Origin of the sequence: Micromonospora sp. NPDC049049 (genome assembly GCF_040649115.1) — a bacterium.
In the GTDB taxonomy this organism is placed as follows: Bacteria; Actinomycetota; Actinomycetes; order Mycobacteriales; family Micromonosporaceae; genus Micromonospora.
The window spans coordinates 1-57,671 of sequence record NZ_JBEZEX010000007.1 but is presented as its reverse complement, the minus strand read 5'-3'; the positions used below and the strand labels follow the sequence as shown (position 1 = coordinate 57,671).

General features: G+C 72.7%; 30 protein-coding genes (1 of these 30 running past the window's edge). 8 read left to right on the top strand and 22 right to left on the bottom strand.

Annotated elements, in window-relative coordinates; genetic code table 11:
• Positions 1-225, top strand: partial view of a TIGR03089 family protein gene (locus tag AB0B68_RS09965; protein ID WP_357259060.1) — the 3' portion only. The gene continues 465 nt to the left of window position 1, outside the view; only the last 225 of its 690 coding nucleotides appear in the window; the start codon falls outside the window, past its left edge; it ends in the stop codon at positions 223-225.
• Positions 226-360: 135 nt separating this feature from the next.
• Here the strand turns inward: AB0B68_RS09965 and AB0B68_RS09960 are convergent, their stop codons facing one another.
• Both AB0B68_RS09960 and AB0B68_RS09955 read right to left on the bottom strand, forming a co-directional pair.
• A complete protein-coding gene (locus AB0B68_RS09960; protein WP_357259057.1) occupies positions 361-2,358 on the bottom strand; it encodes an acetoacetate--CoA ligase in 1,998 nt (665 codons plus the stop codon).
• Positions 2,359-2,501: 143 nt separating this feature from the next.
• A complete protein-coding gene (locus AB0B68_RS09955) occupies positions 2,502-3,020 on the bottom strand; it encodes a hotdog domain-containing protein (RefSeq protein ID WP_203125586.1) in 519 nt (172 codons plus the stop codon).
• A 23-nt stretch (positions 3,021-3,043) separates the two neighbouring features.
• Here AB0B68_RS09955 and AB0B68_RS09950 point away from each other — a divergent pair, with 23 nt between their 5' ends.
• Complete coding sequence (locus AB0B68_RS09950) at positions 3,044-3,715, top strand: hypothetical protein (RefSeq protein ID WP_357203608.1); 672 nt, start codon at positions 3,044-3,046, stop codon at positions 3,713-3,715.
• 47 nt (positions 3,716-3,762) lie between these two features.
• On the opposite strand, the gene AB0B68_RS09945 is transcribed toward AB0B68_RS09950, so the two are convergent.
• The 10 genes from AB0B68_RS09945 to AB0B68_RS09900 all read right to left on the bottom strand — a co-directional run bounded on the left by AB0B68_RS09945 (position 3,763) and on the right by AB0B68_RS09900 (position 35,054).
• Complete coding sequence (locus tag AB0B68_RS09945) at positions 3,763-5,055, bottom strand: multidrug effflux MFS transporter (RefSeq protein ID WP_357259054.1); 1,293 nt, start codon at positions 5,053-5,055, stop codon at positions 3,763-3,765.
• A 306-nt stretch (positions 5,056-5,361) separates the two neighbouring features.
• Positions 5,362-6,138, bottom strand: coding sequence for an alpha/beta fold hydrolase (locus AB0B68_RS09940; RefSeq protein ID WP_357203602.1), 777 nt, complete (start codon positions 6,136-6,138; stop codon positions 5,362-5,364).
• 12 nt (positions 6,139-6,150) lie between these two features.
• On the bottom strand, positions 6,151-13,320 hold the full coding sequence (locus tag AB0B68_RS09935; RefSeq protein ID WP_357259051.1) for an amino acid adenylation domain-containing protein: 7,170 nt from the start codon (positions 13,318-13,320) through the stop codon (positions 6,151-6,153).
• Entirely contained in the window at positions 13,320-19,058 is a 5,739-nt protein-coding gene (locus AB0B68_RS09930; RefSeq protein WP_357259047.1) for an amino acid adenylation domain-containing protein, read from the bottom strand. The genes AB0B68_RS09935 and AB0B68_RS09930 overlap by 1 nt, the downstream gene beginning before the upstream one ends.
• Positions 19,055-22,750, bottom strand: coding sequence for an ATP-binding cassette domain-containing protein (locus AB0B68_RS09925; protein WP_357196806.1), 3,696 nt, complete (start codon positions 22,748-22,750; stop codon positions 19,055-19,057). Before AB0B68_RS09925 ends, AB0B68_RS09930 begins: the two co-directional genes overlap by 4 nt.
• Before the next feature lie 7 nt (positions 22,751-22,757).
• On the bottom strand, positions 22,758-23,312 hold the full coding sequence (locus AB0B68_RS09920; protein ID WP_357196803.1) for a DUF6817 domain-containing protein: 555 nt from the start codon (positions 23,310-23,312) through the stop codon (positions 22,758-22,760).
• On the bottom strand, positions 23,309-24,280 hold the full coding sequence (locus tag AB0B68_RS09915; RefSeq protein WP_357259044.1) for a TauD/TfdA family dioxygenase: 972 nt from the start codon (positions 24,278-24,280) through the stop codon (positions 23,309-23,311). The genes AB0B68_RS09920 and AB0B68_RS09915 overlap by 4 nt, the downstream gene beginning before the upstream one ends.
• A 39-nt stretch (positions 24,281-24,319) precedes the next feature.
• Positions 24,320-32,365: an amino acid adenylation domain-containing protein gene (locus AB0B68_RS09910; protein WP_357259041.1), complete on the bottom strand. Its 8,046-nt coding sequence runs from the start codon at positions 32,363-32,365 to the stop codon at positions 24,320-24,322.
• Positions 32,365-32,646: an MbtH family NRPS accessory protein gene (locus tag AB0B68_RS09905; protein ID WP_357196794.1), complete on the bottom strand. Its 282-nt coding sequence runs from the start codon at positions 32,644-32,646 to the stop codon at positions 32,365-32,367. The genes AB0B68_RS09910 and AB0B68_RS09905 overlap by 1 nt, the downstream gene beginning before the upstream one ends.
• Positions 32,647-33,890: 1,244 nt before the next feature.
• The gene (locus tag AB0B68_RS09900) at positions 33,891-35,054 is read right to left on the bottom strand and encodes an acyl-CoA dehydrogenase family protein (RefSeq protein ID WP_357259037.1); all 1,164 of its coding nucleotides are present in this window, start codon (positions 35,052-35,054) and stop codon (positions 33,891-33,893) included.
• A gap of 250 nt (positions 35,055-35,304) precedes the next feature.
• Here AB0B68_RS09900 and AB0B68_RS09895 point away from each other — a divergent pair, with 250 nt between their 5' ends.
• Complete coding sequence (locus AB0B68_RS09895) at positions 35,305-36,732, top strand: UDP-glucose/GDP-mannose dehydrogenase family protein (RefSeq protein WP_355005619.1); 1,428 nt, start codon at positions 35,305-35,307, stop codon at positions 36,730-36,732.
• 151 nt (positions 36,733-36,883) lie between these two features.
• Positions 36,884-41,779, top strand: coding sequence for a permease (locus tag AB0B68_RS09890; protein ID WP_357259034.1), 4,896 nt, complete (start codon positions 36,884-36,886; stop codon positions 41,777-41,779).
• 152 nt (positions 41,780-41,931) lie between these two features.
• On the opposite strand, the gene purE is transcribed toward AB0B68_RS09890, so the two are convergent.
• From purE to mca, 6 genes are all read right to left on the bottom strand, one after another.
• Complete coding sequence (gene purE / locus AB0B68_RS09885; protein WP_357259030.1) at positions 41,932-42,429, bottom strand: 5-(carboxyamino)imidazole ribonucleotide mutase; 498 nt, start codon at positions 42,427-42,429, stop codon at positions 41,932-41,934.
• An 83-nt stretch (positions 42,430-42,512) separates the two neighbouring features.
• Positions 42,513-43,688, bottom strand: a complete 1,176-nt coding sequence (locus tag AB0B68_RS09880) for a 5-(carboxyamino)imidazole ribonucleotide synthase (protein ID WP_357259027.1) — start codon at positions 43,686-43,688, stop codon at positions 42,513-42,515.
• A 121-nt stretch (positions 43,689-43,809) separates the two neighbouring features.
• Complete coding sequence (locus AB0B68_RS09875; protein WP_357259024.1) at positions 43,810-45,846, bottom strand: thioredoxin domain-containing protein; 2,037 nt, start codon at positions 45,844-45,846, stop codon at positions 43,810-43,812.
• 52 nt (positions 45,847-45,898) lie between these two features.
• Positions 45,899-48,430, bottom strand: a complete 2,532-nt coding sequence (locus AB0B68_RS09870) for a bifunctional diguanylate cyclase/phosphodiesterase (RefSeq protein ID WP_357259020.1) — start codon at positions 48,428-48,430, stop codon at positions 45,899-45,901.
• Between the two features lie 179 nt (positions 48,431-48,609).
• On the bottom strand, positions 48,610-48,903 hold the full coding sequence (locus AB0B68_RS09865) for a hypothetical protein (protein WP_357196773.1): 294 nt from the start codon (positions 48,901-48,903) through the stop codon (positions 48,610-48,612).
• 48 nt (positions 48,904-48,951) lie between these two features.
• Positions 48,952-49,833: a mycothiol conjugate amidase Mca gene (mca, locus tag AB0B68_RS09860; RefSeq protein WP_203126352.1), complete on the bottom strand. Its 882-nt coding sequence runs from the start codon at positions 49,831-49,833 to the stop codon at positions 48,952-48,954.
• 203 nt (positions 49,834-50,036) lie between these two features.
• Between mca and AB0B68_RS09855 the strand changes: the two genes are divergently transcribed.
• A complete protein-coding gene (locus AB0B68_RS09855; protein WP_357196770.1) occupies positions 50,037-50,477 on the top strand; it encodes a DUF4307 domain-containing protein in 441 nt (146 codons plus the stop codon).
• Positions 50,478-50,633: 156 nt separating this feature from the next.
• Positions 50,634-51,131 carry a transcription elongation factor GreA gene (gene greA, locus AB0B68_RS09850; protein ID WP_357196766.1) on the top strand — a complete coding sequence of 166 codons (498 nt, stop codon included), beginning with the start codon at positions 50,634-50,636 and terminating at the stop codon, positions 51,129-51,131.
• Between the two features lie 97 nt (positions 51,132-51,228).
• Here greA and ilvA read toward each other — a convergent pair whose 3' ends face one another.
• The 4 genes from ilvA to AB0B68_RS09830 all read right to left on the bottom strand — a co-directional run bounded on the left by ilvA (position 51,229) and on the right by AB0B68_RS09830 (position 56,237).
• Complete coding sequence (gene ilvA / locus AB0B68_RS09845) at positions 51,229-52,449, bottom strand: threonine ammonia-lyase (RefSeq protein ID WP_357196763.1); 1,221 nt, start codon at positions 52,447-52,449, stop codon at positions 51,229-51,231.
• 68 nt (positions 52,450-52,517) lie between these two features.
• Positions 52,518-53,927, bottom strand: a complete 1,410-nt coding sequence (locus tag AB0B68_RS09840; RefSeq protein ID WP_357259017.1) for an amidase family protein — start codon at positions 53,925-53,927, stop codon at positions 52,518-52,520.
• Positions 53,928-53,940: 13 nt separating this feature from the next.
• A complete protein-coding gene (locus AB0B68_RS09835; protein ID WP_357259014.1) occupies positions 53,941-55,083 on the bottom strand; it encodes a cystathionine gamma-synthase in 1,143 nt (380 codons plus the stop codon).
• Between the two features lie 110 nt (positions 55,084-55,193).
• Positions 55,194-56,237, bottom strand: a complete 1,044-nt coding sequence (locus AB0B68_RS09830) for a hypothetical protein (protein ID WP_357196757.1) — start codon at positions 56,235-56,237, stop codon at positions 55,194-55,196.
• A gap of 141 nt (positions 56,238-56,378) precedes the next feature.
• On the opposite strand from AB0B68_RS09830, the gene AB0B68_RS09825 reads away from it, so the two are divergent.
• Together AB0B68_RS09825 and msrA are read left to right on the top strand one after the other, a co-directional pair.
• Entirely contained in the window at positions 56,379-56,801 is a 423-nt protein-coding gene (locus AB0B68_RS09825; RefSeq protein WP_357196754.1) for an HIT family protein, read from the top strand.
• Positions 56,802-56,877: 76 nt separating this feature from the next.
• Entirely contained in the window at positions 56,878-57,540 is a 663-nt protein-coding gene (gene msrA, locus AB0B68_RS09820) for a peptide-methionine (S)-S-oxide reductase MsrA (RefSeq protein ID WP_355005633.1), read from the top strand.
• The last annotated feature ends 131 nt before the right edge of the window (positions 57,541-57,671 follow it).

The window sequence follows — 57,671 nt, the reverse complement described above, 5'->3', positions numbered from 1 at the left end:
CCCACCGACGCGCACCTGCTGAGCCGCGCCGAGGCCCGCGCCACCGAGTTGGGCATCCTCCCCGGCGCCCGGGTCCTCATCGACGCCGCCCGGCACCCCGACCCGGTCGACTGGCTGCTGGCCCCGCTGACCCGGGCCGCCACAGTCGTCCTCTGTGCCAACCCGGACCCAGCCCGCCTGGCCGCCCGCGTAACCACGGAAAAAGTCACCCACCCCCTCCCGTAACCCGCCCGCCCCGCCCAGCCCCGCCGATCTTGCCCCGCCCCGCCTCGCCCCGCCGATCTTGCGGTTTCGGTTGCCGGAATGGGTGGTGTGCCCCTTAAGTCGGGACAGAAAGTGCAAGATCGCGGGGGGAAGGGGTCAGGACGTCGTGCGGGACTGAGCGAGGGCCGCGAAGGCGGTCAGGGACTCGGGGTTGGCGAGGGCACCCTTCGCGGCGGCCTGGTCGACCGGGGTGCCGGTGAGGATCTTCTTGACCGGCACCTCCAGCTTCTTCGCCGAGAGGGTGCGGGGCACCGAACGCACCTGGTGGATCTCGTCGGGCACGTGCCGGGGTGAGAGCGCCGTGCGCAGTTCACGGCAGATCTTCGCGCGCATCGGGTCGTCCAGCTCCAGACCCTCGGCCAGCACCACGAAGAGCAGCAGCTCACCGGCACCGCCCTCGTCGTCCTCCAGGTGCACGACGACCGAGTCGAGGACCTCGTCGAGCCCTTCCACTACCGAGTAGAACTCGGCGGTGCCGAGACGCACCCCACCACGGTTGAGGGTGGCGTCGGAGCGGCCGGTAATCACGCAGCCACCCCGCTCGTTGATGGTGATCCAGTCACCGTGTCGCCAGACGCCCGGGTAGACGTCGAAGTACGCCTCCGCGTAACGGGTGCCGTCCGGATCGTTCCAGAAGCCCACCGGCATGCTCGGCATCGGTTCGGTGATCACCAGCTCGCCGAGTTCGCCGATGACCGGTGTGCCGTCGGCGGAACGGGCCTCCACCTTGGCGCCCAACGCCCGGCAGGCGATCTCACCGGCGTACACCGGCAGCAGTGGCACCCCGCCGACGAACCCGGTGCACACGTCGGTGCCACCGGAGAGCGACTGGAGTTGGACGTCGTCGCTGACGGTCTCGTACACCCAGCGGAAGCCCTCGGCGGGCAGCGGCGCACCGGTGGAACCCACGCCGCGCAGCGCCGACAGGTCGGCGACCTCCCGGGGGACCAACCCGGCCTTACGGCAGGCCAGCAGGTACGGCGCGGAGGTGCCGAAGTACGTCGTCCCGGTCTCCGCCGCCAGCCGCCACAGCGCGCCCAGGTCAGGCTCGGCCGGCCGGCCGGGTTCCGCCCGCACCCCCGGGTTGCCGTCGAAGAGCACGATGGTCGCCCCCACCGCCGGGCCGGAGACCAGGAAGTTCCACATCATCCAGCCGGTGGTGGTGAACCAGAAGAACCGGTCGGCCGGGCCCAGATCGTGGTGCAGGGCGAGCATCTTCAGGTGCTCCAGCAGGATGCCGCCGTGGCCGTGCACGATCGGCTTCGGCAGGCCGGTGGTGCCCGAGGAGTACAGCACGTAGAGCGGGTGGTCGAACGGCACCGGCGTGAACGTCAACGGCTCGTCGGTGGGTGCGGCCAGCTCGGCCCAGCCCAGCGCGCCCTCGGGTGCGGGGCCCGTCGGGTCGAGGTAGCCGATGCTGACGGTGTGGCGCAGCGACGGCAGGGCGGCCCGGATCGCGGCGACCTCGGCACGCCGGTCCACCGGCTTGTCGCCGTACCGGTAGCCGTCCACGGCAACCAGCACCGTCGGTTCGATCTGCTGCCAACGGTCGGTGACGCTGCGGGTGCCGAACTCGGGCGCGCAGGACGAGAAGATCGCGCCCAGGCTGGCGGTGGCCAGCAGCAGGACGTACGTCTCGGCGATGTTCGGCGCGTACGCCGCCACCCGGTCACCGGCGGTGACGCCGAGACGGCGCAGCCCGGCCGACACCCGGCGGACCTGCTCGCGCAACTCCCCAGCGGTGAGCGTGACCGGCGGGCGGGTCTGCCCGTGCGCGATCACCACCGGGTCGTCGTCGGCCCGCCCCGGCATCCGCAGCACGTTCTCCGCGTAGTTGAGCGTGGCGTCGGGGAACCAACGGGCACCGGGCATCCCCCGCTCGGCGAGGGTGGCGCTCGGCGGTGTGTGCGCGATCACCTCGAAGTGGTCCCAGATCGAGCGCCAGAACCCGTCCAGGTCGGTGGTGGACCAGCGCCACAGCGCGTCGTAGTCGGCGAAGTCCAACCCGCGGTGCTCCCGCAGCCAGCGCAGGTAGGCACCGATCCGGGACCGCTCGCGTACGTCCGCCGGCGGCGTCCACAGCATGTCACCCACTGCTCCACCCTCCCCCTGGCCCGACACGACACTGTGACTGGGCCGTGGCGCCATCTTGCCCTACCTCGAAGCGCCATTCTGCGCACCGGGTAGGCCGACCGACGCGTGCCCGTCCCACACTGCAACCCGCCACCTCATGTGGGTCAGCCGGCGCGGTGGGCCTGGATGGCGCGGCGGCGGGCCAGCCGGTGCGCTCGGCGGATCTCCGCCTCCTTGTACCGGCGCTCGTCCTCCGCCGTCTCGGGCAGCACCGGGCGGACCGCCCGCGGCGCCCCACCCACGTCCACGCCGACGAACACCAGGTACGCGGTGGCGACCCGGACCGGCGCGTCCTCGGCCGAGTCCCACCGTTCGGCGACCACCCGCACGCCCACCTCCATCGAGGTCTGGCCGGTCCAGTTCACCTGGGCGTGCGCGTGCACCAGGTCGCCGACCCGGACCGCCTCGGAGAAGACGATCTCGTCGATCGCCGCGGTCACCGCGGTCCCTCCGCTGTGTCGGGCGGCAGCCGCCCCGGCCACGTCGTCGACGAACTTCATCAGGACCCCGCCGTGCACGGTGCCGTACAGGTTGACGTCCACCGCGGTCATGATCTTGCTGAGAGTGACGCGCGAGTACGACGTCGGCTTGCCGGTTGGAGGGGCGGAGAGGTGCTCAGTCATGTCGAAAACGGTACGGTGCGCGGATGCGACATCTCTGGAGCTTCCTCGCCGGGCTGGTGGTGGCGCCCATCACCTGGGTGCTGGTCACACTGGGGCAGGACGGGTCGAGCCGGACGGTCGACCGCTGGGTGGAGATCGGCACGTTCAACACCGCCAACCTGATCGAGCCGGCCGTGTACCTCGGTGTCGGCGGTGTCCTGCTGGGCCTGCTCGGCACGCTGCGCTTCTCGCCGCTGGGCCCGTTGGTGGCCGGTGCGCTGCTGGTCACCCCGTACATCGGGATGTTCGTGGCGCCCTTCTCGGTGCGGGACGCGATCCCGCACGAGTGGAAGGTGTTCGGCGATCCTCTGCCGCTGCGACTGCCCGTGGAGAACGGCACGCTCTTCCTGCTCGGCCTACTGCTGCTGATGGCGACCTTCAGTCAACAGCGGTGGCGGCAGTGGCCGAGCCCGGCGACCGAACCGACCGCGGCACCCACCCCGGGGTCGGACGGAGGCCCCCGCGACGACAACTTCACGTTGACCGACTGGACGCCTCCCGCGCCCACGGAGCGCGACACCGCGCCCCTCACTCTGGGTTACCCGGCCGACTCGACATCGACCGATCCGCTGCCCCGCCGGGTGGGTGGCGAATCACCCTGGTCCGCCCCACCGCGCGGCCAACCGCGACCCGAGGACACCACCGAGATCCGCTGATCGCCGGGGCGGGCCGGGTGACCGGCCCGCCCTCCGTCTCTTGCGGGCTAGTGCAGCGCGATCGCCAGGTCCCTGTCGACTGTGCCGAGGCCGGCGCGGGGCACGACGAGGAGCATGACGATCAGCGCGGCGGCCATACCGCCCGCGATGACTATCGCCATCGGTACGCTCCCGGTGCCGAACAGACCGGCCAGTGGCGCCGACAACGCACCGATGCCGAACTGCACCGCGCCGAGCAGCGCTGCGGCGGTGCCGGCGGCCTCGCTGTGCCGGCTCATGGCCAGTGCCGGCGCGTTGGGCAGGGCGAGACCGGCGGCGGCCAGGACCAGCCACAGTGACGCGAGCAGGGTGCCCAGGCCACCGATGCCGGTCGCCGCGAACATGACCAGCAGCAGTCCGGCTGCCGTTCCGGCGATCAGGGCGCTCACCAGGATCTGCTGCGGGGTGTAGCGGCGCAACAGCCGCACGTTGAACTGGGTGGCCCCGATCAGGCCCACCGCGCCGGCCCCGAAGGCGATGCCGAACTGCTGCTCGTCGAGGCCGTACTCCTGCTGGAGCACGAACGACGAACCCGAGACGTACGCGAACAGGGCGGCCATCGCCAGCCCGGCGACCAGCACCAGGCCGACGAACGCCCGGTCGTTGAGCAGCCCCCGATAGTCGCGGAGGGTGGCGCTCACCCCGCCGTGCCGCCGACGCGCCACCGGAAGGGTCTCCGGGAGCCGGAACGCGGCCACGACGATCAGCAGCGCGCCCAGCACCGCCAGCGCCGCGAAGACGCCCCGCCAGTCGGTCCAGCTCAGCAGGCCGCTGCCGAGCGTCGGCGCGAGGATGGGCGCCAGGCCCATGACGAGCATCAGCCGGGAGAAGATCCGGGCGAACGAGGCACCGCTGAACAGGTCGCGGACCACTGCCGTCGCGACCACGGTGGCGGCGGCGACGCCGAGCCCCTGGAGTACGCGCAGCCCGCCGAGGACCTCGATGTTGGGTGCGAAGACGCACAGCACGGATGCCACGATGTGCACGGCCAGACCGGCCAGCAGCGGCACCCGTCGCCCGACCACATCGGAGAGCGGCCCGATCAGCAACTGGCCCAACGCGAGACCGACAAGCGTGCCGGTCAGCGTCAATTGCACAGCGGTCTCGGTGGTCTGCAGGCCCGCCGTGATGGCGGGTAGCGCGGGCAGGTACATGTCGATGGTCAGCGGCCCGATCGCGATCAGGGCGCCCAGCACCAGGACGAGCTGCGCCCGCTGACGGTTGGTCATCAGGTCGCCGGGCAGCACCTCTTGCGCGACGGCTGATTCGTGTCCGGTCTTGTCCACCAACTGCTTCATCATCTCGATCTCTCTGCGGAAGCTGGTGCGTCGTCACGAGCGGCGGCGCGGGCGTCACCGGAGCCGCGCGGACGCGGCGTCCCAGTGTGGGGTGCCCGGCGGTGGGCAGCGTGGATGTGACGAGGCAGGGGTCGTGGCGGGGGTGGCCGGGTGGCGCGATGATCCGAGGGTGATTCTCTCGGTCGGCAACACCCCGGCGGTGTGTGACGTTCCCGGTGTGTGGGGAGTCACCCCACCCCGTCCGCCGCGCGACTCGCCTGCCGGACCATGCCGGGTCGGGGCGGGCCGGGTGACCGGCCCGCCCTCCGTCTAACTCCCCGCCACGAGGGTGGCCCGGACGGTTCCCAGCAGGGCGTCCCGGGCCGTCATTGGAAAGAAGTGTCCGCCCGGCAGCACGTGCAGGGTGGACCCGGCCGACGTGTGCTCCCGCCACGGCGCGACCCGATCCGGCGGCACCTCCCGGTCCCGGTCACCTGCGAAGGCGACGATCGGGCAGCTCAGCGGCGGCTCCGGCCGGTACTCGTAGGTCTCGCAGACCGCGAAGTCGGCGCGGATGGCGGGTAGGAGCAGGTCGAGCAGTTCGGGTTCGGCCAGGATCTCCTCGTCCAGACCGCCCAGCTCACGCAGCCGTTCGACGACCACCGCGTCCGGTTGGTCGTGAATGTTCGGCGAGGTACGCCGCAGCCCCGGCGCGAGGGCACCGGCGGCGAAGAGGACCCGGGGCGGCGGCACCGCGCGGCGACGCAGTTCGCGGGCCAGCTCGAAGGAGACCAACGCCCCCATACTGTGCCCGAACAGGGCGTAGGGCACCCCCAGCTCGGGGGCCAGCGCCGGGGCGAGGGCCTCCACCAGCTGCCGCACCCCGGTGTACGCCGGCTCACGCCAGCGGGACTGCCGTCCGGGCAGCTCGACCGGGCAGACCTCGACATCGTCGCCGAGCAGCTCCTGCCACCCGTGGTACGCCGAGGACCCACCACCGGCGTACGGCAGGCAGATCAGTCGGACGGCGGGGGTGACGCGGCGGCGCGGCCCGGCGGCCAGCCAGCCCTGGGCGCGGGCGGGCGCGTGGGTGGTGAGGCGGTTCACGGAACGGCTCTCCTAGTACGTCGGCTCGTCGGCAAGCAGGGCACTGGCCTCCTCGTCGGACATCTCCTCCAGCTCAGTGAGCAGGTGGTCCTCGATGGCGAACGCGGCGGCCTCCAGGGTGGGACTGTCGAACAGCACCCGGATCGGCACCTGCACGTCGAACGCCTTGCGCAGGTGCACCACGGCCCGCATCGCCAGCAACGAGTCACCGCCGAGGGCGAAGAAGTTGTCGTGCACGCCGATCCGGTCGACCCGCAGGATTCCGGCCCAGACCTCGGCGATGGTCTCCTCCAGGGTGGAGCGGGGTGCCACGTACGGCACGTCGTCCGCCTCGACCGTGTCGGCCAACTCCACCAGTGGTCGCCTGTCGACCTTTCCGTTGGCGGTGAGCGGCAGCTCGTCGATCTCGTGGAACGCCGCCGGCACCATGTACCCCGGCAGCTTGCCCGCGAGGAACTCGCGCACGTCCGTCGGCACGGCACCGGCGACCCGGGGGACGACGAAGGCGACGAGACGCTTCGCGCCACGCGGCTCGCCCTGCGCCACCACCACCGCGCCGCGCACCTCGGGGTGCTGGGCGAGGGCGGTCTCGATCTCGCCCAGCTCGATGCGGTAACCCTGCACCTTGACCTGGAAGTCCTCCCGGCCCAGGAACTCGATCTCACCGCTCGGCAGGAACCGGCCGAGGTCACCGGTGCGGTACAGACGGCTTCCGGTGGCCGGGTCCACGACGAAGCTCGCCGCCGTCCGCGCCTCGTCGTGCAGGTAGCCGCGGGCCAGGCCGACACCACCGATGTGCAGGTGCCCGGGAACCCCGGTGGGTCGGGGGCGCAACGCGTCGTCGAGGACGTGGAAGGTCTGGTTCACCATGGGCCGCCCGTACGGGATGCTCGTCCACTCCGCCGGGACCGCCCCGATCGGGTGGAGGATGGACCAGATCGACGCCTCCGTCGCGCCACCGAGGCTGACCACCTCGGGCCCGTCGAGCGTCCGCCGGATCCGGTCCGGCAGGGCGACCGGGATCCAGTCACCGCTGAGCATGACCAGGCGCAGGCCGCCGGTGGCCTCTCGGACCGTGAGGTGCTCGACGAACAGCTCCATGAGGGCCGGCACCGAGTTCCAGATCGTCACGTTGGCCTTGGTGAGCAGGTCGAGCCAGGCGGCCGGATCGCGGTGTGCCGCCGCCTCCGGGAGCACCACCGCGCCGCCGACGGCGAGCGGACCGAAGACGTCGTACACGGACAGGTCGAAGCTCAGCGACGACAGCGCCAGGACCCGGTCGTCCTCGCCCACCCGGAAGCGCTCGTTGATGTCGACGACGGTGTTCAACGCACCCTCGTGTTCGATCATCACGCCCTTGGGCAGGCCGGTGGACCCGGAGGTGAAGATGACGTACGCGAGGTTGTGGGGCGTGGTGTCGATCGCCGGCAACACACCCGCCGGGAGGACCCGCAGCTCGTCCACCCGCAACACCTCGACGTCGCCGAACCGGTGCGCCCCGGGGCCGGCCAGGCGCCCCTGGGTCAGCACCACACGCACCCGGCCGTGCGTCAGCAGGAAACGCACCCGCTCGTCCGGCAGGTCCGGGTCGATCGGCAGGTACGCGGCCCCGGCGGCGAGCACACCGAGGACGGCGGCGCACTGCTCCCAGCCCTTGTCCATCACCACCGCGACGAGGTCGTCGGGGCGTACCCGCAGACCGACGAGGTGGGCGGCGATCGTTCGGGCGCGGTCCGCCAGCTCCCCGTAGGTGAGCGTCCGGGTGGGCGTGATCACGGCCGGGCGCTCGGGCACCCGGGCGGCGGTGGCGAAGAACGGCTCGTGCAGCAGGCCCACCGGCAACGGCGCCTCGGTGCGGTTGTACGCCGCCTGGGCGGCCAGCTCCGCGTTAGGCACCAGCGACGGCACCGGGTCGGCCCAGTGCGCCTCGTCGGCGGCGAGCCAGTGCAGCACCGACAGCGTCGCCGCGTGCATGGCAGCGACCATGCCCTCGGGGAAGAGACCCTCGACGGCGTCGATGTCCAGCACCAGGGCACCGTCCATCTCGTACACCTGGGTGTCGATCCAGATCTGCGGTGTCTGCGAGATGGAGTAGACCACCTCGCCGATCTGCGGGTGCCCGCCGATGCCCTGGAACAGGCTGGTGAACACGACGGGCATGACGGCGGCGGCGTCTCCGCGTACCCGCTTCAACTCCCGCGCGACCCGCACACCGCTGAACAGTCCGTGGTCGAGGTCGGCGAGGAGTTGGTCCCGGATCGTCCGGGCGCGGGTCTCGAACGACGCCGCACCGCCCGCGTCGATCTCCAACAGCGTCACCGAGGTGAAGTCACCCAGGATCGCGTCGACCTGCGGGTGCAGCGGCAACCGGTGCGCCATCGGCAGGTTGAGACTGAACCGCTGGTTCTTCGACCAGGTGGCGACCACCTCGCCGTACGCGGCCAGCAGCAGCGCGGTCGGAGTGAGGCCGCGCCGGGACGCGGCGGCCTTGACGGTGTCCCACTCGTCCGCCGGCACCTGCCCGGTGAGCCGGGCGAAGCGGGGCGCGGCGATGGTGTGCGGGTCGGCCGCCAGCGGCAACTCCGGGGCGAGGGCCAGTGTCGGCACCCGCTCCTGCCAGTACGCGGCGGCGCGCTGGTACCGCTCGGTCGACTCCGCGGCCCGCGCGGCGAGCACGTAGTCGCGGAAGCTCAACTCCAGCTCGGGCAGGGTCGCGTCCGGCTCGTGGTAGAGCAGTGTCAACTCCCGCATCACGATGCTCGACGCCCAGGCGTCGGTGATCAGGCCGTCGATGCTGTAGTGCACCCGCCCCCGACCTTTGTCGAGCAGTGTGGCGCGCAGTTCGAACAGCGGCCACCGGTCCGGCACGAACACCTGGTGCGACATGGCGGCGCGGGTCCGCTCGAAGCTCGCGTCCACCTCGGCGGTCGGGCGACCCCGCATGTCCTCGGTGACGACGACGTAGTCCGGTACCTCGTCGAGGACCTGCTGCTCGCCGTGCGGCAGCACGACGGTACGCAGCGACCCGTGCCGCCGGATCAGCCGGCGCAGCGCCCGCTGCAACCGCGACACGTCCAGCTCGGGGACGTCGAACTCCTCGTAGCCGTGCATGCCGACGTTGCCCAGCTCGAACACGCCGGTGCGGCCGATCCAGTACGCCTGCTGCACATCGGTCAGCGGGAACGGCAGGTGCGCCGACGCCGGGTCCGGCACGACGGCCGGCAACGACTCGGGGCCGCTGACACCGACCTCGGCGCGGGCCGCGCGTACCGCGGCGGCGAGGCCACGGACCGTCGGGTCGGCGACGAAGGCGCGCAGCGGGACGTCCGCCCCGCACACCCGGCCCACCTGGGCGACGAGCTGAGCGGCGAGCAGGGAGTGTCCACCCAGCTCGAAGAAGCCGACGGTGGGCGCGACGTCCCGTTCGCCGAGCAGGTCGGCGAAGATCGCCGCCACCTCGCGCTCGGTGGGGTCCTCGACCGCGTGGACCTCGGCGGGGTCCTCCACCGCGCCGCCTTCGGTCTCGTCGAGCACGGTGACCACCACGTACCCGGTGGAGGTCGCCGCGCCCACCACCCGGGCGGCTGTCCGTTCGACGGCCGACAGGTCCGCCACCGGCCACCCGTAGGTCACCCACTCCGCGTCGGACTCCCGGCCGAGCGCCGCCGCCTGCGCGACGAGGTGGCCGGCGAGCGGGTTGTCCGGCGTACCGCCGAGCAGGTGCACCTCGACGGTGGTGACCGGCTCCCGCGCGCCGACGCCCACCGCCGCCAGCGTGGCCAGGGCATCGTCGGCGGACGTGCGGGCGTCCACCGGCACCAGCACTGTCACCGGACCGGGCTGACCGGCACCCAGCTGGTCGTCGACGCTCGCACCGGCGGTGGTGAGGGCCCGCCGGAACGCGGCACCGACCACAGTGTCGCCGGCGAGCTGGTATCGGGCGCCGGTGTGCCGCTCGGGGGCGGCAGCCGGAGCCGCGGTGACGTGCGGCAGGAAGCGGTGCCCCCCACGCAGGGCCACCACCGGCTCGGGGTGCGCGCACCTGGCCTCCCGGACCACCGAGGCGGCGAGGCGGCGGGCGGCCACCGGCGTCGTGGCCGGGAGCACGTCGAGCAGTGTCCGGGTGCCGGACGCGCCGCCGGTCGCCCAACCGGCGAGCACGCCGCGCGGCGGCACCAGCGTCTCGGTGCCGGTCACGTCGAGCGCGCCGTCGGTGACGACGACCACCCGGGCGTACGCGTCGCCGCGCCTGCTGAGCGCGTCACCCAGGGCCGCGAGCGTGGGTGCCGGGTCGCCCTGTAGAGCCGCCAGCAGCACACCGTCGACCCGCTCCTGCGGCGGCAGCGACGTGCGGAGCGCGCCGGTGGCCGGATCGAGGTCAGCGGCGACCACCCGGGCCCCCGCCGCGCGTAGCTCGTCGACGACGCCGTCCGGCAGACCGGCGTCGACTGCCAGCCAGGCACCGCTCCCGGTGGTCGCCGGGCCGGCACCGCCGGCCCGACGGTAGCCGCGCACGACGAGCCCGTCGGCACCCGCCCGGCTCGTCACCGCGTCCCGGGGAGGATCGACCCAGCAGCGTTCCCGCTCGAACGGGTAGGCCGGCAGAACCGTCCGCCGGGGCGGCACGTCACCGTGCAGCGCCTCCCACCCGATCGCGACGCCCATCCGCCACAGCGCACCGGCGGCGGCGAGAAGCTCCGTCTCGGCGTCGGCGTCCCGGCCGGCCGACGGCAGCGACGCCACCGCGCGGGCGGCCGACCCACCGGCGAGGCGGGTCAACACCCGCCCGGGGCCGACCTCCAGCACCACGGCGTCGGCGTCGGCGTCGCGCAGCGCCGCCAGGCCGTCGCCGAAGCGGACGGTCGACCGCAGTTGCCGGGCCCAGTACGCGGGGTTGGTGGCCGACTCGGCGGTGATCCAGGTACCTGTCACGTTCGATACGAAGGGGATCTCCGGCGCCGAGCGCGGCACCTGGGCCACCTCCGCCTCGAACGCCGACCCGGCGGCGGCCATCGCCCGCGAGTGGAACGCGTGCGAGGTGGCCAGACGGGTCGAGGCCACCCCCCGCTCGCGCAGCCGGGCCTCGAGAGCCGCCACGGCCTCGGGCGGCCCGGAGACGGTGCACTGCCGGGGGCCGTTGACGGCGGCGAGGTCCAGCACATCGTCGAGCAGCGGCAGCAGCTCCGCCTCGGCCAGCGGCACCGCGAGCATCACGCCCGGCTCCGCCGCCTGCATGAGCCGACCGCGTGCCGCGACCAGGCGCACCGCGTCGGGCAGTGCGAACACCCCGGCCAGGCAGGCGGCCACCAGCTCACCCACACTGTGCCCGAGCAGCCCCGCCGGTCGTACGCCCCAGTGCGCCCAGAGCTTCGCCAGCGCGTACTCGACGACGAACAGCGCAGGCTGCGCGTACCGGGTCTGCTGGAGCTGTTCCGCGGCGGTCTCCCGCTGGTCGTCGGCGGGGAACAGCAGGTCCCGGATGTCCGTGTCGAGCAACGGCGTCAGCAGGTCCGCGGCCCGGTCCACCTCGGAGCGGAACACCGGCTCAGCGACGTAGAGGGCGTGCGCCATGCCGGTGCGCTGCGCGCCCTGCCCGGGGAAGGTGAACAGCACCGCGCGGTCGGTGGCGGTCTCGGCCGGCCCGGTCGCCGGTCGCCGCAACACCTCGACCACCTCGGCGAGGCTGCCGCCGACGACCGCCCGGCGGTACGGCAGGGTCCGCCGGCCGCGTTGCAGGGTGTACGCCACTTCGGCCAGCGGCGTGTCCGGGTGGGCGCTCAGATGCGCGGCGAGCCGCTCGGCAGCCGTGTCGAGGGCGGTGGGTGTGGCGGCGGACAGGGGCAGCACGTGCCGCCGGCGGCTCTCGTGGCCCGCCACGCGGGTCGGGGCCTCCTCCACGACGACATGCGCGTTGGTGCCACCGATGCCGAACGAGCTGACCCCGGCACGGCGCACCCCGCCGGGCCACGGGGTGCGGGCCGCGACGACGTGGAAGGGACTCGCGTCCAGACCCAGCTCGGGGTTGGCGGTGCGGAAGTGCAGCGACGGTGGGATCTCGCCGGCCCGCAGCGCCAGCACCGTCTTGATCAGACCGACGACCCCGGCGGCGGTGTCGAGGTGCCCGACGTTCGTCTTGACCGAGCCGAGCCCGATGCGGCCCGGCGGCAGGTCACCGAAGGCGCTCGTCAACGCGGCCACCTCGATCGGGTCACCGAGCGGGGTGCCGGTGCCGTGCGCCTCGACGTAACCGATCGTGCCGGGGTCGACCCCGGCGACGGCGAGCGCCTCGGCGATGACGTCGGCCTGCCCGTCCACGCTCGGGGCGGTGAAGCCGACCTTGCGGTCGCCGTCGTTGTTCACTGCCGAGCCTCGGATCACGGCGTGTACCAGGTCGCCGTCCGTCATCGCGTCGGCGAGCCGCTTGAGCACGACGATGCCGGCGCCGCTGCCGGCCACCGCGCCGGTCGCCTCGGCGTCGAACGCCCGGCAGTGGCCGTCGGCGGAGAGGATGCCGCCCTGGGTGTGCCGGTAGCCACGGCGGCGGGCGATGACCGTCGCGCCGCCGGCCAGCGCGACGTCGCACTCGCCGGCCAGCAGCGCCTGCGCGGCCATGTGCACGGCGACCAGGGAGGTGGAGCAGCCGGTCTGCACGCTGATGCTGGGGCCCCGCAGGTTGACCTTGTAGGACACCCGGGTCGGCAGGAAGTCCTTGTCGTTGCCGATGGAGGTCTGAAACGCCCCGACCCGGGCCACCAGGTCCGCGTTGGGCAGCAGATTGTGCAGCAGGTACGAGCTCTCCCCCACCCCGGCGTAGACACCTGTCACCGGTGTCGTGGAGTCGAACGGGTGACCGGCGTGCTCCAACGCCTCCCAGGCGCACTCCAGGAAGATCCGGTGCTGCGGGTCGAGCAGCTGCGCCTCACGGGCCGAGAACCCGAAGAAGCGGGCGTCGAAGCCGGCCGGGTCGTCGAGGACGCCGAGGGCGCGGACGTAGTTGGGGTGGTTGAACTCCTCGGGTGCGACGCCGTCGGCGATCAGGTCGGCGTCGTCGAGGGTGGTGAGCGATTCGACCCCGTCGCGCAGGTTGCTCCAGAAGGCGTCGAGGGTGGCGGCCCCGGGAACCCGGAGCGCCATTCCGACGACGGCGATGGCGGTGTCGGGCAGCGTACGTTCCTCGGTCATCATGCGTCCCCCCTGTCGTGATGCCGGCCCGGCCGACGTCGCTGTGTGCGCGCCCGTTGGATGGCGGCGCGTGTCTCGGCGCGGTGGTGCGCGGCGGACATCGCCGGCGTCCGGTCCCCGGACGCCAGGTGCCGGGCGAGTGCCCGCACTGTGGGGTGGCGGAACAGCTCCACCACCGGCACCGTGCGTCCCAGCCGCTCGGACAGGTGCGTCTGCACCCGCATCACGAGCAGCGAGTGCCCACCGATGTCGAAGAAGTTGTCGTCGACGCCCACCTCGTCGACCACCAGCACGTCGCGCCAGATCGCCGCCACCGCGCGCTCCAACTCGCTGCCGGGCACACCCACCCCGGCAGGGGTCGGGGCGGCGGGCGGCGCGAGGGCGGCGCGGTCGACCTTGCCGCGCTCGCTGCGTGGCAGGCGGTCCAGCGTGACGATCGTGGCCGGCACCATGTACCCGGGCAGCCGGTCGGCCAGGTGCGCGCGCAGCAGCGCCACGTCCACGTCGCCGGGCGTCACGTAACCGACCAGCGTGGGTCGGCCCGGCACGTCCTCGCGCAGCACCGCCGCCGCCTCCCCGACCGCGGGGTGGGCGCCGAGCGCCGCCTCGATCTCGCCCAGCTCGATCCGGAAGCCGCGCACCTTGACCTGGTCGTCCTCCCGGCCGAGGAACTCGAGCACCCCAGCGACACCGAGGCGGACCCGGTCCCGGGTGCCGTACATGCGGTCGCCGGGCGGGCCCCACGGGTCGGGCAGGAAGCTGACGGCGGTGCGGGCCGGGTCCCCGACGTAGCCCTGCGCCACCCCCGGTCCGCCGAGCCACAGGTCCCCCGGGACCCCGCGCGGCACCGGCCGCAGTCCACGATCGAGGACGTACGCCCGCACGCCCGGCAGCGGCAGTCCCACCGGGACGCTGCCGGTGACCGGCTCCCGGTCGCCGCCCGGCTCGTGCACTGTGGCGGTGATGGTGGCCTCGGTCGGGCCGTACGCGTTGAGCCAGCGCACCTCCGGCGCGGCGGCGCGCCACTGGGTGAGCCGTCCCGCGTCGACCCGCTCGCTGCCGACCACGACGAGCCGCAGGTCCGGACAGGAGGCGGGCGGGTGACGGTCCAGCACCGCCACCCACTCGTGCCAGTACGACGCCGGCAGGTTGAGCACTGTGAGTCGCTCCCGGCGGGCCAGCGCGGTCAACTCGTCGAGACCGGGCACCGGCCCGGCCGGCGGCAACACCACGGTCCCGCCCCGGATCAGCGTTCCGAACAGCTCCTCGGCGGCCACGTCGAAGCCGAGCGCGGCGAACTGGAGCACCCGGTCAGTGTGGGTGAGCGCGTAGTGCCCGGCCACCGCCTCCAGGGTGTGCACCAGGTTGCGGTGGCTGACGCGGACGCCCTTGGGTTGCCCGGTGGTGCCCGAGGTGTAGAGCACGTACGCCGTCGCCGACGGGTGCACCGGCGGGCCAGCGGCGGCCGGGGCGGCGAGCACCGCGTCCTCGATCGCGACGAACGGCAGGTCGACGGCGGGCGGGCGGGTCTCGCGGGAGCCGAGCAGCAGCACCGCCGACGAGTCGGCGAGGACGTGCGCCAACCGCCTCGGCGGGATCGCCGGGTCCAGTGGCACGTACGCGGCCCCGGCGCGCAGGACGCCGAGCAGCGCCGCCGGCCAGTCGGGGCTGCGCTCCAGCAGGACGGCGACGGTGTCACCGGGGCGTACACCCCGGGCGGTCAGGTGGGCGTGCACAGCGGCGGCACGGCTGTCCAGCTCCGCGTGGCTGACCTGCCGGTCGCCCTGCACCAGCGCCGGGCGCTGCTGCCAGCGCGCCGCGGCGGCGGCGACCAGGCCGTGCAGAGTCGACGCGGTCGGCGCGTCGGTAGACCCGCCGACCGACGGGACCGGCTCGGGGCCGGGCAGGAGATCCAGAGTGGACACCGGAGCGTCCGGGGCGCTCAGCGCCGACTCCAGCAGGGTGCGGTAACTGTGCGCCAGCCGCTCGGCGGTGTCCCTGTCGAACAGGTCGACGTCGTACTCCACGGTGCCGCGCAGCTCGCCCGTGGCGCTGGGCACCTCGTCCCAGGCCACCGTGAGGTCGAACTTCGCCACCCGGCCGGGTGGCTCGGTCACCCCGACCGACAGACCGGGTACCGCGTCGGTCCGCTCGGGCAGGTTCTGTGCCGACAGCATGACCTGGAACAGCGGGGTACGACTGGGGTCGCGTGGTGGCCGGACCGCCTCGACGACCTGCTCGAACGGGACGTCCTGGTGCTCGTACGCGCCGAGCACCGCGTCCCGCGCCCGGGCCAGCACGTCGACGAAGGTCTCGGTGTCCTGCCAACGGGTCCGCAGCACGACGGTGTTGACGAAGAAACCCACAAGGTCGTCGAACTCGGAGCGGGTGCGCCCGGACACCGGGCTGCCGACACTGACGTCGCGGACGTCCGCGTACCGGCCCAGCACCAGCTGGAACGCGGCGAGCAGCACCATGAACCGGGTGACGCCGTGCCGCCGTCCCACCGCGTCGAGGCGTTCGACGAGGGCGGCGGGCAGCCGTACGTCGAACGTCTCTCCCCGGTGTCGGGCGGTGGCCGGGCGGGGACGGTCGGTCGGGAGGTCCAGTGCCGCGGGCGCACCCGCGAGCTGGTCCACCCAGTACGCGAGCTGGGTCGTCCGCGCGTCGCCGGCCAGCAGCGCGCGCTGCCACAGGGTGTAGTCGACGTACTCGACGGTGAGCGGGGCCGGTGCGGGCGTGCCGATGGTCCGGGCGGCGTAGAACGCGCCGAGGTCACGGATCAGCACGCCGATCGACCAGCCGTCACAGACCGCGTGGTGCAGCGTCATCAGGAGCATCGCGTGCTCGTCGGTCAGCCGGACCAGGTGCCAACGGGCCAGCGGCCCGGTGGCGAGGTCGAAGGGTCGGGCGGCGGCGTGGCGCAGGAGGGCGTCGGCCTGCTCGTCACGGTCGGCCCGGTCGCGCAGGTCGTCCACTGTGAGGGCGGCCGCTGGCTCGTCGTCCACGACCTGCCAGGGCTCGCCCTCGATCGTCACCAGCCGGGTCCGCAGCGCCGCGTGCCGCGTCACCAGCCCCCGCAGGCCGGCGTCGAGGGCGTCGACGTCGAGCGGGCCGTCCACTGTGAGCACGAGCGGCACCGAGTAGACCGCCTGACCGGCGTCGAGCCGGTCGAGGAACCACAGCCGCTGCTGGGCGTACGACAGGGGGTGCGGCCCGGGGCCGGCGGCCGGCACCGGAGGGCGGGCGTCGTCCGGGTCGGCGTCGGCGACGCGCGCCGCGAGCGCGGCGACGGTGGGCGCCTCGAAGGCGGCGCGGACGCCCAGCCGCACGCCGGCGGTGGCGGCGATCCGCGCCACCATCTGCGCCGCGAGCAGCGAGTGGCCGCCGAGGGCGAAGAAGTCGTCGGCGGCGGACACCACCGGCACGCCGAGCAGGTCCTGCCACGTCCGCGCGACCAGTTCCTCGATCGGGCCGCTGGGCGGCACGCCGTCGGCGGCCCGGACGCCGTGGTGCGCGTCGGGCGCGGGCAACGCTCGGCGGTCCACCTTGCCGTTCGGGGTGACCGGCAACGCGGCCAGCGGCACGTACCAGGTCGGCACCATCGCCTCGGGCAGCCGGGCGGCGAGGTGGGCGCGCAGCTCACCCGCCGGGACCGGGGCGTCGTCCGGGACGACGTAGGCGACGAGCCGACGTTCGTCGCCGTCGCCGTGCACCGTGACGGCGGCCGCCCGGACGCCCGGGCAGGTGGTGAGGGTGCTGGCGATCTCGTCCGGCTCGATCCGGACACCACGGATCTTGACCTGCTGGTCGGCCCGGCCCAGGCACTCCAGTTGACCGTCCTCGCGCCACCGCACCACGTCACCAGTGCGGTAGACGCGGGCGCCGGGCTCGAACGGGCTCGGCACGAACCGCTCGGCGGTCAGGTCGGGCCGGCCGACGTACCCGTGTGCGAGACCGGCACCGCCGATGAACAGCTCCCCCGGAGCGCCGATGCCGGTCAGACGGCCGTGGTCGTCGAGGACGTAGAGCAGCTCCCCACCGATCGGTCGGCCGATCGGGGTCCGCGCCGCGTCGCCGGGCAGGTCGGTCACGTCCCAGGTGCTGGAGAACGTGGTGCACTCGGTCGGGCCGTACCCGTTGACGAGGCGCAGGCCCGGCAGGGCGGCGGCCAGCGTGGCGACCCGGCGGGCGTCGGCCGGCTCGCCGCCGAAGTAGAGGGCGCGCAGCGGGGCGAACATCGCCGGGTCGGCGTCCACGCACCTGTGGAACAGGGCGGTGGTGAGCATCAGCACCGTGACGCCGTGCTCGGCGAGTCGTCGACCCAGCCGGGACGGCGTGAGCACGTCGTCCTTGGGGACGCCCACCAAGCGCGCGCCGTTGAGCAGCGCACCCCACACCTCGAAGCTCGCCGCGTCGAACGACACGTTGGCCGCCTGGGCGACCGCGTCGGCGGGCCCGACGGGGAAGTATTCGGCGCGGTGAACCAGCCGGACGATCCCGCCGTGGGTGGTCTCGACCCCCTTCGGCCGCCCTGTCGACCCGGAGGTGTAGAGGACGCAGGCCCGCTGGGTCGGGTACGTCGGCGGCCACGTCGGCACGGACCGCCCCGCGGGCAGCACCAGCCGGTCGAGCCGCAGCACCGGCAGGTCGTCGACGACGGCCACCGGACCGTCGGCGAGCAGCAGCCGCGCCCCGCTGTCACGCAGCATGAACTCCCGCCGCGCCTCGGGGTAGGACGGGTCCAGGGGCAGGTACGCCGCCCCGGTGGCGAGCACCGCGAGCATCGCCACGACGAGCTGCGCGGACGAGCCCATCGCCAGGCCGACGACACTGCCCGGGGTGACCCCGTGTCCGGTCAGGACGGTCGCCAGAGCATCCGCCTGGGCGCGCACCTCGGCGTACGTGAGGGTGGTGCCGTCGTACTCCAGAGCGACGGCGTCCGGTGTCGCCTCGGCCTGGCTGAGGAACGCCGCCGGAACGCTCGGCGGACCTGCCGTACCGCCGCCGGTGCCCCACCGGGCGATCAGCTCGCGCTCCTGCGCCGACGTGTGCACGAGGGTGGAGATCGGCGAATCGGGGTCGGTCAGGGCGTTGTCGAGCAACGTCAGGTAGTGGTCGGCGAACCGGCGCATCGTCGCGTTGTCGAACAGGTCCGGGTCGTAGGCGAGGACGCCGGACGCCAGGTCGGGCCCCGGCTCGTCCCAGAGCACGCTCAGGTCGGGCGGCACCGCCCCGGTGGTGGCGGGGGCCGCTCCCACCCCCAGTACGACCGGGCAGAGCGCGGCACGGCTCGGGTCGCGGGGTAGGCCGAGCGCCTCGGCCACCCGGTGCAGCGGGACGCCGGTGTACGGCGAGGCCGCCCGCAACCCGGCGTCGACCCGCGCGAACAGGTCGGCGGCCGACGGGTCGTCGTCCCACCTGCCGCGCAACGGCACCAGGGCGTCGTCCAGCGGCGTCGCGGTGGCCAGGTCCCGGGTGCCGGCGTGCCGGCCCAGCACCACCTGCCCCACGGCGAGCAACGGCACGGAGGGCGCGACGCCCACCGCCGCGCTCACCGCATGCAGCCGTCGGGTGGTGTCCGGGCCGACGGTGAGCGTCACCCGGTCGGTGTGCTGGCGTCGACGGGCCGGGCGGACCCGGTCGGTGACCAGGTCCAGGGTGGGTACGCCGGCCAGCCCGGCCCGCCAGTGGGCGAGCGCGTCCGCCTCCGCGGCCACCGCGCGCGACCCGGTCACTGCACCGGCTCCCCGAGACTCGACTGGCCGGCGCGCTGCCCGACCGGGTTCGTCGCCCCGGTCAGCACCCCGGCCGGATCGCTGTCGGTGACCCGGGCCACCAGCCCACCGTCGAGCGTCACCACCCGGTCGGCACCGGCCAGGGTCTCCCGGCGGTGGGCGATGGTGAGCACCGTCGCGTCGGCGAGGTCCACCGCCAGCAGCCGCTGGATGCGGGCGTCGGTCTCGGCGTCGAGGCTCGACGTGGCCTCGTCGATGAGGACCAGCTTCGCGTCCCGCAGCAACGCCCGGGCCAGGCAGAGCAGCTGTCGTTCACCGGCGCTGAGCTGTCCGCCGCCGGCGGACAGGACCGCGTCGAGACCGCCACCGTCCACGCCGAGCAGCCGGTCGGCGAGACCCACCTTGGTGAGGACGGCGGTGACCTCCGCGTCGGGGTACGCACCGGTCGGGTCGATGTTGTCCCGCAGGGTGCCGGGCAGCAGCACCGGATCCTGCGGTACCACCTCGACGGCGGCCCGCAGGTCGGCCAGCCGCAGAGTGGCGGTGTCCACCCCGTCGATGAGGATGCGCCCCTGCTCAGCTGGCACGAACCGCAGCAGCGCGGTGAACAGGCTGGACTTGCCGCTGCCGGTCCGGCCGACGATGCCGATCTTGCTGCCCGCCGGGGCGTCGAACGACACGCCGTTCAGCGCGGCCGGGCCACCCTCGGAATAGCGCAGGGTGACGTTCTCGAAGTGGACCTCGCCGGCGGTGGGCCAGCCGGCCGGGGCCGGTCGCCCGTCGGTCGGCTCGACCGGCAGCCGGGTGTAGTCGTCGACACGTTCGAAGCTCGCCAGCGACAGGTCCATCATCTGCACCGTCATCAGGCTCATCGCCAGCGCCTCCATCAGCGCGTACACGAAACTGATCCCGACACCGGCGAGCCCGGCGCCGATCCCGCCCACGGCGACGATCAGCACCCCGTACGTCAGCAGGACGACCGCGCCGAGCATGTCGAGCTTCAGGTTGAAGTGCCGCGACAGCGCGTTGACCGTGTAGTCGGCGTGGTGCGCGACGCGGACCCGCTCACCGAACGCGGCCTGGTAGCCGCGCACCCGGCTGTTCCGGCCCTCGATCGAGGTGACCCCGTCGACGGCCTCGTTGAGCAGCGCGAGCATCGGCTCGTTCGCCTGCTTCGACAGCCGGGACGCCTCGACCGTGCTGGCCCGGGTGAGCCGCTGCCAGCGGAGGTAGACCACCAGCAGCAGCGGGGCCGCCACCAGCATCAGCGGACTGGTGAAGGCCAGCGCCGCCAACGGCACGACCAGGCCGACGGCGACCCGGAGGGTGTCCATCGTGGTCTCCGGCAACTCCAGGTCGATGGTCTCCATGTCACCGGAGAACCGCGCCAGGACGCGTCCGGAGGAGTTGCGGTCGAAGAACGACAGCGGGGCCCGGAAGACCCGGTTCAGCATCGACCCGTGCAGGTTCTGGCCGGCGGACACACCCCGGGCGAAGGCGAAGCTGAACAGCCCGCGATCCAGCACGAGCGCCAGCAGACCGATGGCGGCGAACACGCCCGCGTAGTACAGCGTGTCCTGTCCGGCGTGCTCGGTCCAGTGGCCGAGCCAGAACGACGAGCCGCCCAGGACGGCCTGCCCGCCGACTGCCAGGCCGAGCAGGACGACAGCGAGGAGGCCGGGGGTCAGCACCTGCAGGTAACGGCGGTAGGTGGCGGAACCGACCTTGCCGGCGCGGACCGTCTCCTCCTCGTCCTCGGCGGCCATTTCCTCGGCCACCTCGTCCAGCGCGGCGCCGTCCGGGTCGGACGGCGTCGCGGCCTCGGCGGCCATGGCCGGCAGCAGGTCCGGCATCTGCGCGGCGACGTCGGCGAACCGGCCCGCCGCGACCACCCGGCCGCCGTCGAGGACCACCACCCGGTCGGCCCGTCGGGCCACGTCGAGGCGGTGGGTGGCAACGATCCGGGTACGCCCGGCGAGCACCCCGTCGAACAGCGCCTCCAGGATGGTGCCGGCGACCGCGTCGTCGACGGCGCTGGTCGGGTCGTCGAAGAGGTAGACGTCGGCGTCCTCGTAGGCGGCGCGGGCCAACGCGATGCGCTGCCGTTGCCCGCCGGAGAGGTTCACGCCCCGCTCGCCGATGGCCGTGCCGTCGCGGGCCGGCATCGCCGCCAGGTCCGCCTCCAGGGCGGTGGCGCGGACGACCGCCGCGTACCGGTCCGGATCGTCGGGCGAGAAGCAGCGGATGTTGTCGACGACGCTGCCCTGCATGATCCAGGGGCGCTGCGGCAGGTAGACGGCGCTGCCGCCGACCTGGGCGGTACCCGCGACCGTCGGCAGCGCCCCGGCCAGCGCCGCGAGCAGCGCGGACTTGCCGCTGCCGACCCGGCCCAGCACGCAGATCAACTCACCGGGCGCGACCCGCAGGTCGACGCCGGTCAGGACCGGCCGGGCGTCCGCGTCGGCCCCGGGCCAGGTGAACGACGCCCCGTCGAGGTCGACCGCCCCGGCCGGCGCGTCGTCATCGGTCGACGCCTCGGCGGTGTCCGGGGCCCGCAGGAAGGTCGTCACCTTCCCGAACGCCACCCGCCACTCGTTGCGCATGTCCAGGTAGCGCACCAGCTCAGGCAGTTGGGACCGGAGGACGGTGAGCACGGCGATCGCCGCGAACACGTCGGCCGCCTTCAGTTCGTTGCCCAGCGCCGCGTACGTGACCAGAGTGGCCATCACCATCAGCACCGGCGCGGCGGCGTTCACCAGGTAGAGCGTGGCGAGCCGCTTCTGCCGGCGGACCAGCAACGCGTTGAGCGTCGCGCGTTCCCGGCCGACAGCCCGCTCGGCGACGTCCTCCCAGCCGTGGGTGCGCAGCGTCCGCATGGCCCCCAGGTACTCGCCGACCAGCCCGATCCGGACGCCGTTCGCGTCCCGGATCGCCGGCACCAGCGCGAAGACCCTCTCGTTGGCCACGTGCGACAGCCACAGGCCGGCGATGAGGATGACGATGCCCACCAGCGCCGCCCAGCCCAGCAGCACCCACAGGACCACGCAGGAGCCGGCGATGCCCAGCGGCACCGCCCACGCCATGTGCGTGAACGCGACCCGCCCGACCCTCCGGGCGTCGGACGAGGCGAGGGTGATGACCTCCCCGGAGGGGTGGGCCAGTCGGGCGCCGCGGTCCATCCGCAGGTACTTGCGCAGGATCTCGGTCCGCAGCAGCGCGGTGATCGAGTGCGCGGTCTTCCACACCTCGGACCACTGGTGCTTGTGGCTCAACGCGTCCAGGACGTAGAAGCCGGCCAGGCCGGCGGCGATCAGCAGACCCTCCACCACCGGGCCCCGGCCGTCGCCCTCGAACCAGGCGATCAGCTCCCGCACCAGCAGCGGCCCGACGGTCGCGCAGGTCTGGTAGGCCAGGAAGATCAGGCCCGCCCACCAGAACCGCCGGCGGTAGGTCTGGTAGAGGGCCCGCCGCAGCCCGTCCGGTTGGTCCCGCCGGGCGGCCCAGGCACGCTCGAAGACCGGGGTCACCCGCTCCAGGTGGTCGTACCGGGGCGGCGTCAGGCTGTCCGACAGCTTCAGTGGTCGGCGCAGGGACGCCTTCACCAGGATCGAGGGCCATTGGACGAAGAGTCGGGACAGCACTCCCGCGTCCTGTTCGGCACTCGGGCGGACCGGTGTGGTGGTTGTCGACACGGTGCGTCTACTCGTTTCCAGCGAGGGCGAGCGGAGCGAACCCGTAGGCGCGCTCCAGGGCGGTACGGACACTGTCCGGCAGATAGCGGCGCATGGCGTCGAACTCGCGGGCGCGGCTGAACTTGCTTGACTCGGCGAACCGGGGACGTTGCTCCAGCCAGTTCGCCACCGTCAGGGCGGCGAGGTCGGTGTACTGGCCGGCGCTGACACCGACGCAACCGCCCGAGCGGTCCTCGAGCAGGAACGGCGGGCCGTCGAAGGCGGCGTCGAAGAGGGCGCTGCGGGTGACGGTGCCGAACAGGTACGCCAGCGTCTCCGCCTCGGCACCGATCAGCTCCCGCACGGCGGGCCGCAGCTCGTGCGGGATCGCGCCGGTCGGGAAGATCTCCGTGCCGTACACCGAGTGGAACAACCCCGCGTCGCACAGCTCCTGCCGCGACCCCCACTGGGCCAGCAGGTCGTGCACGCCGCGCAGATGCGCCAGCAGGTTGGCCTCCGAGTGCGCCAACTCGGCCACTCCGTGCGACTCCAGGAAGGCGATCTTCTCGGCGAGCCCGCTCACGCCGCCTCCCGACTGCCGTACGACCCGGTCATCGCCACCAACGTCTTGCGCGGCCCGGTGAAGCTGGACCGGCCGTGCGCCATCGCCATGTTGTCGACGACCAGCAGGTCACCCTGCTGCCAGGGGAAGGCCAGGGACTCCGCGTCGAACGCGGCGCGGATGGCCGCGAGGTCGGCGTCGGTGATCGGGCTGCCGTCACCGAGATACGCGTTACGCGGCAGGTCCTCCTCGGCCAGCAGTTCCAGCAGCGCCTCCCGGGTGGCCTCGGGCAGGTTGGAGACGTGGAACAGGTGGGCCTGGTTCATCCAGACCGTCCGCCCGGACACCGGGTGCACGGTGACGGCCTGGCAGATCTCGGTGGTCCGCAGCGCGCCGTCGTCGAACCACTCGTAGGTGATGCCCCGCTCGCGGCAGAACTCCTCCACGGCCTCCCGGTCCATCCCGGGGAACGTCTCCTGCCAGGACACCCCGAGACCGACCCGGTAGTTGCGCACGTACCGCACACCGTGCCGCTCGAAGCGCTCGCGCACCTCGGCGGGGATGCGCTGCCAGACGGCGTGGCTGTCGGCGAGCGGAGTCTCCCCGCCGGTCTGCGCCGGGATGTTCGAGTAGAAGAACAACCGCCGGGGCCACACGCTTGTGTACGCCATCTCGTTGTGCAGCGGGATGACCTCGCTGGCCGGGTACTCGGTGGAGGTGTACACGTCGCCGACCTTGCTGCGCGGCGTCGACCGGTAGGTGTACTCGGCCATCTCCTCGCCGAAGACCTTGACGAATGCGGAGAAGGCCGGCGCGTCCGGGGCGTCGAACCCGCGCAGCAGGAGAGCGCCGTGGCTGTCCAGTCGGTCGTTGATCAGGTCGAGGTGCTCGGTGGCCCATTGCGCCGGCGAGATGCCGGGCGAGGTGGCCTCGATGCAGGCCACCCGGTTGCGCTCCGGGAACAGGCAGCTCTCTTTCACGTGGTCCATGTCGGAGGTCCTTCCGCGTACGTCGGGTCGTGGTCCGGGTCAGTCGGCGTCCGGCCGGACGAACGACCGGAGGGCGGCCAGGGTCAGGGCGGCGAGCCGCTCGATGCTCGTCCGCTCGTTGAGGTTCTTGCTGTACTTCAGGTGCAGGCTGAGCTCGCCGTTGGCGAACCGCGCGAACACCTGGAGCCGGTGCATGCGTTGCAGCTTCGGCATCGGCCAGGAGTCGTCCATGGCCGGCCCGAGCAGCGGCGACTCCTCGGGCTCGTGGGCGAACTCGCCCCAGTTGTTGAGCAGGATGTCCGGCTTGCCGAGCGGAGCGAGCGCGTCCGCCACCGCCGGATGCCCGCCGAGGTAGCGCAGCAGGCCGAAGGCGAGGCCGCGCCGGGGCACCGCCTCGATCTGCTCACGGACCGACTCCAGCAGGGCCCTCGGGCCGGGCTTCTCGGGTCGGCGGACGAGCCGGGGTGAGGTCATCGAGAAGCGGCCGATGGCACGGGACAGGTCGAGGTCCTGACCGCCCATCTCCCGACCCCGGGCGACGAGGTCGACCAGGATCGACGACTGACCGGACCAGTCGGTGAAGCCCTGGAGAGTGGCGGCCAGCAGCGCGTCGTTGACGCTCAGGCCGTACTCCTGCGGCACCAGCCGGCGCAGCGCGGCGGTCTCCTCCGCGTCGAGCCCGACCACCACCGTCGCCTCCGACGACATGCAGTCGTCTCCGTCGGGGTGGTCCAGCGGCCAGGTCGGGACGGGTTCCTTGGCCAGCGCCGTCCAGTACGCGATGTCCTCGGTCAACTCGGTGCCATGGGCGAGCGCGTCCAGGTTGCGCGACCACTCGGCGAACGACGCCGTCGGCAGCGGCAGGCGCGGCTCCTCGCCGGCCTCCACCGCCTGGTACGCGGTCTGGAGATCCGCCATCAGGACGTCCCAGGAGCTGTTGTCCATCAACTGGTGGTGGACGATCACCACGAGCAGATCGGGACGGTCGGCCCCGTAGCGGACCAGGGCGACCTGGAGCAGCGGCCCGTTCTCGATGTCGAGCTTGCGGTGCAGGGTGCGGTCGAGGCGCCGGAAGGCGACCTCCTGGTCCGCCGGGTCGAGGGCGGACAGGTCCACGTTGGTGAACGGCGTGGGCTGGTAGGGCTCGTTGACCCGGACCGACAACCGGCCCCCGGGTCGGGGGAAGCTGATCCGCAGCGAGTCGTGATGGGTGATCACCGCCGCCACGGCCCGCTCCACCAGCGCCGGGTCGAGTGACCGCAGCGCATCGAACATGAAGATGTGCGTGTACTTGTGCGGGTCGGCGAAGTTTCGCTCGGCGAAGGCCACGTGCGACGCGACGAGCGGGACCACACCGGGGTCCGTACGCCGGACTCCGTCACCACCCGCACCGGCGGTCGTCTGCCCACCGGCCACGGACGCGAGGCCGGCGACGGTGGGGTGCGCGATGAATTGCGCGGGCGTGATCACCACACCTGCCTTACGGGCCCGGTCCACCACCCGGATCACGTGCAGCGAGTCCCCACCCAGGGCGAAGAAGTTGTCCTCCGGACCCACCGACGGCACCCGCAGCACCTCCCGCCAGATCCCGGCGAGGACCTCCCGCGCCTTGTCGGCCGGCGTCTGCGCGGCGGTCGCGACCGAGGCGAGCGCGGCGATGGTGGGGTACGCGATGAACTGCGCGGGCGTGATCACCACACCCGCCTTACGGGCCCGGTCCACCACCCGGATCACGTGCAGCGAGTCCCCACCCAGAGCGAAGAAGTTGTCCTCCGGACCCACCGACGGCACCCGCAGCACCTCCCGCCAGATCCCGGTCAGGATCCCCTCCACCGGCCCACGCCGGGTCTCGGCGGTAGCGGTGGCAGCGGCGGTGGCCAGAGCCGCGGTGGGGGTCGACGGCGTCAACGCGGCCCGGTCGACCTTGCCGTTGGGCAACCGGGGCAGGCGGTCGACGAGCGCCACCGTCGGCACCATGTAGTCCGGCAGCCGCTCCCGCAGCGCCGCACGTAGGTCGTCGGTGGAGAGCGCGGCACCCGGCCGCAGCGCCACGTGGGCCACCAGCCGCCGGTCGTCCGCACCGTCGTCGTCGCAGAGCACCACGCACTCGCCCACGCCGTCCAGGGCGGACAGCGCCGAGGCGACCTCGTCCGGCTCGACCCGGTGCCCCCGGATCTTGACCTGGTCGCCGATCCGGCCCAGGAACTCCACGGTGCCGTCCGGCAGCAGCCGCCCCCGGTCACCGGTGCGGTAGAGCCGGTCGCCCGGCGCGCCCAGCGGGTCGGGCACGAACCGCTCGGCGGTCAACGCGGCGTCCCCCAGGTAGCCCCGGGCCAGGCCCGCACCCCCGACGACGATTTCGCCGGGCAGGCCGGTCGGCACCGGCCGCAGCCTCTCGTCGAGTACGTACAGCCGCGCGCCCGGGATCGGCCGACCGAGCGGCACCACCGCCTGGCGGCCCGCCCGGTCGATGCGGACCTCCGACACGGCGACGATGCCCGTCGTCTCGGTCTGGCCGTACATGTTGACCAGCCGGGGCGCCGTCCCCGGCGCGTTGCGGATGGCCTCGGGAAGCTCGTAGCGCAGCGGCTCGCTGGCGGTGAGCACCACCCGTGGCCGCCACCCGCCGGGCGAGGTGAGCGCCGGCAACAGGACCCGCAGGTACGACGGCACCAGGTCCAGCACCTGCACGCCGTGCGCGGTGACGAAGGTGAGCAGCGCCAACGGGTCGGCCAGGTGCGCGCGCCCGGCGACGACCACGTGGCCGCCCAGCGTCAGCGGTACGGCGAACTGCCGCACCGACGACGAGAACGCGAACGACGCGGTGTGCAGGAACACCGGCTCGTCGGGCAGGGCCAGCGCGGCCGGCAGCCCGTCCAGGTACGCGGACAGCCCGCCGTGGGTCACCACCACACCCTTGGGGAGCCCCTTGGTGCCGGAGGTGTAGACCACGTAGGCCGGGTGCTCCGGTCGCAGCGCCGGTGTCGGCCGGGGGCCCACCGGGGCCGGCAGGTCCTCGATCGTCACCACCTCGCCCGCGCCCTGGGGCGTACGACCCGCCAGGTCGCGGGTGGTGAGCGTCATCGCCGGCCGGGCGTCCGCCACGATCGCGGCCAACCGCTGCGCGGGGTACGCGGGGTCCAGCGGCACGTACGCGGCGCCCGTCTCCAGGACCGCCAACGCCGCCACGACGACGTCGACGCCCCGGTCGAGGTGCAGGGCGATAGTCGTTTCCGGGCCCGCGCCGCGTTCGGCGAGCACCCGGGCCAGGTCACCGCTGCGGCGGTGCAGGTCGCCGTAGGAGAGGGTCGTCTCGCCGCTGGTGACCGCCGGAGCGTCGGGTCGGCGTCGCGCCTGCTCGGCCACCCGGGCGGTGAGCGTGCGGTGCACTGCGCCATCCGGCAGCGCCGGACCGTGCGCGAGCGCGTCGAGACGCTCCCGTTCGCCCGGCAGGAGGGGATCCACGTCGAAGACGCGCTGGTCGGGGTCATCGACCAACCGGTCCATCAGCACCCCGAGGCGGCTCATCATCGCCTCGACGGTGCCCTCGTCGAACAGGTCGGTGCTGTACTCGGCGTGCCCCTCGATGCCGTCCTCGGTCTCCCACAGGTCGATCAGCAGGTCGAAGCGGGCGGTGCACTGCTCGTTGTCGATCGACGTGAGGGTGAGGCCGGGGCCCGGGTCGGGCAGGCCGCCCGGGGCGTTCTGCAACGCGAAGCGCACCTGGAACAGCGGTGAGTGGCTGAGGCTGCGGGTGGGCGCCACCGCGTCGACGACCATCTCGAAGGGGACGTCCTGGTGGGCGAACGCACCGTGCGCCGTGCTGCGGACCCGCCGCAGCACCTCGCGGAAGGTGGGGTCGCCGGAGAGGTCGACCCGCAGCGCCAGGGTGTTGGCGAAGAACCCGACGAGCTTCTCCAACTCGGTGCTGGTGCGGTTGGCCACGGGCGTGCCGACGGTGATGTCCCGTTGGCCACTGAGCTGGGCCATGAGCACGTCGAAGCCGGCCAGCAACGCCATGAACAGGGAGACCTTTTCCCGCCGCGCCAGGTCGGCCACCGCCCGGGACCGCTCGGCCGACCAGCTGACGTCGTGGCGCGCTCCACGGAAGGTCTGCACCGCCGGTCGCGGCCGGTCGGTCGGCAGGTCCAGCGTGGGTACGCCGTCGAGCTGCCGCTTCCACCAGTCGAGCTGGTCGTCCAGCTCGGCGCCGGTCAGCCAGGACCGCTGCCAGAACGTGTAGTCCACATAGGTGTGTGTCAGCTCGGGCAACGAGGACTGCTGCCCCTGGGCGATCTCCCGGTAGAGCGTCACCAGGTCGTCCAACACGATGTTCAGGGACCAGCCGTCGGAAACGGTGTGGTGCAGCGTCAACAGCAGCACGTGCGAGTCGGGGCGTACCCGCACCAGGGTGCCGCGCAGCAGCGGCCCGGCGGCCAGGTCGAACGGAGTGCGCCCCTCGGCGTCGAAGAGGGCGGCCAGCCGACCCTCCGGGTCGGCGTCGCCCCGCACGTCCACCTCGGTGTACGCCACGGCGTCGACGGGCAGGAACTCCTGCACCGGTTCGCCGTCCACGGACGGGAACCGGGTGCGCAGCCCCTCGTGCCGGGCCCACAGCGCGCCGAAGGCCGCCCGCAGCGCGTCGGCGCGCAGGTCACCGTCGAAGCGCAGCGCGAGGGGCACGTTGTAGAACGCGCTGTCCTCGGCGAGCCGGTTGAGGAAGTACAGGCGTCCCTGCGCGTGCGACAACGGCACCGGGCCGGTCCTCGGGACGGCGACGAGACCGGGCCGGGGGGCCCGCCCGCCGAGCGCCTCGATCCGGGCTCCCAGGTCGGCCAGCGAGGTGGACTCCAGGAACACCGCCAGCGGCAGCTCGATGTCGAGCTTCTTGCGCAGCCGGGCCATGGCCCGGACCGCGAGCAGGGAGTGCCCGCCCAGGTCGAGGAAGTTCGCGTCCCGCCCGATCGACTCGACCGGCCGTCCCAGCACGTCGGCCCAGACCTCGGCGATGGCCTCCTCCAGCCGGCTCTGCGGAGCGGCCAGGGTGGACTCCGGCTCGGCAGCCGTGGGCGCGGGCAGGGCCGCCCGGTCCACCTTGCCGTTGGCGGCCAACGGCAGCGCGTCGAGCGTGACGACGACCTCCGGCACCATGTAGTCCGGCAGTTCCGCGCGCAGCGCGTCACGCGGGTCGTGGGCCGCGGAATCCCCGGCCGCTGTGACGTACGCGACCAACCGCTCCTCACCAGGCCGGTCGGTACGCAGCAGGACCACCGCCTCGCGGACCTGCGGCAGCCGGGTCAGGGTGGCCTCGATCTCCGCCAGCTCGACCCGGTACCCCCGGATCTTCACCTGGGTGTCGACCCGGCCCAGGCAGTCCAGTTCGCCGTCGGGTCGCACCCGGACGAGGTCGCCGGTGCGGTACATGCGCTCCCCCGGCGTCGGGGCGAACGGGTCGGGCAGGAAGCGCCCGGCTGTCAGGTCCGGCCGACCGTGGTAGCCACGGGCCACACCGGCACCCGCCACGTACAGCTCACCGACAGTGCCGGGCGGCACCGGCAGCAGGTTGCCGTCCAGCACGTAGAGCCGCGTGTTGGCGATCGGACGACCGATCGGCACCACACCGGACAGGTCGGTGCCGTCGTGCACCTCGTGCACGCAGCAGCCGACGACGGTCTCGGTGGGCCCGTACTCGTTGACGATCCGCAGGCCCGGAGCCCGGCGCCGCCAGGCGGCGGCGGTGGTGCCGTGCAGCGACTCGCCACCGACGATCAGATAGCCGTCAGCAGCGATGGTCCGGCTCGGAACGGCCCGGTCCAGCGCCTCCAGGTGGGCCGGGGTGAGCTTGACCAGCCCGAGGTCCAGGTCGCTGCCGAGCAGCTCGGTGAGGGTCTCCAGCTCGGTGCCGTCGGCGACGAGCACCACCGGGCGTCCGGCCAGCAGCGGACAGAACAGCGTCGTCACCGACAGGTCGAACCGCAACGGCGAGACCAGGGGCGCGCCCCCGCCCTCGGCCACCCGGTACGCCAGCAGGCTCCACGCCAGGTAGTTGGTCAGGCCGCGGTGGGTGACCACCACACCCTTGGGTCGCCCCGTCGAGCCCGAGGTGTAGATCACGTAGCAGGCGCTGTCCGGGTGCGGACGCGGTAGCGGCGGCAGGTCGGTGGTTGCGTCCTCGTCGCCGTCGGGCAGCAGCACCGACGCGTCGGTGTCCGGTAGGTCCGCGAGCCGGCCCGCGCTGGTGACGACCACCCGCACCTCGGCGTCGGTGAGCATGAACCGCACCCGCTCGGCGGGCTCGCCCACGTCCAGCGGCACGTACGCGCCGCCGGCCTTGAGGGTGGCCAGCACGGCCGTGACGAGGTCGACACCCCGGTCCAGGAAGAGGCCGACGCGGGTCTCCGGGCCTACCCCGTGCCGGCGCAGCCGCGCGGCGAGGGCGTCGGCCCCGCGGTCCAACTCTGCGAACGTGACAGTCAGGTCGCCGACCAGGAGCGCGGGCGCGTCAGGGGTACGGGCGGCCTGCCGAGCGAACAGCTCGTGCGCGCGCACGTCGCCGAGAAGCGGGTCCTCGGTGCGGTTGCCGTCCACTACCGCCGCCCGGGTCTCCTCAGCGGACAGGAGGCGGGCCAACCCGACCGGGGCGTCCGGCGCGGCGGTCAGACCGGCCAGCAGAACGCCGAGGTGAGCGGTCATCCGCGCCACTGTGCGCTCGTCGAGGATGTCGGTCGCGTACTCGGCCAGCCCCCGCAGCCGGCCGTCGGCGTCCGGCCACACCTCGACCGTGAGGTCGTGCTTGCTGATCGGCAGGTGGTGTTCGACGGCCGTGACCCGCAACCCCGCCGCCTCGACCTCCAACGCCTGGTCCTCGACGAGGGCGAACATCACCTGCGCGAGGGGCGTGTGGCCGAGGTCGCGCTCCGGGTCGACCGCCTCCACCACCGTGTCGAAGGGCACCTCGCCGTACGCCATGCCCTGCTGCACGAGATCGCGGACCCGTCCCACCAGGGCCCGGAAGGTGGGCGCGCCGGAGGTGTCGACCCGCACGACGATCGAGTTGACGAAGGAGCCGACCATCGTCTCCAGCTCGACCCGGGGGCGGTTCGCCACCGGGGTCACCACCGAAACCTCGTCCTGGGCCGCGTACCGCGACATCAGCGCGGCGAACCCGGCGAGCAGCACCATGAACGGGGTGGCCCGCTCCTCCTGGGCCAGGCGGGTCACCGCCGGCCACAGGCCGTCGGGCAGGGCGAAGCGGTGCCGCTCGCCCCGGAAGGACTGCACCGGCGGGCGGGGACGGTCCAACGGCAGGTCGATGACGGGCACCGCGCCCGCCAGTGCGCGCTTCCAGTAGTCGAGCCCTTCGGCCAGCTCGGTGGCGCGGTCGGGACGACTCTCCCAGGCGGCGTAGTCCGCGTACTGCACGGTGAGGGGCGCGAGCGTGGGAGCCCGGTCCTCTGCTCCCGCGCGGTACAGCTCCAGCAGCTCGTCGATGAGCAGGCTGACCGACCAACCGTCGCAGATGCTGTGGTGCAGGGTCAGCACCAGCACGTGCGCGGTGGGCGTCTGCCGGAACAGCGCGGCGCGAGCCAGTGGCCCGTCGGAGAGCGAGAACGGACGACTCGCCTCGTCGCGTACGGCGGCCAGCACCGCCGCGTCGTCGACGGGCAGTGGGCGCGGGGTGAGGTCCACCTCGATGTCGGGCAGTATGCGCTGCACCGGGTCGCCCTCGTTCGCCGCGAACACGGTCCGCAGCGCCTCGTGCCTGTCGACGAGGGCGCGCACCGCGTCGGTGAGCACGTCGAGCCGGAGCGCACCGGTCAGGCGTAGGGCGGTCGGCACGTTGAACATCGCCGAGCCGGGGACGAGCTGGTCCATGAACCACAGCCGGCGTTGGGCCGGGGAGACGGGCAGGTCGCCACCGCGCGGCACCCGGGTGAGCGCCTCGACCGGCCGGGGGCGCCGGCCGCCGAGACGCTTCTCGAACAGGGCCCGCTTCGAGGGCGACATCGAGTCGAGGCGTGACCGGCCGGGCGAGAGTGCCGCGCTGTGTGGCGCGGGGCGGCTGGCACTCGCGTCGGTGGTCATCAGGCCACCACCCGAGCGGTGCTCTCCAGGTGCGTCACGAGGCTACGCGGCCGCATGTCCGTCCACTCGGTGGTGACGTGGTCCAGGCAGGACGCGCGGGAGGCGGGCCCGTGGGCCACCGTCCACCCGGCCGGCAGGCTGAGCGACTCGGGCCACAGCGAGTGCTGCCCCTCGTCGTTCACCACTACGAAGAAGCGTCCGTCGGGGTTGTCGAGAATGTTCACGTCTTCCTCACTCTGCGCCTGGTCCCAGGACCCGACGAGGAAGCGCTGAACCGGCACGGCGGCCAGGCAGGGACCATGGCGGTCAGACCTGCCGGCGTCGCAGTCGGGACGCGCGTCCCCAGATCGGGCGTCGTCAACTGTCGTTTGCGGAGACTTTGCTATGCGTCACTCAGAGGACGTGCGGGGTTTCACCGCCGCGTGTCTCGCTATCGGATTCCACCACGGCCACGGCCGGCCACCTGCACGTTAATCGGCTATCCGACCCGAGGCCGAGCGCCCTTTGCGGACGCAAACAAGTCGATGTCAAGCAAATTTTGGCAAGCCACGCTGAGCCCACGTCGCGCTCCCCCCCGAAGTTGCGACCCAACAGCGTTCATGAATGTAAACGCAAGCGAGGCACAGAAAACCATCAGACACGGAGCGTGTCAAGACCCTCGCCTGCCGCTGAAGTCGACCATCCCAACCGGGACGTATTTATGACAAATACTCCGCAGGTGGTTGGTCGACCGAGCACGCCGGCGGGCCCGCCGGTGCTCCGTCGAGCGGGCCTGCGGGCGGTCGGGGGGACGACCGGAATCGGCCAGAAATGCGGTGCCAGCAACACGTCTGTGCAGTACAAGGGTATTTTCGGCGGCTCTCTGGGCCGTGCGGACCGATCAAGAACGACGCCGCCGCCCACAGTGGACGAGGCGCGTCGGAAGGATCACCTGCGCGGAACGGGGAAAATCATTCATCGCGGAAATCGTGGTCACAATCCGACACGGAGACGAGTCTCACACGACAGCCGGAAAGAACGACCGATCATCCATTGGCCGAGCAACCGAATGGTTGGACAACAGTCAATGTAATGGTTGTTAACGTGCGCAATGCGAGGCACGACAGAGAGCGCAACCGTCGCCGGGTCACAGCCCTCGCGAAGCCGTCGACCATCCAGGCTGACAAGCCGACGCGTGATCCGCCGGGCGATTCCGTTCGATTGCCGGATCCGATCAGGCCCAGACAACGCGTCGAGCGCCGGATTCCTTTGTCGCACAGGCCCGCCCCCACGCGTGCATGGCGCCGGGGATAGGCGCTCGGCGCACCCGAAGGCGCCTCCGACGCCGGGCACCCAGCTGGCCGTCGACACCCGAATCCGGGCGGACGCGTGCGCGAACCCATCGATGAGGATCAGTGTGCGTACGTGCCGAATCAGGCCCGGTGCGGCGCTGCCCCGCCTTTACCCGAGCGCCGGGATGCCGCGCGCCGGCACGGGCGACCGCCGGCACCGGACGCTTGAGCAACGGCGTTCGGAAACCCCTCGGTCAGCCCTGCAATAGCTGCCGGGCCATCACGATCCGCTGCACCTGGTTGGTGCCCTCGTAGATCTGGGTGATCTTGGCGTCCCGCATCATTCGCTCGACCGGATAGTCCCGCGTGTAGCCGTAGCCACCCAGCAACTGCACCGCGTCGGTGGTGATCTCCATGGCGGCGTCGGAGGCGAAGCACTTGGCCGCCGCGCCGAAGTAGGTGAGATCCGCGTCGCCACGCTCCGACTTGCCAGCAGCCGCGTACGTGAGCTGCCGGGCCGCCTCGAGCTTCATGCCCATGTCGGCCAGCATGAACTGGATCCCCTGGAACTCGGCTACGGCCTTGCCGAACTGGCGACGCTCGGCCACGTACCCCTTCGCGTAGTCGAGCGCGCCCTGCGCGATCCCGACGGCCTGCGCGGCGATCGTGACCCGGGTGTGGTCCAGGGTCTTCATCGCGGTCGCGAAGCCGGTGCCCTCCGCGCCGATCATCCGGTCGGCCGGGATCCGCACGTTGTCGAGGTAGACCTCGCGGGTGGGCGAGCCCTTGATGCCGAGCTTCTTCTCCGGCGCGCCGAAGCTTACCCCGGCATCGGACTTCTCGACCACGAAGGCCGAGATGCCCCGGGACCGGGCGGACGGGTCGGTGACGGCGAATACGGTGTAGAACTCGGACACCCCGGCGTTGGTGATCCAGCGCTTGACACCGTTGAGCACCCAGTGATCCCCATCACGTACCGCCCTGGTGGTCATGGACGCCGCGTCACTGCCCGCCTCGGGCTCGGAGAGGCAGTACGAGAACATCGCCTCACCGGCCGCGACCGGCGTCAGGTAGCGAGCCTTGAGGTCGGCGGAACCGGACAACAGGAGCGGCATGGTGCCGAGTTTGTTCACCGCCGGGATCAGCGAGGACGACGCGCAGGCACGGGCCACCTCCTCGATCACGATGGCGGTGGCCAGCGCGTCCGCGCCCGCGCCGCCGTACTCCTCGGGGATGTGCGGTGCGTGGAAGTCGGCCGCTCGCAGCGCGTCGTAGGACGCCTTGGGGAATTCCCCCGTCTCGTCGGCCTCCGCGGCGTGCGGAGCCACCTTCGCGGCGCAGACATCTCGCACGGCTTCCCGGATCGCCTGGTGCTCTTCCGGCAACCGGTAGACGTCGAACGACTCCCCTGCGGCCATCTCGGCCCTCCCCTTCACCACTATCATGCGCAGTCTGTGACGACTCCTGACCGCCGACGGCGCAGACTGAAGACTAGCGACTGCAGTTCAGGTGATGTTACCGGCGCGTAGGTATGGGCAGGACGGCGCACCTAACGCGCTCAGCGATGATGGAGATTGAGACAGTGAGCCACCCTCCGGTGCCCCGCCCAGGCGCCGCAGCAGAATGCGACGCGACGACGCGGCGCCAGCGCGAGCGGAGAAGACAGGCGTGACGATCCCCTACCCCACCATCCAGCCGACCCCCGCCATCGCCGCGGTGACCCCGCCCTCGGGCGCACCCCGGCCGCGGGTGACGTTCCTAGGGACTGGTTACCTCGGTGCGACGTACGCCATCTGCTACGCAGAACTGGGCTACGAGGTTCTCGGGTTCGACGTCGACGCCGACAAGATCGCGATGCTGAACGCCGGTCAGGTGCCGATCCACGAGCCCGGCCTGGACGAGCTGCTCCGGCGCAACCTCGCCGCCGGTCGCCTCCGGTTCAGCACCGACATCGCCGAGACCGCCGAGTTCGGTGACGTGCACTTCATCTGCGTCGGCACCCCGCAGCGGGCCGACGGCATGGGCGCCGACCTGTCGTACGTCGAGGCGTCGGTCACCAGCCTCGCGCAGCACCTGACCCGCAAGGCGTTGATCGTCGGCAAGTCCACCGTGCCGGTCGGCACCGCCGAGTGGGTCGAGCAACTCGTCGGCAAGCACACCCCGAACGACCTGGACGTCGAGGTGGCGTGGAGCCCCGAGTTCCTCCAGGAGGGCTTCGCCGTCGACGACGTCCTGCGGCCCAACCGGATCGTGGTCGGCGTCAAGAGCGAGTGGGCCAACGGCATGCTCTACGCCGCGCACAAGGGCGTGTTCGACCTGGCCGCCACGGAGGACCGCGAGGTGCCCCTGGTGGTTACCGACTTCTCCACCGCCGAGCTGGTCAAGGTCGCCGCGAACGCCTTCCTGGCCACCAAGATCTCCTTCATCAACGCGATGGCCGAGGTCTGCGAGGCCTCCGGTGGCGACGTCACCCAGCTGGCCCGCGCGATCGGCTACGACCCGCGGATCGGCAACCGGTTCCTCCAGGCCGGCCTCGGCTTCGGAGGCGCCTGCCTGCCCAAGGACATCCGGGCCTTCCAGGCCCGCGCCCAGGAGCTGGGCGCCGGCGAGGCGCTGCGCTTCCTCCACGAGGTCGACCTGATCAACCTGCGCCGGCGTACGCGGGTGCTCCAGCTCGCCGCAGACCTGCTCGGCCGCCGCTCCGGCCCGGCCGGCCCGGACTTCTCCGGCACCCGGATCGCCGTACTCGGCGCCACCTTCAAGCCCAACACCGACGACGTCCGCGACGCCCCGGCGCTCGCCGTCGCCGCGCTGCTGCACAAGGCCGGCGCCGACGTGCACGTGTACGACCCGCAGGGCACCGAGAACGCCCGCCGCGCGGTCCCCGAGTTGACGTACGAGAGCAGCATCAACGAGGCGGTCAACGAGGCCGACCTGGTCTGCGTCCTCACCGAGTGGGCCGACTTCCGCAACGCCGACCCGGTCGCCCTCGGCGAGTTGGTCAAGGGCCGCAAGGTCGTCGACGGCCGCAACTGCCTCGACCCGGCACTCTGGGCCCAGGCGGGCTGGGAGTACCGGGGCATGGGTCGCCCCTGACCCAACGGACGCCCCGCCGGCCGGCCATCGAGCATCTCGATGGCCGGCCGGTGTCGTTGTTTGCCCCGGACCCGCCGACAAGAGTCGAAATCCGCGCCAGCTTTGGGCATGCTGCGACAGTGGGAGTCCACAGTGCGGGTGGAGGGGTGTCGTGGCGACCTTTCAATGCTCCTCGTGCGGCCGGGAGATCAAGCCGGCCGTTCGATGCCCGCACTGTGGGGCAGATCAACCACAGTGGGCCGAGCACCTGGCCGACATCGAGCGTTCGATCGCGGAGATGAAGGCGCGCGACGCCGCCATCGCCCGCGAGCAGCGGCAGATCGCCGCCAAGATGCAGGCCGCGCTCTTCCAGCGGGACATCCTCGCCCACGCCAGCGAGGAGCGGCTCAAGCAGGCCACCCGGCCACGCCGGGTACTGCGCCGCCGCCCCGGCCGGCGACCACCGACTGCCACCATGGGCGCGCCGCCCCGGGTGCCCCGCCAGGGCACTCCGCCCGCCCCCGAGGACCCGCCGCCGCCCCCGCCCCGGGCCGCCTGGCTGGACGTGGACGACCCGGAGCACCCGCCGGAGGCGTCCTCGCGGGAGGTGCAGAACATCCCGCTGGGGCTGGGCGCGCTGCTGCTCGGCGTGGCCGCCGTGGTCTTCGCCGCGGTGGCCACCAGCTCGATGGACGCGCTGGCCCGGCTCGGCATCCTGCTCCTGGCCACCGTGCTGATGCTGCTCGCCCCGCCGGCACTGGCCCGGCGCGGGCTCACCTCGACCGCCGAGACCATCGCCGCGGTCGGCCTGCTGCTGGTGCCGCTCGCCGGCAACGCCCTCTGGGCGGTGGACCGGATCGGCGTCGGCGGCGGCTCCGGCACGGTCTTCGCCGGGGTGATCTTCGCGGTCACCGCTGGCGTCGCATTCGGGTACGCCGGTTGGACCGGTCTGCGCGCGCCCCGCTTCGCCACCGTCCTCGCCGCCCAGCCGGTGCTGCCGCTGCTGGCGTACGACCAGATCACCGGCCCGGGCGGCTGGGCGCTGGTGCTGGCCCTGGTCGCCCTCGTCGACCTCGGCCTGGCCCGCTCCAGCGTGACCGTCGAACGCCAGGTCCGGCAGGACCTGCCATCGCCGGGCACGCCGCCCGCGCCCCGCCAACGAGACGCCGAGAGCCGGCCGGAGGGCGACCCGGAGGAGGCCGCCGAGCTGATCGACGCCAGCGGCGGCGCGACCGACCCGCAGCCCACCAGGCCGGTGCCCGGCCTGCGTGAGCTGACCTGGTTGCTGCACGCCCTGGCGGTCGCCGTCTCGCTGGCGTACGCGGTCACCGCCCTGCTGCGGGCACAGACCGTGCCGACCGCTACCGGTGCCGGGGTGGTGCTGCTGCTGGCCTCCGTGATCGGGCTGGCCGGCGCGTTGGTGCTGCGGCGCCCGCCGCTGCCGGACGTCGCGGCCGGCATCGTCACCCTGGCGGTGATCGGCTCACTCAGCCGGATCGCCTCGGTGGCACTCCCTGGCCGGGCGCTGCTGCTGATCGCGGCGGTCATCACAGTGACCGGGCTGGCGGTGCGCGCGGTCCCGGAGGCGGCCCGACGTGGCCCACAGTTGGCCTCAGCGGTGGCGCTGACCGTCAGTGGTCTGGTGGTCGCCGGCGGCGCGCTACGCGCCGGGGTGGCACCGGTCCGGGCGGCACTGCCCGCCTGGAACCCCGACCTCAGCCGGTACCCGGGCGAGCTGGCCGCCGCCGTCGGGCCGACGACCTGGCAGCTCGCGGGTGCCGCGTTCCTGCTCACCATCGCGGCGGTGCTGGCCCTGCCCACCGAGATCCGCCGGGAGTTCGCGGTCGCCGGCGCGGCGCTGACCGCGCTCGCCGTTCCAGCCTCGTTCGGTCTCGGCTGGGCGACGGCCCCCTGGCCAATGGTGATCACCGCGATCGGCATCGGGGTCATCGGGCTGTCCGCCCGCACCGACCGAGCCGCTGTGGCGCACGCCATCGGGGCGGCCGTGGTCGGCCTGTTCGGCGCGGGTGCCAGCCTGGCCAGCCCCACCCTCACCGCCGCGGTCCTGATCACCCTGTTCGCGGCCGGCACGCTGGTCACGCTGGCGCCCCGGATCCGGATCGCCTCGGCCGCCTCCGAGACGGTCACCGCCTGGGCCGCCGGTGGGGCCGCGTTCGCGCTGCCCGGGGCGGTGGCGGCGTTCGTGGCCGCGACCATGCCGAACGACCCGCTCCTCACCCCGGCGAGCCTGCGCGAGGTGACCGTTCCGATCCTGGCGGCCAGCTTCCTGGCGGTCTGCGTGACACTGGGCTACGCGGCCGTCGTGCAGGTCTCCCAGCGCCACATCCCCGTTCCGCTGTCGGTGGGCACCGGGCTGGGCGCGCTGATGGTCACCGCCGCCGCGTTCGGGGCGCCCGGCGCGACCGTCGCCGACGCCTGGGTGGGCGCGCTCCTGCTGGTCGCGGCGGTGCTGCTCTTCCTGGCCCCCTCCATCGACGCCGGCCGTCGAGCCGACCTCACCCTCGACGGCTCGGACCTGGCCGCCGCGGCGGTCACCACCGCCCTGATCGCCACGCTGGTACGGATCGGGGCGGTGCTCGCCCCCGGCGGGCAGCTGGCGGTGGCCGCCGCACTGCTCCTGGTGGTCGCCGTGGCCGCCCGCAGCATGCCGGAGGAGTGGCGACGCGGTCCGATCCTCGGCCTCACCGTCGGCGGCGTCCTGATCGGCGTCCTCGCCGGCTGGACGGCGGTGCGCGGCGGGGTCGGCGTGCTGGCCACCCCCGGCCCGATCTGGAGGGGCGACCTGAGCGACTGGCCGGCCGCCCCCGTCGGCGGTGCCACCTGGCAGGCGCCGGTCGCGCTGGCACTGCTGGCCCTCGCCGCCGGCATCCTGCTCCCGCCGCCGTGGCGCTGGGACGTGTCCGGTGTGGCGGTGGTGCTCGCCACGATCGGCGCACCGGCCGCATTCGATCTGGCCTGGTGGTCACCGGTGCTGGTCGGCGGAATGGTCGCCACCGTGTTCGGCATGGCCGCGGTGGCCACGGAGGAGGCACGCGCCGGGCTGTCCCGGGCCACTGTGGCCGGGGTCGTCGCGCTGCACGCCGCCGGCGCCGGACTGGTCCGCCCGTGGACCACGGCCCTGGCGCTGGGCAGCATCGCGCTGATCGGCGTGGTGGTGGCCACACTGGCCCGCGTCCTCGCCGGTCCACAGGTCGCCGACATCGACACCGAGGGCATGCCGCCGCACCTGGCGCAGATCGGCGGCGCGGCGATCGGTGCCGCTCTGCTGGCCCTCCCGGGTGCGGTGGCGGCACTGTCCGCCGAGTTCGACCACTCGGCGCAGGTGGTGCTGACCGCCGCGCTGGCGGCGACCAGCCTCGGCCTGGCCGCCGTGGCAGCGGTCCGCCGACTGGTGCCGCAATATCTGCCCTGGGTCAGCGTGGCGGTCGTCGGCGGGGCCACCATCAGCGCCCTTGCCGCCATCCCCACCGGCCTCGCCGCAGGCGTCTACGCGGCCGCCGCCGCCCTGCTCGGCGTACTGGCCGAACTGATCCGCGCGGCCACCGTGCCGCCCACCGGCGCGGCCCAGCCGGTCCGGCGCTGGGCGGTCCGACTCGACGGGGCCCTGCGGCGGCTGCCAGACGACGCGGAACGACGGCGGTGGCGGGTCAACCCGGCCGCGGGTGCGTTGGCCGCGGCGGCGCTGCCGACCGCCCTGGCGCTCGCCTCGATAGCACCCGCGCTGGTCACCGCCCTGGTCGAGCCGCACCGCACACTCACCCGGATCTGGCAGGGCCCGCCGCCGGAGCTGCTCACCCCTCCACCGGACGTGGTCAATCCGACCCACGTACTGACGGCGTTGCTGCTCACCGCGACCGCCGCGCTGGCCGCCACCGGGTTCAGCGGCGGGCGGCGTTCCCGGGCCGTGCCGGTGGTGCTGCCCGGAGCGGCCGTCACGCTGCTGATCGCACCCATCGCGCTGGGCCAGGGCTGGCCCGCCAGCACCGTCGCCGCGCTCTCCGTCTTCACCATCGCGATGCTCGGTCTCGCACTGACCCCACCGCCGGCGCTGGTCGAGCGGGCCCGCTCGCTGCGGCTGGCCCGGGTGCTGGTGTTCGCCATCGGTCTGGCCGGTGGCAGCGCCGGGCTCGCCGGCAGCCTGGCCGACCGGCAGATGACCCTGTTCACCCTGGGCAGCGCTGTCGGGGTGGGCGCGGTGGCGGCGCTGTTCGGCACCACCCAGCGGGCGCGCATCCTCGGCTGGCTCTTCGCCTCACTCATGGCGCAGCTCTTCGTGCTCACCGTCGGCCTGGTCGCCGGGCTGGCGGCGGTCTGGTCGGCGTTCGGAGTGCTGGCCGTCGGCGCGGTCCTACAGGTGCTCGCCGCGACAGTGCCCCGGCTGCGCCGCCCTGAGGCGCAGCGAGAGGCCTCCACAGTGGAGTGGACCGGGTACGCTGCCGCGCTGATCGCGTTGGCCCTCGCCTTCGACTCGCCCCGTCACATCGCCGCCCTGCTGGCCGCCTGGGGCGCTGTCCTCGGGGTGGCGGCGACCCGACCCGGTCGCCGGCCAGTGGAACGCCGGATCCTGTTCTGGGCGGTGGTGGTCTGTGAGATCACCGCGTGGTGGATCCTGATGCGAGTCGCCGACGTGGCGCTGCCCGAGGCGTACACCCTGCCGTTCGCCGTGCTGGCCCTCCTCGTCGGCGTCCTGGAGCTGCGCCACCGGCCCGACATGAGCAGTTGGGTGGCGTACGGCCCGGCGCTGGTAGCGGCCTTCGTGCCGACGCTGGCGATCGTGCTGGCCACTGAGACCAGCACAGTGCGGCAGATGCTCCTGCTGCTCGGCGCGGTCGCGGTGCTTATCTTCGGCTCGTCCAGCCGGCAGCAGGCCCCCGTGATCGTCGGCGCGTCGGTCACCGCGATCACGGCGATCCACGCCCTGTTCAGCCTGGGACCGTGGTTGGCGCTGATCCCGGTGGGCATCCTGCTGCTGGTGCTCGGCGCAAGCAACGAGCGCCGCCGCCGCGCCCAGGAACGCCTACAGACCGCCCTGCGTGGCATGAGATAAGCCGGAGGGTCACGGCGGGGCGAGTGCACTGGTGTCGATCATGGAGTTGTGGTGGGGGACGAAACCCGTAAATGCCCTCTCGCCGGGCACCATAACTCCATGATCGACCCGTCGAGGGCAGGTTCGCGGGTGCGGGGCGGGGCTCGCGCGGGTTAGGACTGGGGCAGGGTTGCTTGGAGGGCGGCTTCCTTTGTTGCTACCAGCTTCTCCAGGTCCTGCTGGTAGGTCGCCATCTTGGCGCGCAGGCCCTCGTCTGCGGCACCGAGGATCCGCACGGCGAGCAGGCCGGCGTTGCGGGCGTTGCCGATCGACACGGTGGCGACCGGGATCCCGGCCGGCATCTGCACGATGGACAGCAGCGAGTCCATGCCGTCGAGGTGCTTCAGCGGCACCGGCACGCCGATCACCGGCAGTGGCGTCACCGAGGCCACCATGCCAGGCAGCGCGGCGGCACCCCCGGCCCCCGCGATGATCACCTTGAGGCCCCGGTCGGCAGCGTCGCGCCCGTACTCGATCATCGCGACCGGAGTCCGGTGCGCCGAGATCACCCGGACCTCGTACGCCACGCCGAAGTCGTCCAACACCTCGGCCGCGGCCCGCATGGTCGGCCAGTCCGAGTCGCTGCCCATGATCAAGCCAACAGTGCTCACTACGGCCCTCTCCTCGTTCCCAAAACCGTGGTTCACCCGAAACCCTGGCTCACCCGAACCCGTGGTTCATTCGAACCCGTGGCTCACTCGTGGCCCTCGCGCAGCCAGCGCGCGGCGCGTGCGGCCCGCGCCCGCAGGTCGTCCAGGTCGTCACCGAGCACTGTGACGTGCCCGATCTTGCGGCCAGGTCGCACCTGCTTGCCGTACAGGTGCACCTTGGCGCCCGGCTCTGCGGCGAAGAGGTGGTGCAACCGCTCGTCGATCGACATCCCGCCCGGCTCACCGCCGAGCACGTTCGCCGACACCACCACCGGGGCGGTCAGCGCGGTGTCACCCATCGGGTAGTCCAGCACGGCCCGCAGGTGCTGCTCGAACTGCGAAGTCCGGGCACCCTCGATGGTCCAGTGCCCGGAGTTGTGCGGTCGCATCGCCAGCTCGTTGACCACGATCGCAGGCCGGCCGGCGTCGTCGCGCACCTCGAACAACTCCACGGCCAGCAGGCCGATCACACCGAGCGCGGTGGCCAGGTCGATGGCGAGCTGCTGAGCGGAGACCGCCAGCTCCTCGTCCAGGTCGGGGGCCGGGGCGAGGACCTCCACGTTGATGCCGTCGCGCTGCACGGTCTCGACCACGGGGTACGCAGCCACCTGACCGAACGGCGAACGGGCCACCTGCACGGCCAGCTCCCGCCGCAGCGGCACCCGCTCCTCGACGATCAGCCGGGTGCCGCCAGCGAGCAGCGTGGTCGCCAACTCGGTGGCCTGGGCGGCGTCGTCGACCATCCAGACGCCCCTGCCGTCGTACCCACCCCGAGCCGCCTTGAGGACCACCGGCCAGCCGACCTGCTCGCCGAAGCCGACGAGGTCGGCGGGCTCCGCGACCGGCCGCCAGGCCGGGTTGGGCGCACCCAGCTCGGTCAGGCGTTCCCGCATGACCTGCTTGTCCTGGGCGTGCAGCAGCGCGTCCGCCGGCGGGTATAGGGGCACCCCTTCCGCCGCCAGCGTGCGGATGTGCTCGGAAGGTACGTGCTCGTGGTCGAAGGTGACGACGTCGCAGCCCTTGGCGAAGGTGCGCAGCGCGGCCAGGTCGGTGTGGTCGCCGTACTGGACGTCGGCGGCGACCAGCGCCGCGCCGTCGTCAGGGGCGGTCGCGAGCACACGCAGTGACTGGCCGAGGGCGATCGCGGCCTGGTGGGTCATTCGGGCCAACTGGCCGCCACCCACCATGCCGACAACTGGCAGACCGGTACGGGAATCCATAGCGCGGCCAGCCTATCCGGGCCGTCGACGGGCCCACCGGGAGGGCTGGCGACCCGCCTCGGAAGCGCTGGCGGGACCACCCGGCGGGCGGGGCGGGCGACTACCGGGCGTGGCCGTGCGCTCAGCCGAGCTCGGCTACCAGCTCCTCGACCGAGGTGACCGGCCGCTGGCAGACGAAACCCCGGCAGACGTACGCGGCAGACCGCCCCTCGACCAGCGGACGGTCGGCGAGCAGCGGAACACCCGGCTGGTCCGGACGCCCGGCGACGACCACCGCTCCGGGCGGCGCGTGCCGGCGGGCGGCGGCCACCAGGGGGTCGCCGGCCGGGTCGTCGGTGACCACGGCGATCTCGTACGGCCCGGAGAGCAACGCCTCGCCGACGGTTGCCGCGTACCCGGTGAACCGGGGGTGCTTACCGACGATCGGCGCGACAGTGCCGAGGGCCGCTTCGGCGGCCTCCCGGTAGCGCGTCTCCCCGGTCAGCGCCGAGTACGCCACCAGCCCGGCGATCAACGCCGACCGGCCGGACGGCGTGGCGTTGTCGGTCGGGTCGGCCGGGCGGGCGACCAGCAGCTCCGCGTCGTCGGCGGTGTCGTAGAAGGCGCCACCGGGCGCGGCGAAGTGCGCCAGGGCGGTGTCCAGCAGCTCGCCGGCCAGGGTCAGCCAGCGGCCCTCGCCGGTGAGTTGGTGCAGCGCGCAGAAGGCCTCGGCAACACAGCCGTAGTCCTCCAGGACACCGGCCGGCTCGCCGACCTTGCCGTCCCGGGAGACCCGGCGCAGCCGGCCGTCCACCAGGTGTACGGCGGCCAGGTGCTCGGCGGCCTGGCGCATCGCCCCGTCGGCGACGATGGTGACGCCGTCCATCAGGTTGGCGTCCTCATCCTGCGGGGACGCGTACACGGCGGCGACCTGCTGGAACTCGGCGATGGCGGTGATCGCCAGACCGTTCCAGGCGGCCACCACCTTGTCGTCGAGGGCCGGCTGGGGGCGGGTGTCCCGGGCGGCGAGGAGTCGCCCGACCACCTGCTGCCAGCGGGCGCGCACCTCGGGCGCGGCGTCGTCCACGTCCCGGGCGAGCCGCAGCACGCTCATGCCATTCTCAAAGGTGCCGTCGTCGGTGACGGTGAACAGGTCGGCGGCGAACCGGCCGTCCTCCTCGCCCAACGCCTCCACGAGCTGCGCGGGCGTCCAGGCGTAGGTGAGCCCCTCGACGCCCTCGGTGTCGGCGTCCAGTGCGGACGCGAACCCCTGCCCGGGCCGGTGCAGCTCGTCGGCGAGGAACCGGGCGGTGTCGCGGGCCACCCGGCGGGCCAGCGGGTCGCCGGTGAGTCGCCACAGCTGGGTGTAGAGCCGCAGCAGCAGCGCGTTGTCGTAGAGCATCTTCTCGAAGTGCGGCACCGTCCAGTGCGCGTCCACCGAGTACCTGGCGAAGCCGCCCGCGAGCTGGTCGTAGAGGCCACCCCGGGCCATCGCCTCGGCCGTGTGCCGGGTGATCTCCAGGCTGCCCGGGTCGCCGGTGCGCTGGTGGTGGCGCAGCAGGAAGAGCAGGTTCATGTGCGGCGGAAACTTCGGGGCGCCACCGAACCCGCCGTTCGTGGCGTCGTACTCGCTGGCCAGCTTCGCGGCCGCCGCGTCGAGCAGCGGGGCGTCCAGCGGCGCGGTGGGGCCGCCCACGGCCTGCGCGCCGCCGATCGCCTCGACCACGGCGGCGCCCTGGCCCAGCACCGCCTCGCGCTGCTCCCGCCAGGCGGTGGCGACCGACTGGAGCAACTGGACGAAGTTGGGTCGGGGGAAGTAGGTGCCGCAGAAGAACGGGGTGCCGTCCGGGGTGGCGAAGACGGTCATCGGCCAACCGCCCTGGCCGGTCATCGCCTGGGTGGCGGTCATGTAGACCGCGTCCACGTCCGGGCGTTCCTCACGATCCACCTTGATCGACACGAAGTTGTCGTTCATCAGGGCACCGACCTGCTCGTTCTCGAACGACTCGTGCGCCATGACGTGGCACCAGTGGCAGGCCGCGTAGCCCACCGAGATGAGCACCGGAACGTCCCGCCGCTTCGCCTCGGCGAACGCCTCGTCCGACCAGGGCCACCAGTCGACCGGGTTGTCGGCGTGCTGGAGCAGGTACGGACTGGTGGCCTCGGCGAGTCGGTTCACCTGACGACCATAGCCAGCCCCGGCGCGGACCGCGCGGGCTCCACCCGGACGGTCAGGACGCGCCGTCGGCGCGGAGCCGGAACACGTTCGACTCCGCCGAGTCGCGCAGCGACCCCAGCACCGCGCCGATCTTGTCCGCCGGCATGGGCTTGAAGAAGTGGTAGCCCTGCGCGGAGGTGCAGCCCAACTCGGCCAGGGCCATTCGCTGCTCGGCGGTCTCCACCCCTTCGGCGACCACCCGCAACCCCAACTCGTGAGCGAGGCCGACGGTCGTCCGGACGATCGCCGCGGCCTCCGGCGAGTCGGCCATCCGGATGACGAAGGAACGGTCCACCTTCAACTCGTCCACAGCGATCCGGGTGAGGAAGGTCAGTGACGAGAATCCGGTGCCGAAGTCGTCAACGGCGAGTTGCACGCCCATCGACCGGAGCGTCGCCAGCACCTCGTCGATGACCTCCAGCTCGCTCATCACCACCGTCTCGGTGATCTCCAGAACGAGCCGGTGCGGCGGCACCTGGTGGCGGCGCAACGCCTCGGCGATCTCCGCCGGCAACCGGGGGTCGAGCAGACTGCGCGCCGAGAGGTTGACCGAGATCGGCACGTCCAGCCCGTCCCGGGCCCAACCGGCGGCCACGCTGAGCGCCTTGTTCAGCACGTAGCGGGTGAAGGCGCCGAGCTGCTCGCTGTTCTCCACCGGCCGGATGAAGTCGGACGGGTTCAGCCACCCACGCCTGGGGTGCTGCCAACGGATCAGCGCCTCCACCCCGGTGGGCGCACCCGTGGCCAGGTCGACAGCCGGCTGCAACGCCAGCACCAGCTGATCGTCGACAGTCAACGCCTCACGCAGCTCGGCCAGCAGGGCGAGCTGGTCGGTGCTGGCCGCGTCCCGTGCGCCGTCGTACGCGGCGACGTTGCCGCCGCCCTCCTTGGCCTGGTACATCGCGATGTCGGCCCGGCGCAGCAGCTCGGTCAGGTCCGCGGTGCCCGCGGCGGCCACCACCACCCCGACCGAGACCTCGATGGACATCCGTACGCCGGCCACCTCGGTCGGTGCGGCAAGCCGTTCGGCGATCTCGCGGGCCTGACGCAACGCGTGGGCCATCGGGGCGGCCCGATCGCCGAGCACCGGCACCGCCGTGAGCAGCAGGGCGAACTCGTCGCCGCCGAGTCGACCGAGCAGGTCACCGGCGCGGACCAGCGCGTTGAGCCGGTTCGCGGTCAGTCGCAGCAGCTGGTCACCCGCCGCGTGACCGAGGGTGTCGTTGACTTCCTTGAACTGGTTGATGTCCAGCAGCAACAGCGCCACCGGGTGGTCGTGGCCGAGCTGTCGCAGCGACTGGTCGCCCTTGCTCAGCATCGCCGCCCGGTTGGCGAGCCCGGTGAGCGGGTCGTGCACCGCCTCGTACGACGAACGGGCTGTCACCAGCCGCAGCTCGTGGTGGGTAGCGGCGTCGTGCAGAGCGGCGGCGAGGGCGTCGCCGAACGCGGCCACCGCGTCACGTTCCCGGGCCGTGGGTGGGGCCGAGCGGGGGAACCGCACCCGCAGCCGACCGACCGGCGTGGCGCCGACCGACAGCGCCCGGCTCAGCTCGTGCTCGTCCGGCTCCGACTGGTCCGGCGGGCTGGTCTCCCGGTCGACCAGTTGACCGCCGGCGTCGCCCCGGTAGCGGTGCCACCGGCCGTCGGCCCGGGCCACGTCGACGTCCACCAGCTCGGCGTTGAACAGGGTCAGCGCCCCGGTGACCGCCGCGCTGGCCACGCCCCGCTCGTCGAGCTGGTTGAGGGCCGCGGTGGCCTCGGCGAAGGCACGCCAGGTGCGCCGCTCCTGATCGGAGCGCAGCCGGTAACGGTAGGTCTGCTGCAACAGCCACAGCAGCGGCGGTAGCAACAGCAACCAGCGCGGGTCGAGTTCCAGAAGGGCGACCACCACGAGGCCGACCGCCACGTTGCCGACGAACATCAGCAGCTTGCCACGCAGTGCGGCGAGCAGCGGCGGCCCGATCGGCAGCCCGTGCCGCAGACCCAGCGTCACGCCGCCCAGCCAGGCGGTCACCAGGAGGTACGTCACCGAACCGGCGATCACGGCCAGCGCCAGGATCGGGGTGGGTGGCGAGAGCAGGGGCCGCCCGAGCGCGGTGGTCACGGAGACGGCCAGTGCGGACGCGGCGGCCAGCGAAGCGGCGATCCGGACGATCTCCAGGGCCGGACGGCGGTCGCTGTGCAGTGACAGCAGCGTCCAGGCCAGCCCGGTGCCGAGCAGCGTGGCGGACGGGAGCCAGCCGGCTGGAGTCAGGTAGAGGCAGACGATCAGGGCCGCCTCGCCCCAGGTGATGCTGACCATGCCGGCGGCCGAGCGGAATCGCAGCCGGGCGAGCTGGGCGAGGGCCAGGACGGCGACGGCGATGCCGAAACGGGCCGGACCGCCGAGGGGGTCGTCGGCCGGCAGCCGGACCGGGAGGGTCAGCCCGACCGCAGCGGCGGCCAGGGCGGTCAGCGTGACGGCGGCGGTGAGCACGAGCACCCGGCCCGGTGTGCCACGCACCCCGAGCCGATCGAACGGGTCGTCGGCCGGACCGGAGGTCATCGACCTCCCCCGTCAGCCGACCGACCGACGTCGCGGTGGGCGGCCGGTGCTGTGCTGGTCATCGGCGCCCCCTCCCGCACACGGCTCGGAGACTTTTGGTCCCCCCGGCGGAAGGCTAAGCCAAACCGGGTGGTCGCAACAGGGGGCGACCACCCGGTTCGGCGTGATTCACGCGCGGACTACCCGTTCAGGTGCTGCTGGTGCCCGTTGGGAGCGGGCGTGGATGAATCACGCCCCCCGGTCCCGTCTGTCGGATCGGCGACTGCCGCATCGGCCCTGCTGGGGTCGGTCGGCCCGGACTGCGTGGGGAAACGGTCCGGCAGACGGCGCAGCCGAGCGTTCATGTTGCGGATCAGCAGAATGGTCGCGGTGGCCAGCAGCAGGATGAGGAAGAGGCCCATCGGCCCGGCCAGACCACCCGTGCGGGTGTCCCCGAAGTTGTTCTCCGCGAGCACCTGGGCAGCGGTCAGCATGGCGTTCCTCCGATGTGCGGTTGGTAACCAGGGTAGCCCTGCCGGGAATCAGCGCGCGTGCGCCGTCTCCCGCACCCCGGCGAAGAGGTCGGACTCTGGCAGCGGGCTGTCGACCATCGAGCGCGCCAGCTCGTAATCCTCGGTCGGCCAGGCGCGCCGCTGAAGCTCCATCGGCACGTGGAACCAGAAGCCGTCCGGGTCGACCTGGGTGGCGTGGGCGCGCAGCGCGTCATCGCGGACCGGGAAGTATTCGGCGCACTCGACCCGGGTGGTGATCCGCGGGCCCTTGTCGGGGCGGTCCTCCCACCGCTTGAGCCACTCCTCGTAGGGCGACTCCAGACCGGCGGCCAGCATGCCCTCGTGCAAGGCCATGATCTTGCCCTTGGAGAAGCCGATGTCGTAGTAGAGCTTCAGTGGCTGCCAGGGCGCGCCCAGCTCCGGGTAGCGCTCCGGGTCACCGGCGGCCTCGAACGCGGCCACGCTCACCTTGTGGCACATGATGTGGTCCGGGTGCGGGTAGCCACCCTCCTCGTCGTACGTGGTCACCACGTGCGGACGGAACTCGCGCATCAACCGCACCAGCGGGCCCGCAGCGACCTCGACGTCCTGGAGGGCGAAACAGCCCTCGGGCAGCGGCGGCAGCGGATCGCCCTCGGGCAGACCCGAGTCGACGAAGCCCAGCCAGGCCTGGTCGACGCCGAGGATCGCCCGCGCGGCGTCCATCTCGGCACGCCGGATCTCGCCGATGTTCGCCCACACGTCGGGTCGGTCGAGCTTGGGGTTGAGCACGCTCCCGCGCTCGCCACCGGTGCACGTCACGACCAGGACGTCCACCCCCTGAGCGACATATTTCGCCGTCGTCGCCGCGCCCTTGCTCGACTCGTCGTCCGGGTGCGCGTGCACGGCCATGAGACGCAGTTGCTCTGCCAACTTCGGCGCTCCTCGTCTGTGCCGGACGGTGGACCCGACCGGGCTCGACCGGCTGACCTGCCGGGGTCTTTCCTCACCGCACCCTGTCACCGGCCACCAGCGCCGGGCATGACCTGCCATTCCTGCCGCTGGACCGGGTGGGAGGATGGGGCTCTGTCATTCTTGCCGATGCCGCCGACAACAACGCCAGGAGATACCCGCCGGTGACCGAGACGCACGCCACAATTTCACCAGGCGCGCCGGTATTCCCGGCCGGACGCTACGGCCGCCGTCGGGCACCGGGCGGAAAGCGCCGCCGTACGCTGATGGCCGCGCTGGCGCTGTTCGCGCTCGTCGCGACGCTGACCGTGATCTCGGTCCGGCTCTACCGCCAGTACGGCGACCCGGTCTACGACGCCCAGGTGATCACCTACACCGACATCACGGACAAGCAGGTGCTCGTCGACTTTCGGGTGACGGTCCCGTCCGGTGGGTCAGCGGTCTGCGTGCTGCGTGCCCGGGACCGTGCCGGCGCCGAGGTCGGCCGCGAAGAGGTCACCGTCACCGCCGACCCCGGGGATCGGCACGTCACGACCCGGCACCGCCTGACGACCACCGCGCGGCCGTTCATCGGTGAGGTGCTGCGCTGCCGAGCACCCTCCTGAGCTGCCCAAACAGCACCAGAATCGGGGCTGACGGGGCGTTCACCCCCGGTGTGTGATCCGGACACCGGCGGTGATGGCCGACACGCTGTGTCGTACCGCACTGGTAACTTGGTAGTTCACCTGTCAGCCAGCCACGCACAACTGAGGAGAACGCCTGTGTCCACTGGCAACGAGGCGCCCGCCACCTGGCTGTCCCAGGACGCGTACGACCGCCTCCAGGCCGAGCTCGACGAGCACATCGCCAACCGCCCGGTGATCGCAGCCGAGATCAACGCTCGGCGCGAGGAGGGCGACCTGAAGGAGAACGGCGGCTACCACGCCGCCCGCGAGGAGCAGGGCAAGGCCGAGGGCCGCATCCGCTACCTCCAGGAGCTGCTGCGCACCGCGAAGGTCGGCGCGGCGCCGACGGCGGACGCGGTGTCGCCCGGCATGGTGGTGACGATCTACTTCGACGACGACACGAACGACACCGAGACCTTCCTGCTCGGTTCCCGGGAGATCGCCGCCACCACCGACCTGACCGTCTACAGCCCCGAGTCCGCGCTGGGCAAGGCGATCCTGGGCGGCCGCGCCGGGCAGACCTGCACCTACACGGCCCCCAGCGGCGCCGACATCAAGGTGACAGTGGTCAGCTTCGAGCCGTTCTCCGGCTGACCGTCACCGATCGCGTCACCCGCTTCCGACCGGGTCGACCGACGCCGGCACCCCGCTGCCGACACACTGCGCATCCGAGGCGTGGCACCCACAGGTGTCACGCCTCGGCCGCGAAGACCACCTGGTAGCCGCTGGCCCGCAGGGCGCTGATCAGGGTGTCCGAGTGCTCGACACCACGGGTTTCCACCGACAGCGCCACCTCCACCTCGCCGAGGCTGAGGTGCGGGTTGGCCCGCTGGTGTTCCACGTCCACCACGTTGGCCCGGTGCTCGGCGATCTGGCTGAGCAGCGACGCGAGCTGCCCCGGCCGGTCCGAACAGCGCACGGTCACCCGCAGGTAGCGGCCCGCCGCGGCCAACCCGTGCTCGATCACCCGCATCATCAGCAGCGGGTCGATGTTGCCGCCGGAGAGCACCGCGACCACCGGCGTCTCCACCTCGACCACACCGGCCAGCAGCGCGGCCACACCGACCGCACCGGCCGGCTCGACCACCTGCTTGCCCCGCTCCAGCAGCATCAGCAGGGCCCGGGAGATGTCCTCCTCGGAGACCGTGACGATCTCGTCGACCAGCTTGCGCACGTGGTTGAAGGTGATCTCGCCCGGCCGGCCGACCGCGATGCCGTCGGCGATGGTGGAGAAGATGGGCAGCCGGACCGGTTCCCCGGCCACCAGTGAGGGCGGGAACGCCGCCGCTCCGGCCGCCTGCACGCCGATGATCCGGACGTCCGGGCGCAACGCCTTGGCGGCCACCGCCATGCCCGAGATCAGACCGCCGCCACCCACCCCGGTGATGATCGTCTTTACCTCCGGGCACTGTTCGAGGATCTCCAGCGCCACAGTGCCCTGCCCGGCGATCACATCAGGGTGGTCGAACGGGTGGATCAGCACCGCTCCGGTGCGCTCGGCGTACGTGTGCGCCGCGACCAGCGACTCGTCGACCGTGTTCCCGGCCAACTCGACCTGCGCGCCGTACCCCTTCGTGGCGGCCACCTTCGGCAGCGGCGCGTTGACCGGCATGAAGACGGTGGCGTGCGTGCCGACCAGGCCGGCGGCGAGAGCCACGCCCTGCGCGTGGTTGCCCGCGCTCGCCGCGACCACCCCACGCTCCCGCTCCGCGGCCGACAACCGGGAGATCCGCACGTACGCGCCCCGCACCTTGTACGAGCCGGCGCGCTGCACGTTCTCGCACTTGAGCCACGTCGGCCCGCCCAGAGCCGCGCTGAGCGGCCGGGAGGGCTCCAGCGGGGTGGTGCGGGTGACGCCAGCGAGCAACTCCCGTGCGGCCCGCACGTCGTCGAGACCGACCAGTTCCGTCATGCCCCGATCGTGCCATTCGCCCCCGGGGCACCCTGCGGCGACACCGGTGCGAGGCGTGCCGGAGACGATCACGCGGTGGCCGTCGACCCCGTCTCGACGCGGGGATAACCGGGGGCGTGGCGCGTCCACGGGGCGGCCATCTCGAACTGCCCGGCCACACCGAGCAGCAGCAGCTCCGAGCCGGGCGGACCGACCAGCTGCACGGCGACCGGCAGACCGTCGGGGCGGCGTCCGACCGGCACGACGACCGCCGGCAGGCCGGCGATGTTCCAGGGTGCGGCGTACGGGGCGTACCGGATGTTGGCTGTCATGTTCGCCCGCCAGGACCGCTCCGACCAGCGGGCCGCCTCCGGTGGCGCGCTGGCCAGCGCCGGGGTGAGGAGCAGGTCGACCGAGTGGTTGGTGAAGAAGTCGACGGACCGTTGCCGCCAGGCGGCCCGGTCCGCCTCCCGCACGTAGCCGCGACGCTGCGCCCACTCGCCGAGTGCGACGTGTCGCCGGGTACGCCGTTGCAGCCCACGCCGGTCCAGACCGGAGGCCCGGACGTCGGTTGCGGCAGCGGCGAACCAGGTGGCGATGCCCTGGAGGCCGAGAGCGGTCGGGTAGACCGGATCGGCGGGCACGGTGTCGTGCCCGGCGGCGGCGAGGAGCCGACCGGCGGCGGCGACCGCGTCGCGGTTGGGCGCGTCCGGTGCGACACCACGCACCGGGGAGCGCAGCGAGACACCCACCCGCAGCCGCTGCGGGGGGACCAGCTTCTCGGGACGCCGGCCGGCGAGCACCGAGAAGCCGACAGCCGCGTCGGCGACCGTGCTGGTCAACATGCCGTGCTCGGTGAGGCCGAACCAGTCGTCCGCCCCGAGCTGGCAGGGGACCACGCCCCGACCCGGCTTGAGCCCGACGAGGCCGCAGCAGGCCGCCGGAATCCGGATCGAGCCGAGACCGTCGTTCGCGTGCGCCATCGGCACCAGTCCGGCCGCGACCGCTGCGGCGGCACCACCGGAGGACCCACCGGGGGTACGCGTGCTGTCCCACGGGTTACGGGTCACCGCGCTGTCGTCGTCGGTGAGCGCCCACAGCCCCAGCTCCGGCATTCGGGTCACGCCGAGGATCACCGCGCCGGCGCCGCGCAGCCGACGCACCACCTCGTGGTCGGCCTCCGACACGTCGGTGCGGGCGGCGGCCGACCCGTTCCAGGTGGGCAGGCCGGCGACCGGTGTGTTCTCCTTGACCGCCACCGGAACCCCGGCCAGCGGCAGGTTGGCCAGGTCCTCCTGCTCGTCGACCTTCTCCGCCTCGGTGATCGCCTCACCGCCGCGAACGGCGCGGAACGCGGCCAGCTCACGGTCGGCTCGGGAGATGTACTCAAGGTGGTCGGCGACGACCTGGGTCGCCGAGACGTCACCTCGACGTACGCCCCGGGCGATCTGCTTGGCGGTCGCTCCGACCCAGGTCGCCATGATGTCCTGCACGGCCATCCTTCCCCAGCGGTCAGCCCAGCGCCTGCTCCAGATCGGCGAGTAGGTCGTCGACCGTCTCGATGCCGACAGACAGTCGCACGAGATCGCCGGGAACTTCAAGCGGCGAGCCGGCAGCACTTGCGTGTGTCATCCGACCCGGGTGCTCGATCAGGGATTCCACACCACCCAGCGACTCGGCGAGCACGAAGAGCTTGGCCCGGTTGCAGATCTCGACGGCGTGGTCCTCACCACCGGCGGCGCGGAACGAGATCATGCCGCCGAACCGGCGCATCTGCTTGGCGGCGACCTCGTGACCGGGGTGCGAGGGCAGCCCCGGATAGAGCACCTGGGCGACCTTGGCGTGACCGTCGAGGTACGCGGCGAGCCGCTCGGCGTTGTCGCAGTGCCGATCCATGCGTACCCCGAGGGTCTTGATGCCGCGCAGGGTGAGCCAGGCGTCGAACGGCCCGTTGATCGCGCCCATCGCGTTCTGGTGGTAGCGCAACTCCTCGCCGAGTCCGGCGTCGGCGACGACGAGGGCGCCACCGACCACGTCGGAGTGCCCGCCGACGTACTTGGTGGTCGAGTGCACCACCACGTCCGCGCCGAAGGCGATCGGCTGCTGGAGGTACGGCGAGGCGAAGGTGTTGTCCACCACCAGCAGGGCGCCCGCGTCATGTGCCACGGCGGCCAGGGCGGCGATGTCGGCGATGCCGAGCAGCGGATTGGTCGGCGTCTCCACCCAGACGATCTTCGTGCGGCCGGGCTGCACCGCCGCCCGGACCGCGTCCGGGTCGGAGACCTTGGCCGGGCTGAACTCCAGGCCCCAGCGCCGCGCGACCCGGGCGAAGAGCCGGTACGTGCCGCCGTACGCGTCGTCCGGGATCACCACGTGGTCACCGGGCTGGCACACGGCCCGCAGCAGGGTGTCCTCCGCCGCGAGGCCACTGGCGAAGGCGAGACCGACCGGCCCGCCCTCCAACGCCGCCAGGCACTCCTGGAGCGCGTCACGGGTCGGGTTGCCGGAGCGGCTGTACTCGTAGCCGAGGCGAGGTGCGCCGACGGCGTCCTGGGCGTACGTGCTGGTCTGGTAGATCGGTGGTATCACCGCGCCGGTGCGGGCCTCGGGGTCCTGACCGGCGTGGATGGCGAGCGTCTCGAAGCCGTGACTCATTCTGGTGAGGCTAGTGCCCCGTCCCGAGGGCTGGAACGGAACCCGCGCTCCCGGTGGGGGCCGGACCTTCCGGCCCGGCCCCCACGTGCCAGCCAGGGGCCGACGGTCGGTCAGCCGGCCGGTACGGGCAGGACGTGCAGGGTGGCCTGGTTCCGCCCGGTCCAGTCGTAGGAGAGCGCGTAGAGCCGTGCACCGTTCGGCGACCAGGCCAGCCCACCCGGGGTCAGCTCACCGCCTCCCAGCACGAAGCGGGTCAGTTCGGTTCCGTCAGGCTGATAGACGAACAGGTACGAGGTGTCCGCCGCGGCGGCGATCCTGGTGCCGTCGCGGGACGGCTCGACGGCGGTCGGGTAGGCGCCGGTGGGGAAGATCGCCGAGGGGGTGGTGATGTCGGCGAACGGAAACGCCTGCACCACGTACGGGGCGCCGGCCGCGGTGTAGAGGGTGGTGCCGGTCGGGTCGAGGGCGATGTCCTGCAGGTTGCTGCCGATCACCGTCCACTCGTTGACCCGCAGCAGGGTGAGCGCTCCCCCGGCTCCGAGCGCGTACGCGTAGACCGACGCCGGGCTCAACGACACCTGCCCGGCCAGCAGCACCGATCGGTTCTGACTGGCGGCGGCCAGCAGCGGAGCGCCGTAGAAGTCCTGGGTGGTGGCCATCCCCGTCGTCACCCGGGCCGGCTGGCGCCCCAGGTCGATCTGGCCGATGTTGCCGCCCCACTGGTCACAGCCGTAGCCGAACCACAGGTACCGGCCGGTCAACGCCAGCGACGACGGGCACTCGCCCGCGCCGGTGTCGTACCGGGCCGACTCGACCAGCGAGCCGGTGTCGAAGGCGGCGATGGCGTTGGCGGTCGGCAGCGCCACGTAGAGGGTCCGCCGGTCGGCGCTGAGCAGCAGGTCGGTGGGGCCGGGCAGGCCCGACAGCGTGCCGACCACAGTGCCTGTCGCGCTGGTCACCACGACATCGGTGGCGGACCTGCCACCGCTGACGAAGACCCGGTCACCGGCCGACACCACGTCGGCCACCGTGTTCAGCGGCAGTGGGGTGGCGGTCTGCGCGGCGGCCGCCTGGGCGTGGCCCGGGGCCGCGCCGGTGAGCAGCCCGGCGGTCAGCGCCGCCAGCACCAGGGTGAGACCTCTTCTGATCTGCAAGCTTCGTCCTCTCAGAGCATCGACGCGGACGCCGACGGCCGGGATCGTCCCGCGCTCATTCATTCACGTAGATGACTACCACAGCCGGTTCAGGCGCGGGGGGCGCCGTGACCCGCGAGGCCGCCGGCATAACCTGGCCCGATGAGCGGTTGCGTGTTCTGCGGGATCGTGACGGGCGAGGTGCCGGCGTTCCGGGTGGCCGACACCCCGGACGGGGTGGCGTTCCTGGACACCCGGCCGGTGTTCAAGGGGCATGTTCTGGTGGTGCCCCGGCCGCACCTGGTGACCCTGGCGGAGTTGCCGGCCGACCTGCTGCCCGCCTACTTCGCCATGGTTCAGCGGCTGGCGGTGGCGGTGGAGACCGCCCTCGGCGCCGGTGGGACGTTCGTGGCGATGAACAACAAGGTGTCCCAATCGGTGCCCCACCTGCACACCCACGTGGTCCCGCGCACCAAGGGCGACGGGTTGCGGGGCTTCTTCTGGCCGCGCACGAGGTACGACGACGACACCGAGGCCCAGACGTACGCGGACCGGATCGCGGCAGCACTGCCCGGCGGGGCCTGACTGACGGTCACGCGGGTAAGGAAGCTGGACCCTCCGGTGTTACACGCTGGGAGAGGTACGAGAGGAGATCCCCACCGTGTTTTTGCGCCGCATGAACGCCGATATGGTCTCGCCCGACCAGGCCCTGCCGGGCCGTCCGATCGCCATGCCGGTCGCCGACCGCCACGAGGTGCTGGGCACCCCGTTGCAGGGCCCGTTCCCTGAGGGCCTCCAGGTCGCGGTCTTCGGCATGGGCTGTTTCTGGGGTGCCGAACGGCTGTTCTGGACGCTTCCCGGCGTCTACACCACCTCCGCCGGCTACGCGGGTGGCATCACCAAGAACCCGACGTACGAGGAGACGTGTTCCGGCCGGACCGGGCACGCCGAGGTCGTCCAGGTGGTGTACGACCCCAGCAAGATCAACTACGAGGATCTGCTGAAGGTCTTCTGGGAGAACCACGACCCGACCCAGGGCATGCGCCAGGGCAACGACGTGGGCACGCAGTACCGCTCGGCGATCTACACGACCACCGACGAACAGCGGACCATCGCGGAGTCGTCCCGCGACGCGTTCCAGCCGATCGTGACGCGGGCCGGCAAGGGTGCGATCACCACTGAGATCGCCCCGCTCGGCAGCTACTACTTCGCCGAGGACTACCACCAGCAGTACCTCGCGCCGACCAAGAACCCGAACGGGTACTGCAACCACGGCCCGAACGGGCTGAGCTGCCCGGTCGGCGTGGCCCGAGTCGGCGGCTGACCACGACGCACCACCCTGTCGTGGGGGGGGGGGGGGGGCCCCCCCCCCCCCCCCCGGGGGGGGGCCCCCCCGGGGGCCCCCACCGGCAGGGAGGGGGTGTGGTTGACCAAACCCCCCCCCCAAAAGAAGAA

Coding starts and splice junctions, on each gene's coding strand:
- AB0B68_RS09950 (WP_357203608.1), top strand. CDS start 3,044: ATGCGACATCTCTGGAGCTTCCTCGCCGGGCTGGTGGTGGCGCCCATC.
- AB0B68_RS09865 (WP_357196773.1), bottom strand. CDS start 48,903: ATGCTGACCGCTGCCCAGGTGCTCGCGGAGAACAACTTCGGGGACACC.
- AB0B68_RS09870 (WP_357259020.1), bottom strand. CDS start 48,430: ATGACCTCCGGTCCGGCCGACGACCCGTTCGATCGGCTCGGGGTGCGT.
- AB0B68_RS09910 (WP_357259041.1), bottom strand. CDS start 32,365: ATGACCACCGACGCGAGTGCCAGCCGCCCCGCGCCACACAGCGCGGCA.
- ilvA (WP_357196763.1), bottom strand. CDS start 52,449: ATGACGGAACTGGTCGGTCTCGACGACGTGCGGGCCGCACGGGAGTTG.
- AB0B68_RS09945 (WP_357259054.1), bottom strand. CDS start 5,055: ATGATGAAGCAGTTGGTGGACAAGACCGGACACGAATCAGCCGTCGCG.
- AB0B68_RS09825 (WP_357196754.1), top strand. CDS start 56,379: ATGAGCGGTTGCGTGTTCTGCGGGATCGTGACGGGCGAGGTGCCGGCG.
- AB0B68_RS09840 (WP_357259017.1), bottom strand. CDS start 53,927: ATGGCCGTGCAGGACATCATGGCGACCTGGGTCGGAGCGACCGCCAAG.
- AB0B68_RS09935 (WP_357259051.1), bottom strand. CDS start 13,320: ATGACCGAGGAACGTACGCTGCCCGACACCGCCATCGCCGTCGTCGGA.
- AB0B68_RS09900 (WP_357259037.1), bottom strand. CDS start 35,054: ATGGCCGCAGGGGAGTCGTTCGACGTCTACCGGTTGCCGGAAGAGCAC.
- AB0B68_RS09880 (WP_357259027.1), bottom strand. CDS start 43,688: ATGGATTCCCGTACCGGTCTGCCAGTTGTCGGCATGGTGGGTGGCGGC.
- AB0B68_RS09955 (WP_203125586.1), bottom strand. CDS start 3,020: ATGACTGAGCACCTCTCCGCCCCTCCAACCGGCAAGCCGACGTCGTAC.
- AB0B68_RS09835 (WP_357259014.1), bottom strand. CDS start 55,083: ATGAGTCACGGCTTCGAGACGCTCGCCATCCACGCCGGTCAGGACCCC.
- AB0B68_RS09915 (WP_357259044.1), bottom strand. CDS start 24,280: ATGGACCACGTGAAAGAGAGCTGCCTGTTCCCGGAGCGCAACCGGGTG.